Genomic DNA, 55,989 nt, shown 5'->3' with positions numbered 1-55,989 from the left:
TCTGCGGTCCGATGTCGCGCAGGTGGTTGTTTTCGATCGAGAGCGAGGCCGAATTGGCGTCGGCGGTCGAGAGTATCCCGTTGCCGCAGCTCTCGATGATGTTGAGCTTGACGATCAGATTGCGCACCGGCGACCCGATCAGGATACCCGCCTGCGCGAAGCCGCTGATCTGGTTGGCCAGGATCTGGCATTGGTTCGAGCCGTTGCGGTCAAGCCCTGTTGTCAGCGCGATGCCGACCTCGGTGCCGGCCCGCTCTGCTTGCGCATTCGCGGTGTTGACGAGCTTGTTGTCGCTGATCCACGCGCCGTCAACGCCGCAGCTGATGGCGCTTCCGGCGATCGAGAACGTGTTGCGGCTGATCGTCATGGAGGAGCCCGAGAACCCTTGACCAAGTGCGCTCACGCCCGTCTGCGCGCATGTGAGTACATCGTTGCCGGCGATGCGCGTATCGAGCAGGTGAAAGACGCTGCCGTTCAGCGTCACAGCCCGCTGCCGGCACCAAAGCACGTTGTCGTCGATCGCCAGGGCGGCCGTGATCAGGACGCTCGCCTGCTCTCCCTCTTCGGCGGGAGCCGTGGGATCGTTGGCCAATATGCCAGTCGACGAAAAAATCGCGTTCTCGCTGATGGACGCCGCAGCAACGACACCTGAAAGCGCAACCGCTGATGCCCGGCCGTCGTTGGTCTCCAGCACTGCGATCAGCAGATGCCGCAGCGACAGGCCGACGGCGGTTTTGACACTGATGGCCGGTTGGCGGCCGAGTGACAGGATTGCAAGTTTCTCGATGCCGATGGCAAGGCAGTTGCGGATAGCAAAGGCGCCCCCGATCGCGGCAATCAGGGTTGCGGGTCCCTGTCCGTGGATGGCGACGGATCGGACGCCGTTGATCTGTACCGGTTCGCGCAGCGTATATTGGCCGGGTCCGAGGCAAACGGTGCCGCCCGTCTGCGCTGCTTTGTTCACTCCGTCCTGGATCGTGAATGCGCCGCTGGCATGCGATTCCGCCGTGACGCACGCGGTGCAGCAGCAGTCTTCGGCGACGCTACCGCCGGGCGGCCAAGGGTGGCGGCAATCGGTGATCGTCCCGGTATCGACATCCCAGATTCCGAGGCGGGCGTAGTGATGGTGAATACCGCGCGGCGGCGAGCGGTCGAGAAGCTCGACCGAGGCGTCGGAGGTTCTAGCCGCAAAGACCCAGTAGTCGCCGGCGCGAAAGCCCCGGGCGCCGGTCGAGGCGAAACGAACGGTGACGCCGTTTTCGAGCAGGATCGTCGTGTCTGCGGCGGGAATGGCGATGACGCCGGTCGAGCCCGCGGCGTCGAGGTTCTGGATCTCGACGGGCGTGCCTCCGGGGTCGGTGCGGAAGACGCGGCCACTCTGATCCCAACGGCGGACGCGGAGATTCCCGAGTTCGGGGAAGGTGTTGTCGGGAAAGGCGGCGGGCAGCATCGTCGCGGGCAGGGCCGGCGTGAACTGGATGCGGCGGGTCGCGGCGACGACGGTGATCTTGCGAATTTCCCCGCAGGCTTGCGAAAACTCGCGCACGTCGTCGATGATTTCCACCCAATCGCCGGTCTTGAAGCTCAGCACGTTGTCGCGACCAAGCGTCGCCAGCTCGAGCTCGGTGCCGGAAATCATGCTCGCCACGCGACTGCCGACGCTGGCATTTTCGCGGGACCATTTGAAGGTCGCGGTACCCGGTTGTCCGGCGTCCTGGATTTCGACCCGATAAAGCTGATTTTCGAGCCCTCGGTAGCCGCCCGTCGGCGGCAGTTCGCAAGGGTCGACCACCGGCACCACGTCGAAGGTGCCGGTGGTCAGCACGCCGGTCGAGGGGGCGATCACGGCTTCCCAGCCGGACAGTTCGCCATCGGGCGACGCGCAAGTCACGTTGCCTCCGGCTTCGTCGCCGAGCGCCCGGACCTGCCAGACGGTTTGCACCCGCGACGTCGTCTCGACACCGACGGCGCTTTCAACAAGATCGGGCTCTTCGAGATGCGTCACCTCGCGGTCCCAGACATCGAGATAAAGGAGGTGACGCCCGGCGGTCGGTAGGGCCGGAGCACTCGGGAGATAGGGCTGCGCCCCATAGGGGATGGGATCTACGAATTGCGGTTCCGCGAGGAGGTCGTCAAACATCCGCTTTGCCGGATCGGTGGAGGCCGCGCCATGGTTTTCCGCAAGCAGGCCGTCGACATAGAGCCTTCCCTTGCCGATCAGGAGGGAGCCGGCCGAGACACTCATCTTGAAGGCATCGGGGGTCGTCGAGGAAACGGTGGCGCGGCCGAGCGTGTCGCTGGCAAGCGCGCGCAGGCGCCGGTCGAGCACATCCACCAACTCATTCGCATCCGCATCGAGCAGGACGCCGCCCTGCTTCAGCTCGACGCCTGCGTAGTTTAGCAGCGGGTTCAGGCGCACTCTCGAAAAGTCGGTACCCATGATGATTCCTCCAGAGTGGTTTCCGCTTAGAACCAGAAGATGACGCCGTTCGCGTCATCCTCTAGCTGGCGTAGAAAATGCCCGCATGCAGACCAAAGCGCAGATATTCGTCGAGGCGGATGCCTAGGTTCGTTTCCCGTTGCGGCTGGAACAGGTCATGGAGAACGCCCATCTCGCTCTCGTCGTCGGCGCCGGTGCGGATCGACGGGTCGGTCGCGCTCCGCAGTTGGCCGTAGCCCGGATCGCCATAGCGCAACGACGTGAATTGCGGGACGGCAAAGGGATGATCCTCGTCCGGGATGCACCGGTATCGTCGCGGCGCGATGGAGCCGGAGGGCACGAAACTGAAGCGCATGCACCCTTCCTGACGACGCTCGGCGATAACTGGCGCACGCCAGGTTTCGCCTGGTGCTGGGCCGAGCCTTGCAAAGAAAATGGTGTTGGATGCGAGCTCGATCAGTTTCGCGTGCACCTTTCCGACAAGCGTGCATTCGGAAACGGTGAGCGTCCCGCCTGGCCCACCGGTATTGTCGCCTGCATAGGCGACACCCTCGGGCGCGCCGGCGTCGACGATGCAGTCCGTCAGCGTGATGTCGGCGTCGCCGACGACGACAATCGGCCCCGAGATGCAGCGCTCCAGCGAGACCTTGGCGAATGGATGTTCGACGATCAGGCTCGGAACGCCCGGCGACACGGCGCTGCCATCGGGATTGAGGGTGAGGCCCGGAACCAGGGTGCAGTCCCGCAATACCAATTCGCGCGGTTCGTCGTCCGCAGCCGCGGCTAGCCGCAGCGTGCCGCCGCTGAAAACCATGCCCTCGAGTACAAGGCGTCCGCGCGCGCCGATCGACAGCGAAATGTCGCCGGTCGCCGCGATCAAGGGCCGCGTCGGGTTGCGCGCGGCCACCACGACCTCGATGCCGGGAGCGCCGACCGAAAGGACGTCATCGATCTTCAAGACCGGGGTTTGCGCATAGGTCAGGCTGTCGCCGATCAGCAGCCGGCCGCCGGCGGAAATGGCGTCGAGGGCGGGCTGCAGTGGGTCGCCGTTGGCTACAGTCTGCTGCATGGCGAGCGCGCTGCCGTCAGGCGTGCGCTCGTATTCGCCGCCGCCGATCGCGCTCGGCGTGCCGTAGTGGAACGTGGCGAGCAGCGGGCCGTCCGCGGGAGCGCCGAGCAGGACGCGGCCTCGCTCAGGATCGAAGCCGATCGTGCCGGCGGCCACGGCTGTCTCGTGGTTCCAGCCGATGACGGCGCCGCCGCCATCCACAATATCGCGCAGGTCGCAAACCCGGACTTCGGTGACCGAGACCGGCACCGGCGGCGTGCCCGGCCGCAGGAAGACGATGCTCTCGCCGTCTCCATAGTCGTCGTCAAGCACGGCATCCGGGGCGGGTACGGTGCTTGCCTGCGCCGCCTCGATGCTTAGCGCCATAAGGCGTACCGAGAGCGGTTCGGGCACGTTGATCGGCTCGGAAAGATGGCTGATGTCGTCTTCCGTGCGCGAACGCCGGAACAGGCGCAGGTCCGCGCCGAGTGGGTTGACGCGGAATTTGCGGCCGCTGGCGTCTCCGGGATCGGGCACGAGCGGCAACGCCGTTAGTCGCATTGCCAAAAGGCGCCAGAGGAAAATGCCGATATTGGGAATGTTGTAGCGGCCGGCGCGTGTCTCGGGCCTGCGCATTTCGGCGGTGCGGGCAAAGGTCTCGAAAGCGCCCCCGACGCGAAAGGTGGCGGCAATGTCGCGCAGATCGGCCGTGGCTTTGGCATGGGGGCGGATGTGCTTCATGTACTGCGTGGTGGCCAGCAGCTCGAAATATTCGACAGCGTGCGCCGGCCAGTCGGTGACGTCGCTCGCCAGTTGTTCGAGCATCAGCGCCGTGCCCTTGCGCCTGCGATAGCCGATCGTGTTGGCAACTTCGGCACGCGGCGAGGCGATCTTCGGAGCAACGCCGTGCAGCGGACGATAGCCGATGAGGTCGCCGATATAGGGCGCGACCCAGTCGGCGCAGGTCTCGATGAACTGGTCGTCGTAGAGCTGCTCGACATTCTCCTCGAGCGCCGCGAATTGCTGGGCGAAGGCGGCAAGCAGGGCGCGAAGCGGCTCGCCCTCTTCGGCGTCGCGCAGGCGATAGACGGCCGGCAGCAGGGAATAGAGGCGTTCGGCGGTCAAGGTGCTCATGCCATCACCTCCAGCTGATCGAGCGGCGCCGGATCGAGCGTCAGCAACTCGGCAGCGCGGGCAATGCCCGTCTCGACGCGCATGCGGGAGGCGAGCAGCCGCGCCTGAAGCGACACCAGTGTCTGCGCCACCGGCTGCGTGCCGCCGTAGAGACGCGAGAGATCGACCGCGATGACGCCTGGCACGGCCTGGACCACTGCAATGACATCGGATTGCTGCACGGGTTGACCGAGATCGCGGGCATCGAAAGAGAAATGCGCCCGCAGAGCCGCTTCGACGGCCGACAGCACCGTGGCGGTGGCGTAGGCAGGATCGACCTTGACCCGCAGGCCGAGCCGGAAAGTACTCGCCTGATGGCTGAGCAGCGTCACGTCGACATGGGGATCGCCGCTGGCTTTAAGGGCCGCCAGCAGGTTCTGCCAGACGGGACTTGCCGGGGTCAACACGACACCATCGGGCGCTGCCAGCGTGATCGCGACGGTCCGGCCAAAGCGCGGCTGCAGGACTTGCGCCGTAGCCTTTGCGATCCCGCTGAAGGCGCGCGCGAAATCCTCATAATCGAGCAACGACACGGCGCGGCCGAGCGTGCGCGTCACCAGTGGTATCGTTTGGCGCGCGTCATCCGCAGGCTCGGGGTCCGTGCCGCCCTCGGCGGGGAGGGGATTGCTGACGCTCTTCAGCCCCAGCGGCCGCGTCATCAGTTGCGTCAATTTCTCGGGTGCGACGTTGCCCTCGGAGCCGAGACCCTTGCGATAGGCGGCGCGGATGTTGTTGACGCCGCTCGGCAGACGCGCACCGCGCAGGCCGTCGCCGAAGGTCACGAAATTGCGGCCCTGTTCGTCGGTTTCGAGCGTAAATGAGCGGGCCGTCGGCTTGGCCCCGAACATCGTCGGGAGCTCCGTCCATGCGACTTCGCCGACGCGAACGGTGAGCTCCGCCGCGGCACCGATCTCGTTGCTGGCCGCCCGGTAGGTCAGTGGCAGCTGTTTTAGCTCGAAACGCTGGAAACTCTGGCTTGCATTGCCCGCGCCCAAGATCTGGAAGACGGACTCGCCGTGCGAGGCAAGCGCGACATTCGCGTAGACTATGACGCTGGCGCGTATGAGAGAGGCGTTAAGCGGCGGCGTGATTTCCAGTTCGCACTGGACGCTGCCAAGCGGATGGGCCGCAACCAGCGTCGCTTCGACCGTGACGGCCTTTGCGTCCTTGGCTCGGGTTCCCTTGATGATGAGGCGGCGACCGGGCAGCAGGCCTGCGGCGCTGATATTGACGGGGATCTTGTTGCCGCCGACGGCGGTGGCGACCGGTCGCTGTGCAAGCTGTAGCAGCTCGGATTTGCCATACACGGATGTTTCCCGAACCTGCGATAGGAAAACGGTATCCAGGTTGTTGCCGGCAAGTTCCAACCGTGTGACCTTGTTGGCTATGGCAAAGCCAGCGCGTGATACCTCGCTGGTGCCGGTGACGCGATAGAGATCCACGCTGGTGCCACTGGGAAACGCCTCGTCCGCCCGATTGAAGCCGCCCTTGGCCAGAATGGCGAGGCTCCGGCGCTCGACTGCACTTGGCACGTCGGCGGCGATGTCAGACTGGAGACTGTCGAGGTCAACAGCGCCGCCGGCGGCGGTCGCGCCGATCTCGCTGACGACAAAGCCCGGCCACTCCGGATCGTTCATACCGCCGCCGAATTTGGCGACGTAGTCCACGCGGAACCGCACATCCATGCTGCGCCATACCGGCGCGTTGTTGCCGAACACCGCCGCGCGCTTGCGTAGGGCGAAGATGAAGATCGGAGTGGCGGGGCTGGAGACGGGCAGAGTCGAGCCAAGTCCCCGAGCCCAGGTCACCCGCGTCCGGTCGTTGTCGCTGTCGGGTGCCACATCGGTAATCAGCCTGAAATCCCAATTGTCGTCGTTGATCCCGTTGAGGTAGGCAGCGCCGACGAAGAGCAGCGCGTCGCCCGGTTTCAGTTGCGTGGCGACGCCCGCGAACCACGCCTCCTTCTCGCCTTGCCCTGGAAAATGCGGCTCGGAGAGCCATGGCCGGATGGCGTTCCAGGCGGGCCGCGCATCGGCAAGCGTCTCGACCAACTCGAACGTCTGCGGTTTTTCATTGGGTCCGGGGACGCTTTGCACCTTGAGCCCGGTTTCGAGCGTCAGGCTTGTCGGCACGCCGGTGACGAAATTGCCTGGCTCGGGGGCGAGATTGGAGGGCGGGGCGGGCGGCGTATCGAGGGCGAAGGCGAGCCATGTCTCTGCGGTCACACCCGGCCGCAGGCGATAGCCGACAAGCTTACCCATCTCCTGGAGCGAAATGCGTTCGACCGCCGTGCGCAAATAGGATTCGTTCGCCAGGCGCTCCTGATAGAAGGTCAGGACGTCCGCCGAGCAGGCAAAGGCGTCGATGAGCGCGATCGAAAAGTCGTCATCGTCGCGAGAGCGTAACTGCGAAAGACCGGAAAAAGCCGAGGACGACAGCGCCGCATGCAGGCTCTCACGGAACTGCGCATAGTTGCCGATGCGATAATGGATCGCCGACAGCCCGCCACGATTAAAGAGCGCTTGCGGGGTTTCCGCCTCGATCCCCTCGCAACAGCCGCAACATTCGCTGCCGGCGGCAAGCGGAAGGATATGGGGTTTCAGGTCAGGTACGGGCGCGCTCATTTGCCGCCTCCAGCGCTGAGCGTGAGGCGGCCGCGCTCGCGGAAATTGGGATTGTTGGCAAGCTCGGCGATTTCCAGGCTGCCGATGTCGATCACGCCGTTGTCGAGCGATATGGGATCGGGATTGGTGAGACGCTGGAAACGGTCGGGACGCACGGATTCGACCCCCTCCACCGCCTGTGCCGCCGCGATCACCCGGCTGAGATAGGCCGACTGCCCGAAGGTGAAATTGTCGGGATGGAAGAGCCCGAGGGACCCGTCCGCCAGGACATCGCTCGACAGCACCTTTTCAACGGCATGGAGCACGTCAGCGCGGAAATAGTGGTCCTCGACGCAGATGTGCAGCGCGACATCGAGCGGTACATAGCGCGGTGGCTTCACATCGAGATCGTAGCCTGCCATGCGGAAGCGTTCGAGATGACGGCGCAGGCGTGTGGCGAACGTGCCGTCGATCTCGCCGCCGCCGAAGCGATCCGGCGTGACGAAAACGGTATGCCAGCTCCCCGTCCAGCGGAAGGTCGCCGCCGCCCGCTGAACATCGGGCCGGCGTTCGGCGGCAGCGGCGTAGTCGGCCGCGGTCACGGCGCGCTCCTGCGTCCGGAAGGCTTGCGGCGCGTCGCGACGCACGGTCTCGATGCTCTCAGGATCGGTGCCGCCGGCTGCCGGCATGGGATTGCTGAGCGCGCTGAACGTGCCGTTGACGGAGCTGACGATATGGGCGATCGCCTCGGCTCCGACATTTCCCGTCGCGCCGTTGCCAACGCGGTAGTTTGCCACAAAGCCAGTGCCGGGATCGGGGCGCTTGCCGCGCTCGTCGTCGCCGAAACGCAACCTCGCCTGACCGCTGTTTTCGACCTCCACAATGAAGTCCGTGGCCGCGGCACCGCTCGATAGCAGATCGCGGCGATGTGTCCAGGATTCGATCACCGTGCCGAGCGTCCCGGTCAGTCGGGGGACCAGCGGCGTTGCCGTGCGCGCGTCGATCAAGAGGAGGGAGCTTGCGGGCCACCAGGCCTCGTCGGCGTTGACCGGAACCGCGAGAAGGCTCGGCAGATCGAAGCCGTGCGACAGCGGCTCGTTCTTGAGGGCAGGGCGAAAACGTGGCGGCACGGGTTGGGCTTCCGGCGCCTCGCAACTGCATCCGGCAGTTGCCTGTGCCACGAATAGGGCGGGCTCGGGTACCTCGCCCAGGCTTTCCCCGGCAACCGTCATCCCATGGTCGGCGAGCACGATATTGCCGAGCGCGACACTGATCTCCAGGCCCGGCCGCTCCTCCACCGACAGGCACAAGGCAAATGGCAGGGCGTCGGCGGCGTCCCAGGTGATGCTGGTGACGTCGACCGGACCATCGACGGGCGGTTCATCGAAGAGCTGGCCGGATGGATCGGCGGCAAGCTTCACGTTCGTCAGGCGCACGGCGCAGCGATGCGTCAGGTCCGCGTCCCCTCCGACGAACGTCGTCGGGCTGACCACTTCCTCGAAGATCAGGATGTCGCCGACTTGCAGAGTGTCGAAACTGCCCCGGAGGGTGGCGCTGGTGCTGCCCTTCGGCAGGCAGCAGCCGTTGTCGCCCCAACTGTAGAAGGATAATCGATTGTGCCGTTCGTCCAGCAAGGCGTCATGCGCGGTCTCAAAGACGAGCGCGCCGGCCATGAGCGCCTTGGTCAGATCCAGACTGCCGGGCGCGACAACCGGCCCCAATTCCGGGGTCCGGGTCAGCAATTGCGTGGCCCGCGCCAGCGCCACGCCTTGGCCGATGACGTCGAAATGCACGAAGGCGCGCGCGTTGCAGCCCTCGTGCATGAAATAGTCCACGAGCCGCGCATGACGGCGCACCGAAACGCGCTGCCGGGCGGTTGCAAGATAGGCCTCGTTGGCGATCGCATCCTGCCGGTAGGACAGATTATCGGCGGCATAGGCGAGCAGTTCGACCAGCATCACGCCAAGATCGGCCGGCGAGCGCTCGGTCCAGCCGGGCGTGAGCAGGCTCAGGCGGTCGAGCATCAGTCGGCGGAAACCCTGATAGTCCTTGGCCAGGTAGTCGATGTCAGGCCGCGCGCCGATCTCCGGCGGGCAGATATGCGCATCCGCGCAATCGAAGTCCGCCGGGCATTCTACCTTGAACGAGAAATCGATCGACGAAAGGATCGGGTCGAAGCCGTTCGGAGGGCTGTCGCTGCCGGAATTGGTGACGATGCTGAGCGTGTAGGTGGAGAAATCGCCCGAACTGTCCGTGCGGATCACCAGCGTCCTCGACAGGTCGTCCACGGTGTCGACGAGATCGGGCTCGGCTTCGGGCGGCAGGGCATCGGCCGGCGCGCACCAGACTATCCCGACAGTGCGGATACGCTCTCCGCCCGCGATGCGCAGATTGTCGGGCGTAATCGTGAAGCCGGGACGCAGCAGCCGCACGAACAGGGTCTGCTGACGTGGCGCGCCGGGGGGCGTGTCCCGGTCCAGCACCTCTATGAAGTCGATGGCGTTGGCGGTGCCGTGGCGCCGGAGCACGTCGAGGCGGCGGAGGTCGCAGCAATGAAATTTCATGGCGTCCCTCCCGGCGCAGAGAAGATCGCGCTGTGCGTGGTGCGGTCCTGTAGCACGGTGTAGACGACGCCGACACGCAAGGCCGCGTCGTCGTTCACCACCTCGACTGCCTGTACGGCGATGAGGTGCGAGAGGTAGAGCTGCAGCGAGCCCTGAACAAGCATCTGCGTGGCGGCAGCGACCGTCTCGCTGTTCGGCTCGAACACGAGAGCAAGCAGGCCTGCGCCGAAGTCCGGGCGCATGACGCGCTCGCCGGGGGCAGTGAACAGCACCTGTTGGATCAGGTCGCGGATATGGTCGTCGCGATCGGTCGTGGCGGTGCGGCCGAGGCTGGAAAAGTGATAGGGAAAGTCGACGTCGCCTGCCATCTCGCATCCCTCCTCAAGTCGCGATAACGCGCGTCTGCGCCACGACCGGCACCATCGGCGTTCCTGTCGGCACGCACACGGAGCTTCCGCTCATCGTCACGACCGGCGCTCCGCCGGCGGTCACCCGCAACGCCCCGACCAGCCACTGCCCGGTTGCGCAGGGTGGTGCGGGCGTCCCGGTCAACGCGCAGCCGGCCACCGCGTAGGGGCTCGTCAGCGTCACCGCCGGCTGGCCCGAGAGCAGGACGCGGGGGAAAGGCGAAAGCGGCGTCGCCTGCCCCGCGTGGGTGCACAGGACGGTGGCGCCGAGATGCAGGATGGGAGCTGGCATCGGTCCCAATCTCCCTAGATCACCGTCAACGCGCCGAGATTCACGTCCACCGTCGGACCAGTCATGGTGATGATCGCTCCCTTGTTGTTGGAAATGGTGATGCCGACATCGCTCACGGAGATGAAGGCCCCGGTCGCGGTCTTGATCAGGATGCCGCCGGTCGGGCCTGGCAAGTCGCTGATGACGATGCCGTTCGTAAGCGTCGTCTGCATGGTGATGCCGTTGATGCCGGGCGGAACCATGTGCGACAACGCAGGTACTTCGGCAGCACTACCCCAATAGCCTCCGACCCAAATCGGGTAGTCTGGATCGCCGCGCTCGAACTCGATCCAGACGCCGGACCCGATCATCGGCACCGTGAAGACGCCGGTGTTGATCCCGGCGACCGGCAGGCAGGGCATCGCCCATGTACTGGGGATAAAGCCGGCCACATCAGGCACCATTGCCTGTATCCGTCCTGTCTGCAGCGGATCGATATTGTTGACCACGGTCCCGCGGTACTTTCCGAAGAGTGGGGCCGTGCTCATGTCGGCACCGATGGCAGGGTGGAGACCAGCCCGTTGCGGGCGAGCGTAAAGCCCTGCTTGTAGGAGCCGCGCTCGATCTCGTGGGTGACGGTTTTTACAAAATAGAGACCGTCGAACGGCAGGCCGGCGCCGCGCACCCCGACCAGCTGGCGCGACTTCAAGAGCCGGCCGTACCTCGCGACGTCCAGAGTACCCCTACCGAAGACAGAATCGCTGTTCTGACCCGCGAAGGCAAGGCCCGCCATCAGCGCCTGCGGTGCGGCGAGATGGGCCGTCGCGTCGAGCTTCTCGATCTTCGGCGGCAGCGGCGGCACCAGGCCGAGCGGCGGATTTAGCGGGGTCACGTCGGGGATCGGCAGGCCGATCGGTGCCTTGCTGTTCGGCTCCTGGAAGAACACGATCGGGATTTTCTTGCGTTCCTTGTCGAAGGTGAAGGAGAGCTGTTCGACATTGCTGTGTGAATCCATATTGGTCGTCAGCGCCGGCTGCGGTTCGCCGACGCGGATTTCCGGCCCCCAATAGGCTTTCGACGTGCCTGGCGAGGGACCTGGTTCGAGATAAAAGACGTAGCCGGCCTCGTTGGCGAGCTTCTTCAGATAGGCATAGTCGCTGCCACGCTGCTGTGGAATTTGCTGCACCGGCAGCGGCGGGATGTCGAGAATGCTAGGGATCACCATCGGGATGACGCCGAAGGCCGCATACTTTGCCAGTACCAGCAATATGCGCGCGGACGGCGGCATGGCCGGGAAGGGCAGGCCGGGAATTTCGATGATATCCATCAGCGCGGTAAGATCCTTGCCTTTGACGACGAGCCTTGAGACGCCGCCCTGGCCCGGCTGCATTTCCACATTGGTTGTCACCCCGTCGATGATCGAATGGGCGCCGCCGTTGATCGTGACCACGAACACAACCCGCATCAGCGGCAGGCTGCCGCCGCCGGTGAGCAGGAAGAGCGTGCGCAGTGGCGAGCGCGCCGGCAGCTCGAAGGTCATCTCGAAGCCGCTTTGCGTGCCGCCGGAACCGTCCTCGACCTTGGCATGCACCAGCGCGTCCAGCAGTTCGCGCGGCGCTGGCAGGGGCACCGGTCCGATCCTGAGCGAGAGCTGTACGCCGCCTTGCATGGTCGCATCCCCTTCCTAAGCACCCGGAGGCAGCGGGATCGCCACCCGGCGCGCCAGCGTATCGGTAAGTTCGAACGGGTCGGTCACGGCGTTCGCATCGGCGATCCGCCAATAGAGTTCGGCATCACCAAAGGCTTGTGCCGCAAGAATGTCGGGCCGTTCGCCACTCTGGACGATGTGCTCGAAGGCAACCGTGATGTCCTTCTGCTGCGGGATGAAACGGCGCAGCACGTAGGGGACACCGGGATCGTTTGCGTCGCGTTGGTAGAGCCCCAGAGCGACGTCGCGGTAGCGGCTGTTGGACGAAAACGGGTTCGAGGGAATGGCGCCCGCCTCGATCAGCAGTTGGACCGGATCCGTCGTGGTCATCGCTTGCCTCCCGTCATGGTATATTGTTGATGCCGAGCGAGGTGAGTGTCGCGCGTCCGGCCTTTGCCGCCAGCGCTTCGCGGGCGCGCAGATAGCTGAGGAAGATCGTTCCGCCCTTGTGGGTAAAGCCCAGATCCTCGGTGCTCATCACGCGCAATCCGAGGCTCACCTTCGCGCGAATAGGATTGAGCGATGGGTCGAACGCCTCCTCGGTGATGGAGAAATCGGTGACGCGCACGGGTACGACGCGGTTGCGGGTCCACACGAATAGGACGAGCGGCGCTTCGGGGGGCAGGATTTCCAGCGTGCCGCCGGCGGTCTGGGCTGCGACCGCGAGCAGCTCGTCGACGCTCGGATTGACGAGAGCCTCGAGCACGGCCAGCTGCGGCGCAATGCCGAACGCAACGGCATTGGCATGGCTCTCGGGGAATTCGAGCTGATCAGTCGCGTCGATTTCGGCATCCAGCTTGATTGTCTCGATGGCCGGACCCTTGAGGCGAAACGGCTGCGCACGCTCGCCGCCGCCGTCTCCACCGACGCCCTGCACCTGGTAGCTGCGCGTCAGCGTGTCCGGATTGTATTGAAGCGCGATCGAATTGCGCACCGCGCCGCCGCCCGGTGCCAGAACCACGAGACCGCCTTTGACGAGCTTGGGAGAGGACGTGAGTGTCATGGGCGCCTCAGAATTTCGAGGACGGTGCCTGTACGGCGGTCCACCGTGTCCCGCGCGTCGATCACCTGCCGCGCCTCAAGGTCATGGCGGGATGCCGCGGAAGCGACTGATTTTTCGAAGCTCACATCGACCTCCTTTTCGACCCGTTTGGCGGCAACAGTCCGCTATGCGCCAGGTGCGCGGCCACCTCATGTCCAATTCGGTCGGCGGGCGTGGGTTGCCGGTTCGCCATCGGCGGATCGGCTTGCCTCAGCGCCTGCGCGATGCCCTCGGCAATTTCCGTCCTTGCGCGCGTCAGCTCCGTGGCGCCCAGATCATCAAGCCTGACGGAGCGCACATGCACATGGATCGTCGGCGGGCGGCTGGGTTGCCTCATGGATTGCCTCCCGGCGCAAGGCTGAAATTGCGCTCCAACTTGGCGAATTCCTCGCGCGCTGCCGTCATCAGCAGGTCCTGATCGATCGGAGCGCCCTTGTCGGCCGCCTTGAAAGCGGCGCTGAGCGCGACGCTGCGGATGTTTCCGCCGGCAAGATTGAGGCGGGCAAGCATTGCAAAGTCGAGGTCGGACACCGGCGCGGCGGTGGGAAACTGCCTGCGCCAAATCTGCTCACGCGCCGCCACATCCGGCAGCGGGAAGGTGACGACGAAGCGGATGCGGCGCAAGAATGCGCGGTCGAGCGCGCTCTTCATGTTGGTGGTCAGCACCGCCAGTCCGCGATAGGCCTCGACCCTCTGCAACAGGTAGGCGACTTCGATGTTGGCGTAGCGATCGTGGCTGTCCTTGACCTCGCTGCGCTTGCCGAACAATGCGTCCGCTTCGTCGAACAGCAGCACCGCGCCGCTTGTCTCTGCGGCATCGAACAGCCGCTTCAAGTTCTTCTCGGTCTCGCCGATATACTTGCTGACGAGCGTCGCCAGATCGACCCGGTAGAGGTCGAGGTTCACTTCATTTGCGATAGCCTCGGCGGCAAGCGTCTTTCCGGTACCGGATTCGCCGGCGAAGAGCGCGACGAGACCTTGTCCGAGCTGGTGCTTCTTGCCGAATTCCCAGTCCCGATAGACACGTTCGCGATGGCGCAGCTGGCGCGCGATGTCGCTGAGCGCGGTGCGCTGGCCGGTTGGCAGAACCACGTCGTCGAAGGTAACTTGGGTGTCTATCCGCTGGGCAAGCGCATCGAGGCCGCCGCGCGCCGCCTCCCGCGCCGCGGCCCATATCGCACCAGCGCGGGCGGCAGCGGGAGGTGCGTCAAGGCGCGCGGCGATGTGTTCGAGCATCGCAGGCCCAAGATGGAATTGCGCGGAGGCTTGGCGCAGCGCGGCCCGGATCTTGGCGTCGTCGCGAATGTCTGGCGGGGCAAGACGTTGCCAGCGGGCAAGCAATGCCTCGCGGCTCTGCCTGATGTCCGGTTTTGGCAATTCGAAGCGCAGGACAGCAGGCCGTGACGGCAGCGCAGAAAGGCCATGCCCCGGCGTGCCGAGCCAGAGCAGGGGGCCTTTCAGCCGTCCGACGAATGCGAGCGCCGTTACCTCGGCGGCAGGGCTGTCGATTGACACGACCGGGATTGCGCCGGTCAGCGCATGCTCACGATCCACATGACGGGCAATCAGGGAGAGGTTGGCCGGGTCGGCGGGAAGATCGAGCGCGGAAATCCACAGCGCCGGCCGGGCCAGCGCGGTTAGGCTCGCCAACGCGAGTTCGCGGATGGAAGCTGGATTGCTCGCCTCCGTATGCAGCACGACCACCGGCCGGCGTTCCTCGTCGGCAAGAAGCGCGGCCACACGCTCAGCCGAGGGCACGTGGTCGCCGATATCGTCGGGCGTGCCCGGCGTGACGAGGCTAGCGATACCTTCTATCTGCGCGTCCGACGCCGAGACCCCTGAGATGAAGTGGAGAATGCGTTCGTCGACGCGAAGCGCGGCCTGTGTCAGCGGAAGACCGGGTTCGGGTTCGACCATATGCCAATAGCGCAACGGCGAGTCCGGCGACAGCGCGTCCCAATGTGGCTGAACCAGCGTCGCCAGCGCGAGACCGTAGCTCGCCCGTGCCGCACCGCCCGAGAAGCCGGATACCGCAATGCGCAGCCCATCATCCAGTTCGAGGCCGGCCACCAGCAACAGGAGTTCACGCTCGAAAGGGGAGAGGAAAAAAGTTTCGGCGCAATGGATCAGGGCCGGCGTGAAGCCCGTTGCCGGTTCAATGGCACTGTCGTGGGCGGTTGGAACCGGCTCCGAAACGGCATTGACCGATCGCGCCTCGATGCGTTGGCGTAGCTGGCTGATGGCGCCGACGAGCCATTCCCTATTCAGTTCGCTCCAGGTCGGAAGCCGGCTGATCGAGGCCGGGCGAGCGTTTTCAAAGGAGGCGTTCATGCCGGCACCGTTATGCGCTGCGTGACGTCAAAAGCTGGCGCCGGGCCGCTGCGGTCGATCAGTACGCTGTCAGTGCCGTCGACCCTCAACCGCACCCAATGCTGCCCGGCCGTGACGGTGTCGGGAAATTCGAACACCAGGGGATCGCTGTTGTTCGCGCGGGGCAGGGCATTGGCCGCGACGGAATCGAGAAGCAGGCTGGCGCGCTGCTCGCGCCGTACTTGCGGGCGTGACGCGATCTTGACGGTGACCTTCGGCGGCACTCCGCCGCGCGTCGCTGTCGCCGCAGGCAAGCCAAGCACGCCGTCGGCCGCTATCACCGGCGCTGCTGCAACCAGCAGCGGGATGGCGTTGGTTTCATGAGGATCGGGCTCTCCGGTCGGAACGAAGCGGATGCTTACCGCCAATTGCCCGGCCGCCAGCGCGCTTTGCGCGGCTGCGTCGTTCGGCAGCGCGAAGGTGACCTTGGCTCCGGCTGCGTCGATCGCGGTCGGCGGAATTTCGAATGGAGCGGCGAAGAGCCGGTGGGAGAGCCGCACGACATGGCCCGCGCCGATCAGCCTGACGCCGGTGATCGTAACCGGCTCTCCGAGCCGGGCAGCCGTCTGCTCGGTTTGCGGCACGGTCGTCAGAAGCGTGGGAAGCGGCGGCAGCAGATCAGGATTGACCACCACGCCACGATCACGATGCGTGACCGTATCGCGTTTACCACGCGACAACACCGGCAGAGGGGAAACCGCCGGCTTGGTGCCTTCGATCAGCACGACCGAGACCTGATAGGCCGACGATGGCCGGTAGTGTGTCTGGATCGCCGACCAGAGCTTGGACATGTCGTCGGTGCTCATCGCGGAAGGGGTGATCTTGATCTGCTCGACCTGTTCGGCAAGGTCCGAGGCGGTCAGCGCCTGGAACGCGGGCGGCAGCATGCTCACATCAAGCGGGCTTGGGTCGAGCGCCCGCCGGATGGCGGCCCGGTCGAGCATTGGCCGCTCGTGGAGCAGGTGCATAGCGTAGCCCAGCAGGATCTCCGCCTGAAAATCGGCCCTGCCGTAGGCGGTCAGAAGATAGTGCAGATCGAGCGCCAGGGGCGCATTGGTGAGCCGCTCGCCGCTGGCAGCTCCACGGGACGGCAGATCGGCATTGCGCCAGCCCTGATTGGGGGTAACCTGATGCAGGAAGAGGTTGAGCTTCAGCGGCGCGTCGTCGTTATCGAGGTCGATCATGTCGGGCGCCACCGCACTGACATCGACTGTCACGCCCATAGCCGCGCCCGCCTCGACAAGGCCGTTATCAAGCAGGTTGCGCAGGACGGCGCTGACAGCGCCGATGGCAAGCGGCGAACTCATCCCTGCCTCCCCGATCCATTGCCGCGAAGGTAGTCCGAGAGCGATACGGCCGGCTGGGGTCGCTCCCGGCGTTGTTCGACGGCAGGTTTCGGCGAGGGTGCCGAGCGCACTTCAAGCCGGTCGATGGTGACGTGAACGATCGGGCTTTCCTGGTTGCGGGCAGAAATACGGCCCGCCATCGCCGTGTCGCTGATCGGCGCGGACAGTGTGCGCGCCGCCGCGTCTGCGACCGCCGCAGCGCTCGGACGATCGGTCACCTGCGTGGCCCGAGGGGCCCGCAATGGAGCCGGCTGGGGGGGGTCTCTATTTGCTCGATACGCATCCGATGGAGCGGGGTGCACCGTCTGCCCTTGCCTCGCATTCGCGTGCAGCGGAGATGGCGAAGCCTCGGGTTGGTCGGCGTCTGCGACGCGGACCAGTAGAGGGCGATCGCTTCGTTGGCTTTGGTCGCTGTCAAGGGTCGGGCGTTGCGGCGGGTTGCTCGCATCCGAGGATAAAGGCGCATGCCGGATTGCGTCGATGCCGTCGGCCGTTTCCGCAGCTGCGCGGTTGAAATCGGGGGGGAAGGCCGCTGCTGCCGAAGGTTCGGCAAATCTTGACGGCAAGGAGATGTGCGCCGCGTTGGCGGGTGCGCGGTTGAGGGCGATGCGGACGAGATTGTCGAGAAAGTGCGTCATGACACCGCCGAAAGTTGCAGATAGGCGGCGCGCCGGGTCGGCGACAGGCCCATCACCTGATCCTCGGTCCATCCATAGGTGCGCGCCAAGGCATCCACTTCCATCAGTGACCGTTCCGCGGCATGCCGCAATTCGGTCCAGAGCGCATCGCCGACATCGATCACGGCCGACCATTCGCCCGCACAGGCGGGGCAGGACAAGCCGAAGGTGACGACGGCCGCCGGGTCGAGCGCTTCCAGACCGGTCGCGAGGTCATCGATCGCTTCCTCGTCCATCCCCGAGAGGTCGAGATCGCCGGAAAGGCAGCGGGAAAGCAGGGCACGGGTCGCTTTGCGGTCGTCTTCCAAGTGCGAAATTGCCCTGAGGTCGTCGATATCGGGCGCTCGGAGCACGACGGGCTGCCCTGCGCACGCAATCGCGACGCTCGTCTCTCGTGGCACCAGCCGATCGAGTTCTTCAGCAAGGGAGGGGCTGTCGATCTCAAACTCGCAGTCGCAACCGCATGCCGGGCATCTGCTTTTCAGCGGCCATGCCGTACCGAACAGCGCGCTTCGCACACCGAGGAGGGCTGCGTTCCTGGCGCCCAGTCCGCGAGGCAGCGCACCATGCTCGGAAAACAACGCATCGTCTCGCTGCCAGCGCGACAGGCCGACGGCGCGTTCCCACAAGAGCAGGATGCTCGTTTCGCGATCGTGGTTTGAGGGACGCGTCATCATCGGCCTCGTCAAGCCGGTTCGGTGAACCGGGGTTCGGCCGGCTCTGTCACGGCCGTGTCGCGTTCCCAGCCCTCGTTTTCAAGCTTCAGCGTCTGGATCGCCACGGCATTGGCGTTTGCATCGAGGTCCGGCAGGGCCTGAAATTCGGAGACCCAGCAGCGGAAGACTTTGTAGGCAAGCGCCAATTGCCCGGCTTCGTTGTAGAATTCGATGATGAGGTCCTTGCGGAAATCCTGAAGCGACACCTCCGAGCCTAGGCCAGCGCCAAAATTCCAGACCTTATTGGCCCATTTTTCGAACTCGGTGTCGTGCGTGACGCCGCGCTCCAGCGTGATCGCTTCGAATTTGGTGCGACCCGGCGACTTGCGGCTGGAGGAGGGGTCGCCGCCTTCGCGATGCTCGACGACCTCGGTGCTTCGCTTGAGGGCCGAAACCTTGCTGATCCCGGCCACATAGCGGCCGTCCCACTTCACCCTGAACTTGAAGTTCTTATAGGGATCGAAGCGCTGCGGGTTGACGGAAAACTGAGCCATAAATGTCTCCTTTCAACGCCTTCGAACATGAGGTCGGAAAATGGTCGGACGTCATGCGGCTTTATGTCGGGATGTCCCCTGCGATCTGCTGGATCTTGATGACGACGAATTCCGCGGGCTTGAGCGGTGCGAAGCCGACGAAGATGTTGACGATGCCGAGGTTGATGTCAGCCTGCGTGGTCGTCTCGCTGTCGCATTTCACGAAATAGGCCTGGCGTGGGGTGGTGCCCTGGAAGGCGCCCTGCCGGAACAGGCCTTGCATGAACGCGCCGATATTGAGCCGGATCTGCGCCCAGAGCGGTTCGTCGTTGGGCTCGAAGACGACCCATTGCGTTCCGCGATAGAGGCTTTCCTCCAGGAATAGCGCCATGCGACGCACCGGCAGGTATTTCCATTCGGAGCCTCGGTCATTGTCGCCGTCGAGCGTGCGCGCGCCCCAGATGACATTGCCGTAGACCGGCAGCGTGCGCAGGCAGTTGACCGCATGCGGATTGAGCTGGCCGTTCTCCGCGTCGCTCATGGTGATCGCAAGCCCGGTCGCACCCGTGAGGCTGGCCTCGGTTCCGGCCGGCGCTTTCCAGACACCGCGCGAAGCGTCGGTGCGGGCAAAGATGCCGGCCGCGAAACCGCATGGGGGAAATGCGCGCAATGCGCCCTGCTGCAGCGGGTCTGGCGCCTGCACCCAGGGGAAATAAAGAGCTGAATAGGAGGCATCGACGCCAGTCTTGCCGGCAAGCGAACCCACGACCGTCGCCACCGTTTCCGTATCGCCGCAATCGACGATCAGGAAAGCCCGCCGCTCATGCGCATGCTGCTGCATCTTGGCGACAGTGGCCGGCTCTGTGAGGCCGGGCACGCAGATGATGTTGAAAAGATCGATGCGATCGGCGATGCCGCCGACGTCGAAAAGGGTCGTCAGCGCCGTGCGGAATGTCGAATCCGTAGGCCCGATCACCGTCCCATCCACACCCGGGGTGGTGCTGTCGAGGACCACTGTCCCGTTTCCGGGCGTCGTCGTGGAGGTAGTTGTGAGCTTGTCGAGGAAACCGGAGCGGCCATTGATGACGGCCGGCGCAAAGCGGGGATCAGCCGGATCCATCGACAGGTTGGTGAAGGATTCCAACACGGCATTGTTGCTGGAGGGCAGGATGACGTCGAGCCGGAAGCGCGTTGCATCGTCGGGGCGTTGCGTCAGCTGGACGCTGTAGCTATGCGCCCAGGCGCCGGGAGAATTGGCTGGAATGTGAAGGTCGCCGATGTCGCAATCGCCGGTCTTGGCGTCCGCAGCGGCGATCCGCAGGATATAGGCGTCCGAGCCGCCATTGTCATAGAAATGGCGCACGGAATAGCCGAGGAGCGCGCGCGCGTCGAGACCGCCATAGGCGCGCTCGTAGTCCGGGAAACTCGTGAGCCGCGTCGCCTTGTCGATGGGACCGCGCGGGGCCCAGCCGACGAACAGCGTGATGGAGGTGGCAACGCCCGTGATGGTGCGCACGCCGCTCGAAAGTTCCTCGATATAAACACCGGGCTGGAGAAGAGCTACAGGCATTGCAAAGCCTCTTTCGATCAATGCGTCGCGTGGGCTTTCTGCGGCCGAATTAGCTCCGGTCGCAGCGCTCAGGCGCTGCGGTTTTCGAACCTGTCCTGTCTGACATCAAAGATCATCGATGCAAACGCGCGGACTGGGAGCTGACACTCAGAGCCATGGCTCATGCATCTCACCTCCCGCCCGTCCGAAATCCGGGGCGTTCTCTTCTCTTGATTTGGTTATGATGTTTCCTGCGCCCTAGGCAAAGCCGTTCCGGCGCAACGTTCCCATCGATGATCTTAGGTCGATGTCCCTTCGTTTTTTGCAACTACTGCGAATATTAGCAATCACTTGGCTCGCGTGGGTGATGGAATTGTCGCACTCACCGAAAGCATGCGAATGGGCCAAACGGTCTAGGCGCACCCAGCGCGAAGATGTAGACCTTTCGCCCGAGGTTGAGTGCAGGCGCTCGTGGTCTCCGGCTGAGGCCGGCAGATCCAAGATCTCCTGGTGCTGGCTATCGGCAGGCGGCTATTGGAAACTGTCGTTGCCGTTGCCGCCGGAGTGCAGCAGTTGCGCGGCCGCTTCGCCGCGTCGGCGTACCCGCATTTTGCTTAGAATGCTGTGAACGTGGGTTTTGACGGTTGCGTTCTGTATGCCGAGTTGCCGGGCGATGTGCTTGTTCGACAGGCCTTCGCTCATCAGCGAGGCGATCTCACGTTCGCGCGGGGTCAGCATCTCGCCCTCCGCTCTCGGCAAAGGCCGGGGAACGTGCGTTATGACGCGGTTAAGAAGCATGCCGGCGGTGCGGGGAGAGCAGACTAACTCGCCCCGGATTGCCGAGTGCACGGCTGCCACGACGTCATTGGCCGATCCGCTGGGAGAAACGAATCCAGAAACGCCGGCTTCGGCGCAAGCGATCACGACATGCTCGACCTCGGGAACCCCAAGCGCGACGATCTTCACATCAGGCATAACGGCGCGGATGGGTCCGGAACAATCAAGCCCGCTGGACACGGCGATATCGAGGATCAGGACGTCGGGATTGAAATCTGCGATACGGCGCGGTGGTATCGACAGGTCGGACTGGCCGACCACCTGAACGGACGTTTGCGTGGAAAGGGCGAACGCCACTCCCTCGCGCAGCAGGCGAGTGTCGCTGAGAACGAAGACCCTTGGACGCTCCCGTCCGATCCGCATCGCATCGTCGCAGAGTATGGGAAATGAATGAGCTTCCTGGGCCATATCGTCTCCATCTGCGAACGAGCGATCGAGCGCGTCCGCCGTCCCGGCGTGGATCATTCTTCTTCTGCTTGATAGTCACTTTGGCCACTGTTTTGCCAAACGGCAAGACTGCGCGGCAAAGACGGTGCCTAAAAGAGCACGGGTGGGCCTGGGCATATTGCCGCGCGCGGGTCTTTTAGATCACCAACTCCCAACAGGGAAATGACAGGGAAGTTGGTTCATGCAGGACTGGAGCCGCTGCCACCTATCTATCTTATATTCCTTAAATAAATAGTGATCCTGTTAATTTGCGCGCCTCGAGCAGGCCGACGAGATTGGCCGGCCAAAGGCGGTCGGGGAGCTGTGTTTAGCGAAACGATCCCAAAATAATTTTGAGCATATGCCTCAGCGGGAGGCGCCCCATAGGAACGCCAGCGCGGCAACAACCCCGAGAGCCGCAAGCGGGCGCTCCCTGACGATGTTCTTAATGCCGTCCGTTACGGAACGCGCGTCCTCGCTTGCGACCGGCGTCAGCGCCGTCGGATCGGGATTGATCTTCACGCGTTGGGCTTCCTCCGCATCGGTGCGACCGGACGGAATGCTCGTCCTCGTCATCGACACGGGGTCGGAGGCCGGAAAGCTGTCTTCAAGTCCCCTGTCGAGTTCTCCCTTCGCTGCCTTGTCGCGCTGCTTTGCCTGTTCCTGCTCCATGGATTCCACTGCTGGCGATTTGCTTGTGTTGTCAGGCATCCGTTTCTCCTTCGATCATGCCCACTAATCCCCGCCGCTGGTGGAAGTTCCAGGGGAAGGCGTTTCATTTTATTGCTGCCGGACTATCGCCGACGCCTGCTGTTGCCCAACGACCTGGCATCAAGCTCCGCCTGGAGGCTCGCCCGGTGGCCAAATCCCGCAAAAATGACGGAAGCTCCGCGTCGCCGCCGATTGAAAGGTCGCTCGCCGACGCTAGTTCATCCTGAAATCAATCAGAGGTAACTCATATGGAAAATGCAGGCACAGGCTGGATCGCCGCAATCATCATCGGTGGCATCGCAGGATGGCTCGCTGAAATGTTCATGAAGAGCAATATGGGCGTGCTGATGAACATCATACTCGGCATCGTCGGAGCAATCGTGGCGAACGCCATCCTGTCGCTCTTCGGGGTCGTCTTGGGCGGATGGGTGGGATATTTGATCGCCGGTTTCGTGGGAGCCTGCATCCTCATCGCGATCGCGCGCATGTTCAGGCGAACTGTCTGACGCTTCGCCAGAATGTCCATCGACTGACGGCGTCTCGCCCCGACAAGATTTGTAACGCCGGGACGAGACCGGGCATTTTCGTCCGGCGTGGAACAGCGGCGTGATCTCGGCGTTATCGCACGCTAGTGCGGCCCGGAGAAAACGCGATGTCGAAAATCTTTTCCAAATTTGCAACCGTCATTGCCGACCTGTCCGGCAAGCCCGCGACCTTCGTCGCCGCGGTTGCGCTCGTCCTGGTTTGGGCGGTATCAGGCCCCTTCTTCGGTTACTCCGAGACGTGGCAGCTCGTCATCAACACGTCGACCACGATCATAACGTTTCTGATGGTCTTCGTGCTTCAGAACTCTCAAAACCGCGACGGCAAGGCGCTGCAGGCAAAGCTCGACGAACTGATCCTGACGTCGCAGGCCCAGAACAAGTTCGTGGGGATCGAGAAGCTCGATGAGCAGGAGCTTCGAGACATGAGCAAGACGCTGGCCGAGAAGGCTGAGTGCGTCGAAGAAGTGGCGGACGAGAAGGCCGAGGCGGGGCGTTGATCGCGTCAGCCATCCGCCCGGCGATCCCCAATCATCGCTTCAAGCACGTGGACCTCATGTTGCTCGACGCCGATCCAGTGGTTCCCGGCGGCATCGCTCGAGCGGATCAATTCGTCCACCTTTGCCTGTAGTGCTTGGGTGTCCCGATTTTGGGAGTGCTGCATCAGGAGCAGCAGAAACAGCGTGGTTATGGTTCCAACAGCGTTGGAGAGCAGGAACCACTCCTGAGGTAAGCCCATAGCAATCCCGAAAGCACACCACACTGCAATGGCAATAACGACGCCGGCCAGCATGAGGTGATGCCCTGCCAACATTACGGCGGTTTCCGACATGCGGAGAAAATGAGATCGCGTGGCCATTGGCGAAAGAATGCGCCAGGAGCCAGCGGGTTCCCGCCGGATCGGATTGGTCGCCCGATGCGCTCTCAAAGAGCAGGCCGCCCGGGGGAGGCGGCCCTAGAAGGGGGTCAACGTTCGAAGGGTTCTCCGAGCGAGGCGATGCCGTTCAGTTTCAGCAAGCGGCGGTCGGCGGAGATTATCCCGAGCACGATGATCGTGACCAGATAGGGCAGGCTGGACAGAAGTTGCGAGGGAAGGCCCACGCCAGTTGCCTGAGCCGCCAGTCCCATCAGGGATACGGCGCCGAAGAGGCAGGCTCCCAGGAAGATCCGGCCGGTGAGCCACGTGCCGAAGACGACAAGGGCGATTGCGATCCAGCCGCGCCCTGCGATCATCCCGTCGGCCCAGAGCGGCGTATAGACCACCGCTGCATAAGCGCCGGCGAAGCCCGCCATCGTTCCGCCGAACGCGATCGCGGCGACGCGGACGGCGATAACAGGATAGCCGATGGCGTGGGCCGCTTTCGGGTTCTCGCCGATGGCCCGGATGACAAGGCCGGTCTTCGTGTACGCAAACATCGCCCATATGCCGAGGGTGGCGGCAAGCGAAAGCCACACGACGATGTCCTGAACGAAAAGACCGCCGATGACCGGGATCTTGGCAAGCAATGGAAGGGCGATTTTCGAGATGCCGGTGACCGTGAGCGCCTCGTAGCTCTTGCCAAAAAGCGCCGAAAGGCCCTGTCCGAGGATGCCGATCGCCAGGCCCGTCGCCACCTGGTTCGCTCTAAAGCCGAGCGCGATGAAGGCGAAGACGAGCGAAAGAGCAGCGCCGCCGGCTCCCGCGGCGACGAAGGCGAGAACATGGCCGCCGCCGTGATAGACGATGATGAAGGCGAGCACCGCGCCGAAGGCCATTAGGCCTTCCACGCCGAGATTCATAACGCCCGCTCGCTCGACGACCAGCTCGCCGAGTGCCGCGAGCAGAAACGGCGTCGCGGCCGCGAGCATGCCGGCAATGATGAACTCTATGGCGTTCATGATTGACTCCGGTGGGTGGCGCGTGGCCATTCGAGACGGTAGCGCACGAAGGCGATGGCGATGAGGTAGCCGAGGAGCAGGCTGCCCTGGAAGACGCGAACGGCAGCGATCGGCAGGTTCGCCGACACCATCGCATTGTCTCCGCCGATATAGAGGGCCGCCATGATCAGCGCCGAGAAAACGATGCCGATCGGGTGCAGTCCGCCGAGATAGGCGACGATGATGGCGGCATAGCCATAGCCGGTCGAGATCGAGCGCTGCAGCTGCCCGAGGGGGCCCGCGACCTCAGCGGCACCCGCAAGGCCGGCGGCAAAGCCGCCGATGAGCAGTGACAGCCAGATCGCCCAGCCCTCATTGAAGCCTGCGTAGCCGGCCGCCCGTGGTGCGAGGCCGCCGACTTGGAGTTTATAGCCGGTGAAGCTTTTCTGCATGAAGACCCAGGCCACGGCCGAGAGGACAAGCGTGATCAGCAGCGAAACGTTGACGCGGGTGCCCGAAATCAAAAGCGGCACCGTCGCATCGTACTGGAACATCACGGACTGCGGGAAATTGAAGCCGTGAGGGTCCTTCCAAGGGCCGAGGAGCAGGTAGTAGAGCAACTGCGCCGCGACGAGGCTCAGCATCAGCGACACGAGGATTTCGTTGGCATTGAGCCTGACGCGCCAGAATGCGGTGAGCGAAGCCCAGAGCGCCCCGCCGATCGCGCCAAGCAGCAGCATCGCCGGCCAGATCCACTGACCCGTCGCCTGCGGAAAGTAGATAGGGATCGCGGAGGCGAAGAGCGCGCCAAGAATGAACTGGCCCTCCGCGCCGATGTTAAAGACCTTGGCGCGAAAGCCGATCGCAAGTCCTTGCGCGATGAGAAGCAGCGGGCCGAACTTCAAGAGCACTTCCGAGAACGAGGCCCAGGACAGGAACGGCTCAAGCAGCATCGCGTAGACGACGGCGGCCGGATCGCGGCCCATCAGCACGTAGAGGCCCAGATTGAGGATCGTGGCCACGATGAGCGCAATCGCAGGCGCGAGCACTGTCGCAACGAGCGACGCGCGCTCCCGGCGGACGAAGGTCGGAAGGAAGGCGGTGGACGAAATGCTCATGCCAGGGCTTTCTCCGATGATACCTGTGCCCCGATCATGTATCGGCCGATGTCCTCGGGCTTCGTGTCCCGGGGGACCAGCGGCCGACTGAGGGTGCCGTGGTAGAGCACCTGGATGGAATCGCAGAGTTCGAAGAGCTCCTCGAGCTCCTCGGAAATGACGAGGATGGCCATGCCCTCGTTGCGCAGCGTGATCAGCCGCCGGCGAATGGCGGAGGCCGCGCCGACGTCGACGCCCCAGGTCGGCTGCGCCACGAACAGCAGTTTCGGTGCCAGCATGATCTCTCGGCCGACGATGAACTTCTGAAGGTTGCCCCCGGAGAGCGAGCCGGCTTCGGCTTCGGGGCCGGGCGTGCGGACATCATATTGACGGATGCAATCTTTGGTGAAGGCCGTTGCCTTCGCCTTGTCGACCAGACCGCGACGCACAAGCTCCAGCGGATGAGCCGTCAGCAGGCTGTTGAGGACGAGCGACATTTCGGGCACGGCGCCGCGTCCGAGCCGGTCTTCGGGAACGAAGGCAAATCCGAGCCGCCGGCGGGCTGCCGCGTCGAGCGTGCCCACGTCCGTTCCCATCATGAGTATCCGGTCGCGCGAGGCGCGTGGCAGTACCTGTTCACCGGATATCAAGGTGGCGAGCTCGCTTTGGCCGTTGCCGGAAACGCCTGCGATCCCCAAAATTTCGCCGGCCCGCACTGTCAGGTTGATATTCGAAAGCGACACCGCGAAGGGATCGTCCGGTTGGTGGTCGAGGCCCACGATTTCGAGCCGTTTTTCGCCGCCGGAGTGCGGCAGCGCCGGCATCGGCTCCGGCATGTCGCGGCCGATCATCATGCGGGCAAGATCGTGGGCATCGTGTTCGCGCGGATCCACATTCCCGGTCACTCGTCCGGCTCGCAGGATGGTGGCCCGGTCGCAGATCGCCCGGATTTCCTCCAGCTTGTGGGAGATGAAGAGGATCGAAACTCCGCCATCGCGCAGACGTCGCAAGGTTTCGAACAGCTTGCCCACCAGTTGCGGCGGCAGCACGGAAGTCGGCTCGTCAAGGATCAGCAGCTTGGGATTGGTCATCAGGCATCGGATGATCTCCACCCGCTGCCGCTCTCCGACGGAAAGCGTGTGCACATGCGCGAGCGGATCGACCTCCAGGCCGAAGTCGCGCCCAAGCGCGCGGATGCGTCCAATGAGATCGGCCTTGCGGCCCGGCACGACGAGGTGAATGTTTTCCACCACCGTCAGGGTCTCGAACAGCGAAAAGTGCTGGAAGACCATACCGATGCCCTTGCGCCTTGCCTCCGCGGGAGAGGCAAGGGCGAGCGTTTCCCCTTCCCAGACGACGGTTCCGTCGTCTGGTTGCTCGACGCCGTAGATCATCTTCATCAGCGTCGATTTGCCCGCTCCGTTCTCTCCGAGGATCGCGTGGATCGAACGCGGAGCGACGTCCAGATCGATACCTTGGTTGGCATGGATCTGGCCGTAGGCCTTCGAGATGCCGCGGAGCGACAGGAGCGGGGCGGTCATGGGCTTACTTCGGCAGCGGCGTGGTCACGCCCTTGACGTGCCAGTCCATGGCGATGATGTCGGCATCGGACAGTGTCGCGCCGGAGGCGACCGCTTCACTGCCGTCGGCCTTGCTGATCGGTCCGGCGAACGGCGAGGCGCTCTTGTCGGCAATCTTGGCCTCGACTTCCTTGATCTTCGTCATGACATCGGCCGGGATGCTCGGGCTCCAGTCGGTCACATGGACGACTTTCTCCGCCATGCCGAGGAAGGCATTGGCGCCCTTGAAGGTGCCGGCGAGATGGGCGTCAACCGAAGCCTTGAAGAAGGGCGACCAATCCGTCGCGGCGCAACCGAGGTAGAACTTCGGCGCGTATTTCTTCATCGAAGAGTTGAGGTTCAGCGAATAGACGCCAGCTTCCTCGCAGGCCGCCACGACCGACGGTGTGTCCTGCGCGTTGGAGAAGATGACGTCGCAATTCTGCGCGACCAGGGCCTTGGCTGCTTCCTGTTCCTTGGCCGGATCGAACCAAGAGTTTACCCAGACGACCGACACTTCGGCTTTCGGGTTGACCGCCTGGGCGCCGAGCGTGAAGGCGTTGATGGAGGCGATCAGTTCCGGAATGGCAAAGGCGGAAACCGAGCCGAGCTTGCCGGTCTTGGAGACGGCCGCGGCCGCCATGCCGAGCAGGTATGTGCCTTCGAAATTCTTGGCGGCGAACGGCGAGAAGTTCGGGGCCACCTCGAAACCGGAGGCATGCAACACGGTGACCTTCGGGTTGCGGCGGGCGATCTGGAGGGCGCCGTTCTGATAACCGAAGGAGCCGGCGATCAGGAAGTTGTTCCCGTCAGCGACCGTCTTGTTCATGATGCGGTCGGCATCCGGGCCTTCCGCGATGTTCTCGAGCACGGTGATCTTCACCTTGTCACCATAGGCTGCCTTGACCGGTTCGAGGCCGGCTTGAAGCGCGTGGCCCCAGCCGACATCGCCGATCGGCGAGGGCACGACGAGGGTGATGCCGAGCGGCGCGTCGGCGGCGAATGCAGCGCGGCTCCCGAAGGCGCCGGCAAGTCCGGCGGCGGCAACGCCCTGCATGAGGGTTCTACGGGTGATGTTCGTCATGTTGGTTCCCCTTTCGTGTTCTAGAAATCTATAGTGGCCAGAGCGGCTTCCGCCTCGGCAAACAACCGGGCTTCGTCGATACCGGCGAATTCGCCGTTCTGCCAGACGATACGCCCGTTGATCATCGTCATGTCGGTCGGCATGCCGATACCCACCTTGGCGATCAGGCTCAGCGGGTCGTGCCGGGTGCCGACATAGTCCATGCGCCGCGTGTCGATCGCAAACAGGTCGGCGGCCATGCCAGGCGCAAGCCGGCCGATGTCGCGGCGGCCGAGAAGGCTGGCGCCGCCCGTGGTAGCGTACCCCAGGAAATCGACCGGCGGCGGCACGGGATGCGCGCGCGTCGACGCCGTCAAGCACTGCAGCATGTAGGCGGAGTGCACGCAGTGCATCAGGTTCGAATTGTCGTTCGAGGCCGCCCCATCGCAGCCGAGGCCCACCCTGAGGCCGAAGGCGGACATCGCCGGAATATCCGTGATCTCGGCGCCGACCAGATAGACCGGTTCGGGGCAGTGCGAGATGCCGGTGCCGCTCGCGGCTATCTTTCTCAGTTCGGCGTGGGAGAGTTCCCAGCAGTGGGCGTAGAAGGCATCAGGCCCTGAAAATCCGAGCTCTTCGCAGTAATCGACCGTCCGCATGCCGTGACGGGCCTCGATGACCGGGCTTTCGCCTTCGCCCACATGTGTGTGCATCTGCACGCCGCGATCCCGCGCCAGGGCGACAGATTCCACGAAGGTCTCGCGATAGCAGTTGACCGGCTGGCAGGGCGCGACCACGACCTGGCGCATGCTGAACGGGTTGGCGTCGTGGTAGGTGTCGATCAGGCGGGCGCAATCGGCGATGAACTCGTCCGTCGTCTCCAGCATGGCGTCCGGAATGGTCGAGCCCTCCGACTTCGGCAGCGTATTGCCGCCGCGCCCCGCGTGAAAACGCATTCCAAGCAACTCCGCGGCCTCGAACTGACGGTCGATCAACCGTTTGCCGGCATGCCGGGGGAAATTGTATTGATGGTCGAAAGCTGTCGTGCACCCATGCTTGATCAACTCGGCCATCGCCGTGACTGACGAGTGGTAGAAGCAATCTTCGGTGAGCCGCGAAAAGATCGGATAGATGCGGTCGAGCCATTCGATGACGGACAGCTTCGTCCAGTCGAGATCGGCGCGGTTGCGCACGAAGCATTGGAAGAAATGATGGTGGGTGTTGACGAGCCCGGGATAGACGAACCAGCCGCTGGCGTCCTCAGTGATCGTGTCGGCCGGCAGCGCGCCCTGATGAAGGTTTGCGCCAATGGCCGTTACGGCGGGGCCGTTCGTCAGCAGATCCACGTCACGGTGGACGCGTGGGCCCTTGCCGTCGTCCACGATCACCGCCGCGCAGTTTCTCAGCAGGTAGCCGGCCATGTCACACCTTTGCCGCTTCGATCGCGGGCTCGGGCTTCAACTCATGCAGCCGGTGAATGCCGGGCATTTCGATGAAGTTGGAAAGGCTCCGGATCGCACGGGACCAAAGCCGGATGGCGGGGTACGGGTCGAGCGCTACGCCGCCGTCGGGCGCGAGCGCCATGTAGGGGAAGCAGGCGATATCGGCGATCGTCGGCCGGGCCGATGCGAGGAACCGCATGCCGCGAACGCCCTGTTCGACCAAGCCTGATTCCAGCTCGCGAAGCGCGGCGATGCCCTGGGCTTGCAAGGCGTCGATATCGCCGGGACGCAGTAGCATCTCGTGCAGGCGCGCCCCGCCGAGGCTGGCGGTCAACCGGCCCGAGAACGAAAGCCACTGCTCGATCCGCGCCGTTTCCTCCGGAGAGCCGGCTCCGAGCCATTCCGGCGCGGCCTTGGCCGCGAGGTAGGCGAGCATGGCGGAGGATTCGGTGAGGATCAGGTCGCCGTCTTCCAGAATTGGAATGGAGCCAGCCGGATTGAGCACCAGGAGTTCAGGACCGCGATGTTCGAGCCCGGGGTGAAAATCCACCGGTCGAATATCCAGCTTCACGCCTGTCAGTGCCGCCATCAGGCGCACTTTGTAGCAACTGGGCGAGAGGATGTAGTCATAGAGTTTCATTGGGCCACCAGCTGTGCGCCGTAGGTATAGTTGTGGCGTTTCAGCCAACGTCGATAGGCGACCGAGGTCAGGTCGGCGCGCGTTGGAATTTCCATGCCCGGATCGAGAGGCAGCAGCCGGGGAATCTGGTTCTCCAGGATCGACCGGTCCTGCAGGAAGATCGTTTGCTGGAAGTGGATGAGGTCGGTCATCGGCGTATCATCGTCGAAGAGCGCCATCCACGGCCAGACGTCGCACAGATCCTCAGCGAGCGGCTGAACGAAGAGCGTGATGACGTCCCATTCGCTCGGGCGGGGCGGGCAGGTTTTGTAAAGGACGGAGCAGGTTGGTGCGGGGACGCGGTACATATATTCGGTGGTGATGCCGCCGCTTGCCGATTTGGCGGCCTGCGGCTGGTAGAATTTCACCTGCGTTGCCCAGACCTCGTCCACGTCTTCGCGGATTTCGACCTTGTAGTTCTGGACCTCGGTGTGAGGCTCCGCCCCCAGGATATCGGTGTGCACGAAGGGGAAATGCGCGATGTCGAGGAAGTTCTCGACGGCGCGCAAGGGCGAGCAGCGCACGCGCACCACGCCCACATCGACAAAGCGACGGCCAGGCTGGTCGGCCTCGGGGATCGGAAAAACGTCCTTCGTGGGCTCGCCAAGGGAAGACCAGACGTGGCCGTAGCGCACGCGCACGGGGAGCGCGCGGCCGTTGAGACCCGTCACCTTGGCCGTGCCGTCGGCCTCGAGCGCCACATCGATCGGCTCGCCCATCAGCGCCGTCTTGCGTCCGTTCCTGTCGAGTTGGCTGAAGAGGCCGACAGGATACCACTCGTCGATCATCGCGTCCTTGGCCATCACGCGATCCCTTTCCTCTGAAGGTCTTCGGCCAGCCGCCGCAAAGCGTCAGCAGCTCGTGACGCCGAGATGCGATCGCTGGGGTCGCTGCTCTCCTGCAGCAGCACATGGACCAGCGTCTGGTCGTCGTCCTGTGGAGCGAGCAGCAAACGCAATTTCTGGAGGTTCAAAAGACCCTCGGCGGTCGCCTTCGCACCTGCCGAGGCCTCGATCGCCGCGACGCTCGCGCGAAATGTCAGGGAGCGAAGGGGGGTAAGTCCCTCGAACCGCGGGGTCTCAGCGGAGGGCTGGCCAACGGCAACCCAGATGACGCCATCGGCCTCTTCTACCGCGTACGTCGCGACACGGATCGATTCCGGCGGCGTAAGCCCCGGATGTGCCGGGATTCTCACGCAGCTTCCGGTCTGACCATAGCTCCAGCCATGATAGATGCAATTAAGGGCCTCGCCGCGGACGAAGCCGTGCGAAAGGCGCATGCCGCGATGCGGACAACGGTCCGCCGAGGCCGAGGTGCGACCGGTGTCACTGCGCCAGAGGGCAATCGATCCGGCTGGTGTCCGCGCCGGCATTACGGTTCCCGCTGGCAAATCCGCGGAAAGGGCGACTGGCGTCCAACAGCCCGTCGTATCGGATAACATGACTCAACTTTCTGAACAGCATCAAAGCCTAGCTGAGTGCGACACGGCCGTTGACGGCCTGCTGCTCAGCGTCGCCACGTTTGCATAAACAATCTGCATTAGCAATCTTGATTAAATAAAGTGCACAGCCTGTAAATGCTGTTAAATGTGTCTCCTCGGCCTAGCCTTTGCTACCGGCGAGGGGAGTGCGCTCGATCGTCTCAACCCAGACGTCAATGGGGCCGAGCGAGCATCCCATCTCCATCATGTCTATCAGCTCCACGGGGCCGGCGACTTCGATATCGATCCGTTTGGAACTGCTATGAGAAATGGCCTGCGAGAGCCCGAGCTTGTCGGCGTGGCGCCGGATCCAGGGGAGGAAAGATGAGGCTTCTAGATCGCCGAGGATAGTCATCCGTTCCTGGAAGTGGTGCCGATGGGGCTGCGTCATAAAGTTTCTCGTATCTGGTTAGCGTGCGTACACAGCATAGCGCTTGCGTGAGCGCACGGAAGGGCTTTTCGAGAAAACCGGTCTGCCCGCCGCGACCGACCCTATTCGTTCGACGCAAACGCGTTTCTTTGACCCTTTGCCATATTGTCGGCCACCTGGCGCAGCACCTGCGTGAACTCGTCGGCGAGGACCGATCCGGGGCCCTTTGTCGGCCTCCAGAGGTTGAGCCGATAGGGCAATCGAACGCTGAGCCTTCGCAAGACGATGCCTTTGCCCGCATAGTGCGCTGCGGTCAAAGGATTGACGATCGAGATACCCACACCGGCGGCGACCATCGAGCAGACGCTGGCTGCCGTCGTCGTCTCGACGGTGAAGCGCCGGGATACACCTGCCGCATCGAAGATTTCGTCGAGCTTGCGGCGGTAGGGATCGCCTTGCGAGAAATAGACGAATTCGACGTCTTCGAAATCCTGCGGCTGCAGAACGGCGGTGGCCGCCAGCGGATGCCCGACCGGAAGCACACACACCACCTCTCCGACATCGATGCTCTCCGTTATGACGCCGTCATGGTGATAGGTGTTCTCCGTCAGCCCGAGGTCGAACATGAAGGCCGTCAAGTCGTTCCAGAGAGACACTTCCTCCAGCGAATGCATGGAGAGGTTGACGTGCGGATGATGCTTGAGAAAACGTTGTGCCACGAGGGGAAGGATTGCTTCCGCGAAGGCTGGTATGCAGGCGATCCGCAGCCGCGCGGCATTGTGCCCCCTGATGGCAGTCGCGGCACGGCTGATTTCCTCCATTCCGACGAACGATTGCCGGACCACCGCATGCAGCATTTGCGCCTGTTCTGTTGGAGTGAGCCGCTTGCCGAACCGGTGAAACAGATCGAAGCCGAGATATTTTTCCAGATCGCGCAATTCGCGACTGATCGTCGGCTGCGAGGTTCTCAACGCGGTCGAGGCGGCAGTCACGCTCTTGTTCATCATGATGGCATTGAAAACTTCGATTTGACGCTGGTTGAGCCGCATTCGGTCGCCTTCGGTCCATATATCTCAAATGAATTAGAGCGCACATATTATGTATTTTGAAGGTGCACGGTTGTCTGAGATCATGTTTATGAAGGAAATTATATAAGGCTAAATTTCATCGTGACCTACGACGCGACGCCGATTTCTTATCGTAACGACAATGGAGGCCCTGAGAAGCTCGTTTATCGCGAGCGCGCCCTCCATCTGGAGGATGTGAGCATCGCGGCGATCGCGAAGAGAATCCCCACACCGTTCTATTGCTATTCCTCGAGCGCCATACGCGAAGCCTATGGGACGCTTTCGGGCGCTTTGTCCTCGGTTGGGGCTGCGATCTGCTTTGCCGTCAAGGCAAATGGCAACGTGGCGGTTCTGGGGTTGCTCGCCGAACTCGGCGCCGGCATGGACATCGTGTCGGGAGGAGAACTCGAGCGGGCGTTGGCAGCAGGCGTTCAGGCCTCGAAGATCATTTTCTCCGGCGTGGGCAAGCAGCGCGCCGAGATTGCGCGCGCCCTTGAAGTCGGCATTCATCAATTCAACGTCGAATCCGCAGCCGAGCTTGATGCCATCATAGCGGTGGCGAAGGCTCAGGGCCGGCGTGCGCCGGTCGCGCTACGCGTCAATCCGGACGTCGATGCGCGAACCCACGCAAAGATCACGACGGGCAAAAAGGGCGACAAGTTCGGCATCGCCCTTCATGAGATACCGGCGCTCTACGCCAGGGCGGTCGCCACCCCTGAGCTTGAGGTGGTGGGTCTTGCGGTACACATCGGATCCCAGATTCTCGATCTATCGCCTTATCGCAGTGCCTATGCCCGCATGGCGGAGCTCATCGGATCGCTGCGCGCCCAGGGTCTCGAAGTGTCGAGGCTCGATCTCGGAGGTGGAATCGGCATCGGCTATGGTCAAGGCGCCGGCGCGGACGTCGTTGAGTATGCCAAAATCGTTGCGGAGACGGTCGGCGAGGTCGGCTGCGCTTTGACGGTTGAGCCAGGTCGATGGTTGGTGGGGCAGGCGGGCCTGCTCGTCACCGAACTCCTCTATATCAAGGAGACCGGCGATCGCTCCACGGCGATTGTCGATGCAGGTATGAACGACCTGATGCGCCCCGCGCTCTACGGCGCCGTCCATCCGGTGCTTCCGGTGCGTCGGAAACCGGATGCGGAAGTGTGCACCTATCAGATTGCAGGTCCCGTCTGTGAAAGCTCCGACATCTTCGGCACATATGCAGGCTTGCCGTCCCTCAAGGCGGGCGACCTTCTGGCTTTCGGAAGCGCGGGTGCTTACTGCGCCTCCATGGCGTCCACATACAATTCGCGGGATCTCATCGCGGAAGTGCTTGTGGACGGTGACCGTTTCAAGACAATTCGGCGCAGACAACTAATCAAGGATGTGCTGAAGCTCGAGGAAGCGCAGGCATGGCAACGTGCGACGGTACAGGCGGTATCCGGGTCTATTCAACCGACCACCGACACTGCCCTCGAAACGAGGCCTGGTCGTAGGCGGATGGATCGGCTCTGGAGATGGAATGGCCTTGGAGGCCGTTTTCACGGTTTCCTGTAGGTCCGGGCTTCGGGGTGAAGTCCGCAACGTCTGGCGACATGTCGGGCCGGCGACGGCCTGCGGCACAGAAACGAAACAGGAAGAATGCAACGGCCGGTACGCGGGCAGCGACTTTTAAGGTCGCCGTACACGTCAATCCGGATCGGGGAACAAAAAAGAAGGGAAGACAAATGCTTAACAAAGTGAAATTTCTGATGGCGACGGGGCTGGTCACGCTTGCTCTCGCATCGCCGATACTCGCGGCCGACCATGTCCTGCGAATTGCCTATCCTGAAGATCCCAAGACGGTCGACGTCCAGAAGACGCAGGATTTCTATACGCTGCCGCTCAATGTTTACGATCGGCTGGTCGAGGCCGAAACGACCGCCCCGGGTCAATCGTCGCTTGTGCCCGGTCTTGCCGAGAGCTGGGACGTTTCGGAGGACGGTAAGACCTACACGTTCCATCTGCGCAAGGGCGTGCTCTTTCACAACGGCGAGGAACTGACTTCGGACGACGTGGTCTACACCTTCGACCGCATGCTCGATCCGAAGACCAAGGCGCTGAGCACCGATCTCCTTGATTTCGTCGATGGCGCCAAAGAGCGTCTGGATGGGACCGCGACCACGGTACGCGGATTGCAGGCGGTGGACAAATACACCGTCAAGGTCGTCCTGCGAGATCCCTACGCAGCCTTCATCGCCCTGATGGCGAGCCCTGGCGCCTCGATCTACAATCGCAAGTTCACCGAGCCGCTCGGCGATCAGTACGGTCTCTCGCCGGAGACGACCAACGGTACGGGCCCGTTCGTTCTGAAGGAATACAATCTCAACGACAACCAGGTGCTCGCCGCCAACGACAAGTACTATCGCGGTCGTCCGAAGCTCGACCAGATCATCGTCCGCGTCGTTGCGGATTCAGAGACGCTGCGGCTGCTGCTCGAATCCGACGAACTGGATGTCTTCGACGTCGACTATGCGCCGACGCAGCTGCCCTATTTCGAAAGCAGCGACAAGTGGAAGGACCAGATCCGCTCCGGCCCGCGCGTCGGCATCTACTACTACCACATCAACCAGGCGCTGAAGCCCTTCGACGACGTGCGCGTCCGCAAGGCGTTCCAGATGGCCATCAACCGCGACGAGATTCTTCAGAAGAATTTCTACGGCAAGGGCAAGATCGAAGATGGCGTCATGCCGCGCGGTCTCGTCTGCTACGAGCCGGCGAAGTCGATCGAATACAATCCGCAGAAGGCCAGGCAGCTCCTCACCGAAGCGGGCTATCCGAACGGCGTGGACATCAACCTGGCCCAGGTCAGCAGCTGGTCTTCGAAATGGTCTGACATGAACCAAATCATTCAGGCCCAGATCAAGGATGCCGGCTTCAACGCCCAGATCAAGACGATGGACGAGTCGGCCTATTTCGCCAACCGCAAGGCCGGAACCGTCGACAACTACACGCAGAACTGGTCCGCCGACTTCAACGATCCGGATAATTTCTTCTATACGTTCTTCAGCAAGAGCGGGACGGCCGTTCGCGGCTACAACAACAACGACGCCGAAGTCTTCGCCGCGCTCGACAAGGCACGTACGATGACCAATGCCGAAGAACGCTGCGCGCTCTATCGCAAGATGACCGATCGGATCGTGCAGGACGACGCGGCATGGGTGCCCCTGTTCAGCCTCGATCACACCTATGTCGTTCAGCCGCGGGTGAAGAACTTCGTGGTGCCGTGGAACGGCTGGAGCGACATGAGCTACTACAAGATGGAAGTCGAATAAGGCGCTTCGGGGTGGCGGTCGTCGTTTCCAGGCGACCGCTACATTCGATAGCACGATCACTGTTTCCAAGCATTAGCGCTGGCAGATCTGCCCGCATCACTCGCTCAGGCGAGGTACAATGAAAGACATTTTTCGATGCTGATCTTCGTGATAAAGCGCATCGCGGTTTCGATCCCCGTTCTGATCGGTATCACGGCGCTGCTTTTCATCATGCTCAACGTGATCCCCGGCGATCCCGTCGCGCTGATGATGAAGGAGCACGCAAGCTCCGATGTGATCGACCGCGTCCGCGCCCAGATGCACCTCGATGATCCGCTCCTCACGCGCTACTTCCGCTTCGTCGTCGCCGCGCTGCAAGGGGATCTCGGCGTATCGATCAAACTGAACCGCAGCGTCACGACGCTCATCCTCAACGCCTTCCCGAACACGCTGATGCTCGCCGTTGCCGCCGCGCTCGTGTCCTGGGTGATCGGCATTCCCGCGGGGATCCTGTCGGCGGTGCGGCGCGACTCTCTGCTCGACCATTTCTTCATGGGCTTCTCGCTCATCGGCGTGTCCATGCCGATCTTCTGGTCGGCGCTGCTGATGCAATACATCTTTGCCTTGAAGCTGAAATGGCTGCCGGTTTCAGGTTTCTACGGCTTCAAATACGTGATCCTGCCGGCCATCGTGCTGGGTTGGAGCTCTGCCGGCGTTATTGCCCGATTGACCCGCTCCAGCCTGCTGGAAGTCATGCGCCACGACTATATCCGTACGGCGCGAGCCAAAGGCCTTCGCGAGATCCTCGTCATCCGGCGGCATGCGCTGAAGAACTCGCTCATTCCCGTCGTCACCATCATGGCGATCCAGGTTGCGAGCCTTCTGTCGGGAGCGGTCATCACTGAAGCGATCTTCGGCATTCCCGGCGTCGGCCGCATCTCCGTCAATGCGATCCAGGCGCGCGACATGCCGCTGCTGCAGGGATCGGTTCTCTTTGCGACCGTCCTCGTCATTTTCGGGAACCTGATCGCCGATGTTCTCTACTCGGTCCTCGACCCCCGCATCCGCCACCAGATGAAGGGAGGATCGAAATGACGCAGTTCGCCGAAACGACGGAAGACTTCTCCGACAGCGCCGAAAACGACAGCTTCCTTCGCGATGCCATCAGGATATTCTGTCAAAACCGCATGGCGATGACGGGCCTGATCCTGGTCGGAGCGCTCATCTTCGTTGCGCTCTTCGCGCCGCTCATCAGTCACCACGATCCTTACCGCGTCGCGCTTAACGAGCAGCTGTTGCCGCCGTCCATGACCTATTGGCTCGGCACGGACAATTTCGGCCGCGATCTGCTGACACGGATTCTCTACGGCGCGCGGATTTCGCTCGTCGTCGGCATTGTTCCCAGCTTCATTTCGCTGGCGATCGGCGCCGTCATGGGCATCATCAGCGGCTATTGCGGGGGCAGGACCGACTTCGTGATCATGCGCCTCGCCGATACGATGATCGCTTTTCCGTCGCTGCTTTTGGCGATGGTGGTGATGTATACGCTCGGGGCGAACCTCTTCAACATCTTCATTGCCTTGAGCCTCGTGGGCTGGGCGGGCGTTGCGCGCGTGGTGCGTTCCCAGACGCTTGCGGTCAAGGAGAAGGAGTTCATCGAGGCTGCTCGCGCCAACGGTACGACGAATACCACGATCATGATCCGCCATATCTTCCCCAACGTCGTCCCGACGCTGATCGTTTTGTTTTCGCTCAGCATTCCCGAAGCCATCATGTGGGAGTCGAGCCTCAGCTTCCTCGGCGTCGGCGTTCAGCCGCCTGAAGCCAGCTGGGGGCTCTTGGTGGCAAAGGGCAAGGAATACCTCTTCTCGGCGCCGCTCGTCGCGATCATGCCCGGCGTGGCGATCCTGATTACGGTGCTGGCCTTCAACTTTATCGGCGACGGGCTGCGTGATTCGCTCGATCCCTACATGAAGGATTGAGGGGCGCGGCGATGACAGAGCAAGGCACACTGCTGAGCGTGCGCAACCTGCGCACCGAATTCAAGAGCCAGCGCGGCCCCGTGCGGGTCGTCGACGGCGTGTCGTTCGACGTGGGCCATGGCAAGATCGTCGGCCTGGTCGGCGAATCCGGCTCGGGCAAGAGCATGACGGCGCTATCCCTGATGGGGCTGGTGCCATCGCCGCCGGGCACGATCAGCGCCGACAGCGTCCTCCTCGACGGCACCGACCTGACGCGGCTCACCGCCGACCAGATGCGACGCAAGCGCGGTCGCGACATCTCGATGGTCTTTCAGGAGCCGATGACGGCGCTGAACCCGGTGAAGACCATGATCCAGCAGGTGGGGGAGCCGCTGTCGATCCATACCGATCTGAGCAGGCGCGCCATCCGCGAGAAGGTGCTGCACATGTTCGAGACGGTCGGCATACCTGAGCCGGCTGCACGCCTCAAAGCCTATCCACATGAGTTGTCGGGCGGGCTCAGGCAAAGGGCGATGATCGCCATGGGCCTGATCTGCGAGCCGAAGCTCTTGATCGCCGACGAGCCGACGACGGCGCTCGACGTGACGACGCAAGCGCAGATCCTGCGGCTGATGGTTGCGCTGCGCGACCGGGTCGGCACGGCAATCGTCATGATCACCCACGACCTCGGCATCATCGCCGAGATGTGCGACGAGGTGAACGTGATGTATGCAGGGCAGATCGTCGAGCAGGCGAGCGTTTTCGATCTCTTCGACCGGCCGTCGCATCCCTATACGCGGGGACTTCTTGCCTCTATTCCGAAGGCGACCGAAAAGCGCGGCGGGAACCGGCTGAACAGCATTCCGGGCGTGGTGCCGAACCTGGCCAAGCTTCCCGGGGGCTGTCGTTTCCATCCAAGATGCGGAGATGCGATGCCGATCTGCAAGATCAAGCCGCCGGAGCTCACCGAGCTCGGCAACGGTCACAAGGTTCGCTGTTGGCTGCACGACAAACAGGGAGGAACGCCATGAACGACGTCCTCATCTCCACCGAGGGGCTCAGCAAGCACTACCAGCTCAGCTCGGGTTTCTTCGGCTCGAAGGAGCGTGTCGTTCGTGCGGTGGATGGCATAACCCTCGATATTCATGAAAGAGAGACATTCGCGCTCGTCGGCGAGTCCGGCTGCGGCAAGACCACGCTCGGCCGTGTGATGCTGCGGCTCATCGAGCGGACGGAAGGCTCCGTCCGCTATCGTGGACAGGACCTGCACGCGCTCAGCGACACCGCGATGCGGGCGATGCGCAAGAAGCTGCAGATCATTTTTCAGGATCCGTTCGCCTCCCTCAATCCGCGCATGCGAGTGAAGGACATCCTGGCCGAGCCGCTCCGTGCCCACAGCTTCGGCACCGCGGCCGAGATCGAGGAGCGCTGCAAGGAACTGCTCGACATGGTTGGGCTGCGCCAGCATCTGCTGAACCGCTACCCTCACCAGTTCAGCGGCGGGCAGCGGCAACGCATCGGCATTGCACGGGCGCTCGCCAACAGCCCCGAGTTCGTCGTCTGCGACGAGGCTGTCTCGGCGCTCGACGTTTCGATTCAGGCCCAGGTCCTGAACCTCTTGCGCGACCTTCAGGAGCGGCTGAAGCTGACCTATCTGTTCATCACCCACGATTTGAGCGTTGTCAGGCAGTTCGCCGATCGCGTCGGGGTGATGTTCCTCGGAAGGATGGTCGAGGTCGGGACCACGGAAGAGATCTTCGCCAATCCACGGCATCCCTACACGATGTTCCTGATCTCGGCGGTTCCGCGCGCCGATCCACACCAGAGGAACCGCGAAAGGCCGATACTGGTCGGGGATATTCCGAGCCCGATGAACCTGCCTTCAGGGTGCCGGTTCCACACGCGCTGCCCCTTTGCGCAGGCGATCTGTCGGACGGAGGAGCCGGTCCTGTCCGATCGGGGCGGCCGGGCTGTCGCATGTCATTTTCCCCTGGATCAATGACCGGGGCGTTTTCAGGAAAGGAGAGGGGCTTGGATCTGATCGTTGCTCGAGACGGAGACGGCTGGACGGCCGAGTATGGCAACAAGCGCTGGCGGTGTGCCGTCGGCCGCGGCGGCCTGCGCACGGATAAGGTCGAGGGCGACGGTGCAAGCCCGATCGGGCGTTGGCCGATCCGCCAGGTGTTTTACCGTGCCGACCTGATGGCCGCGCCGGCGCCGCATTTTCCCTGTCATCCGATCGACAGGCTGGATGGCTGGTGCGACGAGCCTTCGCATCCAAGCTACAATCGGCAGGTGCGGCTGCCTTTCGAAGCCAGCCATGAGGAACTCTGGCGGGATGACGACCTCTATGACTGCGTCGTCGTCCTGGGGCATAACGACGATCCGCCGGTTGCCGGCAAGGGCAGTGCTGTCTTCCTGCATATCGCCCGGCCGGACTATTCCCCGACCGCCGGTTGCGCGGCACTTTCGAAGGAAGACCTGCTGGCGTTCCTGGCGCTCGCCCAGCCCGACACGCATTTGGTCTTCAGCGGCGGGCGTTAGGCAACCGGCAACCGGTTCCGTCATCCCGGCCTTGAGCCGGGAACGGATGGTCTGTCAACAATCCGACGCCCGTTCCAGCGGGCGTCATCATTTCTCACGACGCTTGCGCTAGCCGCAGGCGCCACATGACCCCATCAGGACTATCGGACCATGACCACCATCGACAAAGCCGCGCTGGAGCGGGCTCTGGACCTCTTGCCACAGCGATTTAAAGGGCCGGGCGGCGTTGCAGGGGTGGTGAAGGACGGAAGGGTCATCGCCCGCCGCGCCTGGGGCTTTGCCGACATGTATCGGCGGCTGCCAATGACGGCAGCCACCCGGTTGCCGATCTGTTCGATATCCAAACAGTTCACCTGCGCCCTACTTCTCGACCAGTTCGACGATCCGTCGTCCCTGGATTCGAAGGTGAGGGACTTTCTTCCCCATTATCGCGATACCTTGCCGACGGTGGAGCAGCTTTGTCACAACCAATCGGGCCTGCGCGACTACTGGGCGCTGACGGTGCTGCAAGGTGCCGTGCCCGAAGCCGAGTTTCGCCGCGAGGACGCGCTGCCGCTGATCGCCAGGTCCAAGACCGGCCATTTCCAGGCAGGCAGCATCTTTTCGTACAACAACGCCAACTATCGGATTCTCGGCGAGCTGATCGAGCGTGGAACGGGCCGCGCCTTGGCCGATCTTCTGGCCGAGCGAATTTTCGTGCCCGCGGGCATGAAGAACGCGATCCTTGCGCCGGACACCCGCTTTCCGGTCGACGGCGTCGTCGGATACGAAGGCAACGACGAGGTCGGGTTCCTTCCAGCGGAGAACGGTGTCTACTGGTTTGGCGACGCCGGCATCTCGGCTTCGCTCGACGACATGCTGGCGTGGGAAACTTATATCGACGCGACTCGCGACGATCGCCTGGGCCTTTACCACCGCATATCGGCTCCGGTCGCCTATAGCGACGGATCGCCTGCCGGCTACGGCTACGGCTTGCGGCGGGATGATATCGGCGGTGTCAAGGCCACCGGCCATGGCGGGGGCTTGCGCGGCTTCGGTTGCTATCGGCTCCACGCAACGGAGGAGCGCCTTTCGGTTGTGGTCATGTTCAACCACGATAACGGCGCGTTTTCGGCCGCCACGTGCCTTCTCAACGCCGCTCTTGGTCGCGATGCCCGGAGCGAGGCCGTCCGCCCTGACGGCTGGGACGGCGTTTGGTTGGACGACGAACGGGGGCTCGTCGTCCGAACCGTTCAGGACACGTCAGGCGTCAAGCTCTACTACGCCCCTTCGGCGGCGCGGCTCATGGTTTCGGCCGACGGCGTCGCCCGTGGCCAGGCGCTCAGCCTGCGAAAGGAGGGCGGAGCGCTCGTCATGCACCGCGAAAGCGAAAACCTTCGCGTCGTCGCCCGGCCGCTAAGCCCCATAGACTGGGCCGACGGCAACGCCATTGCCGGGCGCTACTGGTCCGAAGAACTCGACGCCTATCTCGAGATCGAGGCCCGCGACGGTGGGGCCTACGCGGTCTTCGAAGGTATGTTCGGCACCGGTCCCATGGAGCGAATGTATCCGCTCGCCGAAGGCATCTGGGTCATCACGACCCGTCGCTCGATGGACGCGGCTCCGCCCGGCGACTGGACCGTTCAGGTGCATCGGGATGGAGCCGCAACAGCAACCGGCTTGACCGTCGGCTGCTGGCTGGCACGGAAAATAACCTATCGACGCGTTGAGTAGCCAGCAACACGATCAGCCACTGGGGTTTGGCGGGCAGTTTCCTGCGGTTCTACATCCGCCATGGTCCTGGTTTTTCAGGAGCATTTCGGCAAGTCGGCAAGAGACGAAAATGTCTTCGGTGCCGCTGCCGCTATTACTTGTCCTTTTTCCCAAGGCTTACAGCGCTTCCGGCCGCCTTCACCTGGGAGCCCACGGGTGCGACGCTGGGCGCGGACTTGTCTTTCTTGGGCTTTCTAACTTCGCGGTTTCCCCGCACCTGACCCTTAGCCATGACGTTTCTCCCTTGTCCGATCGCTTGTGAATTAGAATCGCGACCGGTCCCTATCCCATGGCCCAAACGTCCGGAAAGCAAGTCAAATATTCTTGCACCAACCCTGAGAAGTGCCAGAAGCAGCGTCGCCACCCGCGTGCCGGCGTTTTCGACAATATCGCAGCTACTTGCGGTATTTCTCACAGACGTTCAGCCTGTGAGGATCTCCATATTCCTCGCAGTTATAGCCGCATTCATAGTCGCCACCGCCGTTGAGTTGAATCTCGTTCATCTTTTCCTTTGCAGATTCAATGCAGTACGACACCATCGTAAAGTGCGGTGTTACAATGAATTTTGTGCGGTCGGTTCGGTCCGGGTAGACGATGGCGGACCACCCGCCAGGGCGATCGTCGCAACCGGCCAGTAGGAGAAAAGCCAATAATAGCGGAGTTCTCGCCATTGCTTCTCCGATTCCCCCTTGGAGTGCTAAGCAACTACGCATTCATCGCACTGAACCACATGGAGCAATTAAAAGTCACCGTCAGAACGGGTAGTGCTGGGCCGAATCTTCCACGGTGATCCAGCGCAGGTCGGTGAATTCGGCGATGGCGGCCTTGCCGCCGAAGCGGCCGTAGCCGCTGTTCTTGACGCCGCCGAAGGGGATCTGAGCTTCGTCGTTCACGGTCGGGCCATTGATGTGGCAGATGCCGGTCTCGATGCGCGCGGCAACCGCCATCGCGCGCTGGATGTCGCGGCTGAAGACGGCGGATGACAGGCCGTATTCCGTGTCGTTGGCGACGCGCACGGCCTCGTCTTCGTCGGCCACGCGCACGATCGGCTTGACGGGGCCGAAGGACTCTTCTGAATAAACGCGCATGGCGGGCGTGACATGGTCGAGAACCGTCGCCTCGACGACCGTACCGGTGCGTTTGCCGCCGGCGACGAGTTTTGCGCCCTTGGCCTCGGCGTCCGCGATCAGCGCTTCCATCCTCTTGGCAGCGTCGAGGCTGATCAGCGAACCGAGGACCACGTGTCCGCGTGGATCGCCGGCGGGAAGCTGGCTTGCGCGCGCGGCGAGCTTGCCGACGAATTCGTCGGCAATCGCCTGGTGCACGATGATGCGCTCCGTCGACATGCAGATCTGGCCCTGATGCATGAAGGCGCCGAAGATGGCTGCATTTACCGCACCGTCGATATCGGCATCGTCGAGGATGACGAGCGGTGCCTTGCCGCCGAGTTCGAGCAGGGCGGGCTTCAGGTGCTTGCCGGCGAGTTCCGCGATGATCTTGCCGACCTTGGTCGAGCCGGTGAAATTGACACGGCGCACGGTCGGGTGTGCGATCAGGGTCTCGACGATCTTCGCCGCGTCCTCCGGCGCGTTGGTGATGACGTTGATGACGCCGGCGGGTAGCCCGGCTTCGACCAGCACGGTTGCGATCAGCCGGTGGACGGCGGGGCACATTTCCGAGGCCTTGAGGATGACGGTATTGCCACAGGCGATCGGCATGGCAACCGCCCGCGTGCCGAGGATGACCGGCGCATTCCACGGCGCCATGGAAAGGCAGACGCCCGCCGCCTGGCGGATGCCCATGGAGAGCGTGCCCGGCTTGTCGGAGGGGATGATCTCGCCGGCGATTTGCGTGGTCATCGCGGCGGCCTCGCGCAGGATGTTGGCCGCGAGCATGACGTTGAAGCCCGACCAGGGAGCGGTGGCGCCGGTCTCTTCGATCATCAGCCGGATGAATTCCGGTGCCTTGGAATCCATGATGTCGGCGGCTTTGGAGAGGATTGCGCGGCGCAGGCCGGGGCCTGTCTTCGACCAGGACGGAAAGGCCGCCGACGCGGCCTCGATGGCCGCTGCCACATCGTCGAGGCCGGCGGCCGCAGCGCGGCTTGCGAGCTTTTCGGTGAAGGGGTCGAGCCGGTCAAAGGTGCGGCCGCTGGCAGCGGGTCGATCCGCGCCGTTGATGAGAAGGGAAATGTTCATGTCTGTCTCCTTCGGAAAGATAAGCAAATCAGAAACCGAGAACGTCGGCGTTGATGGAGCGTGCAGGCCGCCGTTGCTCCGGCGCGCGCCGTCCGACCGCAGGAACGGGATGGGTTATTCAGACTGGCCCTGACCACCTGAGGGCGGGCGTTGTCACGGATGAATCCCAAAGCTGCACTTCGCGATCGGTCAACAACGCCAGCGTCACCGACAGGCCTTGCATGTCGAGCGAAGTAACGAAGGTTCCAACCAGCGAGCGCTCGATCGGGACGCCCCGTTCCTCGAAGAGGCGGCGCGCGGCGGCGTAGGCAAGGTACAGTTCGGCTGGGGGCGTGCCGCCGAGGCCGTTGACGAAGAGCAGCGCATTTGTGCCGGGCTGTTTGATGATGTCGCCAAGGATCGTCTCGCTTAGCTGCTTTACGATCGTGTCCGAAGCGGCAAACGGTTCCCGGCGATGGCCAGGCTCGCCATGGATGCCGACACCCATCTCGATCTCGCCGTCGTTGAGCGTGAAAGTCGCGCGGGCGGTGTGAGGCACGGTCACGCCGGTGAGTGCGACGCCCATAGTGCGGATACGGCCGTTCAAGCCATCGGCGAGCCGTTTCAGCTCCGCGATCGACAATCCCTGCTCGGCTGCCGCTCCGATGATCTTCTCGACGACGAGGGTGCCCGCCACTCCACGGCGCCCACGCCCGTCGCCTGACCTTTCGCTTTCGATGTCATCGCTGACGACCACCTTGTCGATCCTGTGCCGGCCGGCCGCCATTTCGATCGCCATGTCGAAGTTCATGAGGTCGCCGTCATAGTTCTTGACGATCAGCAGGCAGCCGGCACCGGTGTCGGCTTCCTCGATAGCTGCGATGATCTCGCCGGGCGTGGGCGAGGTGAAGATATGGCCGATACAGGCCGCATCGAGCATGCCGGGGCCTACGAAGCCGATATGCATGGGCTCATGGCCAGCGCCTCCGCCCGATACCAGCCCAACCTTGCCCGGTGCAAGATGACGCCGGCGAACACATTTCCCGTCGGCGCCGAACGCGACGATATCCTCATGCGCGCGAACGAGGCCTGAAACGCTCTCGGCGACCATCGTCTCCGCCGTATTCATGAACTTCTTCATCGAGCCAGCCCCTCCCAGGCGGCGATACAACCCACAAGACCGAGACCGTTCCTCAATCCGCGCCTTTCGAGATTGCTGCAATCTTCTGAACGAATTCGGTCACCGCCTCTTCCAGAAGACGGTTCTTCCGGTCGTCGCCGAAGTCTGGAACCATCAGTGAGAGCGCGCGTAGCCTTTCGGCAGGGCCGGAATCCGGCAGTTTGCCCGGGTGGGCATTCTGGTAGGCCGCAAGAAAGCGCTCCTGCTCTGACGCGTTGAAGTGGCAGACCCGAAAGATCGTCGCGAGATGCCGGGCGGGCAAGGGGGTCGCATAGGTCGGGCTGGTTATCTGCGTAACGAAGCTGCGGTGTTTCCCGAGCTCCGTTGCAAGCCGCTGGCGCATCCCCGATGGCCGGTTATCTATGATCTGCGCCAAGATGGACTTGTAGGCAATGATGGCGTCCTCGGTTTCTTCGCGCGCCATTCTACTCTCCGGCTGCCTTCGTACCATCGGCGTTGAGGCCGATCAGCGCCGATCTTATCGCGGGAAGTCGCGTTGGCGCCACGGAAAAATGCCGAAGGCCGGCAGCGAGCAATGCCGGCAGGCAGCGCGGGTCGCCCGCCATGTCTCCGCAGATGCTCGTCGGCTTATGTCCGGCAAGTTTCGACGCCTGGCCGATCAGCCGTAGCACTGCTGGGGTGGCGTTGTCGCCATCGGCCTCGAGACCCGATCCATCTCGCGCTGTCGCGGAGAGATAGTGGATGAGATCGTTGGTTCCGAAAGAGAAAAAATCAGAGGTCTCGAAGGTATCCAGCATCAGTGCGGCGGCGGGAACCTCCACCATCATGCCGATCGGCGGCATCAGATGCGGCTGCCTGCGGTGTGCAAGCTGGGCTGCTTCCTCCTCGAATATCCGCCTCATGGCGTCGACCTCGGAAGGAAAGCTTACCATCGGCAGCATGACGTTCAGGCGGCCGCAGGGTGCCGCGCGAAGCAATGCCCGCGCCTGGACCCGTGCAATTTCCGGCCGCGCGAGCAAAAGGCGAATGCCGCGCAGATCGCCCGGGAGCGACGGGGGCATATCGTCAAGGCCGGGGAGGGGCTTGTCGCCGCCGATGTCGAGCATTCGGATCGTGACCGGACGATCGCCCGCCCACTCCAAAACGCGGCGATAGATGCCGAGTTGTTTTTCCTCGTTTGCCGCGTCCGCCGCCGACCTCACCGCAAATTCCGAGCGCATCAAGCCGACGCCCGCGATCGTCGCCGGGTCCAAGGTTTCAAGTTCGGCCGGATCATTGACGTTGATCGACAATCGAATGGGCACCCCATCGGCGGTTCGCTCGACTTCGGGTGCCGGACCGTTCCGACCGCGCGTGAGGACGGGGGCGCTCAGCGGGGCAGGGTGGCTCGATTGCCGGCCATTCCCGACGACGACCGTCCCTGCGTCGCCGTCGACCCGAACATGGTCTCCCTCGGCGACCATGAAGCGACCGGCGCGCACCACCATCGGCACCGACCTTGCCCTCGCCAGCATTGCCACGTGGCCGGCGACGCTGCCGCCAAATAGAGCAATCGCGCCACCCGCAGACCAGTCATGGGCCAAAAAGCGGCTGGGCTCCATGTTGTCACCGACGTAAACCGAACCCCTCGGGAAGTCAGCGGCCGCTTTCCCCGTCAAGGCGGCGAGTACGCGATGCTTGACGTCGAGAATATCGACCGCGCGGGCGCGCATCTCTTCTTCTTCTGCCTGTTCAAGCTCGTTGACGTATCCGTCCAGGGTGCCGACCCAGGCAAAGACGACGTTCTCGCCGGCATCGATGCGCTCCCTGGTCGCTTCCGCCATGGTGGGATCGCGAAGCACTTCGATCTGAAAGTCGATGATGTCCTGGCTATCGGCATCGACGCCCTGTGCCAGGCGATGAAGCTCTTCGACTGCCGTTTCAATTGCCGCTGAGAGCAATGGGTAGCCGGAATCGGCATGCACGGCGGTGGCGGGTGAGGCGGCCGGCTCCTCGGCAACGTAAGCCGTCCCCGCTGCGATACCGGCCGACGCGCTCGTCGCCCTGAGCCTAAGCGGTTCTGCCATGTTTCTTTTCCTCGTCGAAATTGCGTTCGACGAGTTCCTTCAACGCCTGAATGGCTTCGTTGGCGAAGATCCCGTCGGCCCTTATTTTCAGAACCGAGCCCTTGCGGATCCGGGCGCCGATGATCTTGATGATGCTCTTTCCGTTCAGCCACGTGTCACTACCATTGACCGCGACCTCGATCGAACAGGGAAACGACTTCGCAAGCCTCGTAAAGGTGACGGAGGGCCGCGCGTGCAATCCCACACCATGCTTGACCTCGACCTCTGTCTGGCAACTGGCCCGCAATTGTTCGGCCTCCTTTTTTACCCCGCGCAGTCCGCAATCCATCAGGGCGACAATTCCTCGGCCGTGGCGACGACCTTCGCGAGCGATGCGCCTCCCGACGCCTCGGCGGCAGCAATGACCGCGCCTTCCACCAGAGGCGCATTGCAAATCGCGACGAGCTTCGAGCGCGGCGCGCCCAACATCTCGATTGCCATCTCGCTGTTGGTCTCGGCACCGCCGAGGTCGACGAAAACCGCGACACCCGCATCCGACCATGCCGCCTCGATTGCCTTGAGAATACCGCGCGCGTCCGTTCCGAGTTCGCCGTGGACATTGCCCCCCGACCACGAAAGCGGCACGCAGTCGCCGACCATCTGCCGCACCATATCGACGATGCCCCTCGCCACCAGCGGCGAGTGTGAGACAACGACTATTCCCACGTTGGCGGTCTTCGCATTCATGCCGGACGATACTCCTCGAAATAGCTGCAGATTGCCTTCGTCAGCAGGGCGCAACTGGACGCGCCGGGATCGACGTGGCCGATCGAACGGTCGCCGAGATAAGACGCTCGGCCGCGCCTCGCCCGCATGGGGGCCGTCAGGCTGGCGGAAACTTCTGCTCGCCGGGCGATGTCGCCAAGCGTCTGCTGCTCCGACAGAGCGGCCTGAACGGGATAGAGGACGTCCAGCAACGTCTTGTCTCCGGCGTTGGCGCGCCCGCGCCGCGCCACGGCGTCGATCGCTTCCTTCAACACGATGGGAAAGTCTCCCGATCGCCCTGGAATGTTACGCAATCCCGTTCGAAAATCCGCGTCACCCTCGTCTTGCAATCGCTCCAGCCGGCGCAATTCCCGACCGATCTCCATCAGCAGTGTCCCGTAAAGCGGGCCGGCGGCGCCGCCGACGTTCATGACGAGCGTCAGGCCGATCTTTTCCACCGCTTCTGGAAAGGGCAGAGCCGTGAGCGCCTCTCCCTCGGCACTCACCGCATCGCATCCCCGTTTCATGTTCGTCCCGTGATCGCCGTCGCCGATCGCGCGATCCAGCTCGCAAAGATGCTCGCTGTTTGCCGCAATCGTTGCCCGGCAAACCTCAATCAATCCCGCAACAACCACCGGTTCCGCCTGCAAGTCTCGTCCTCCCCGGCTCGCCCTGCATCCTAAGCGATATCCGCCGCGACCCTGAATACGCCGGCGACCGCGACGGCGCCAGGATCCGGGACGCCCAACAGATCTCTCTCGCCGACGTAGGAAGCGCGTCCCGCCCTGGCTTTTTTCATCATCTTCGTCGCTTCCGCGCCATCCTCGGCGGCTTTTGCCGCCTGCGATATACCCGACGATGCCAGCGCATGGAGCGCGGGCGCCAGGGCGTCGACCATCGTCCGGTCGCCGACCGCGGCTCCGCCATAGAACGTCATCCGGTCGAGTCCAGCAAGGAGGGCCGCCGCTACATCAGGCTTTTCCTTGAGCGCTTTGGCTGCAGCCGTGAAGAAAATCGACAGCAGAACGCCGCTCGAGCCTCCCATGCTCGTGCTGAGAATATCTCCCACGGCGGCCATGGTGGCAGCCGGTTCGCTCAAGGGCAACCTGTCCAGCCGAGCAAGAACGCTGCGGGCTCCTGTCGCCATCGTCGATCCGGTGTCGCCGTCGCCAACGCGGGCGTCCAGACGGTTGAGGTCGCCTTCAAGGGAGATCAGACGCTCGCAAACCGCCCTGATCAGCCGGCGGCTGGGGGCATAATCGCTCGCTGCCGCGGTGTTGCCGGTGGCTCTTGCAGCATCGGGCGCGGCGACCACCGAGATTTCGTGGCGCTCGATCGCGGGGACCCAGGCATGCGGATCGACCGTCGCCGTAAGGGCTGCCTCGCGCGAAGGGTCGAGCCTCAGCAGTGACAGCGAAAAGCCGTTCATGTTGAGCGCGGTCATCATCGGCGCGGGCCCGATGATCCACTTGACGGCCCTCGAGATGGAGGAGGAAAGGGCGGCGCTCGCAATCACTCCCATCTCCAGGGGCGGGACTGCCCCGAGATTGTTGATCAGCAGCGCATAGCTCTCGCCGGGCATCAGCTTCTGCTCAAGCCGCTCCGCCATCGTCGCCACCATGTTCGCAACCGGCTGCAACGCGATGCGCTCGGCGCCCGGTTCGCCGTGAATGCCGAGACCGAGTTCCCCTTCCTCCGCGCCGAGGCGATCCTCGTGCGCCTGACCGGGCACGCTGCAGGTCGAAAGGGACATGCCTAGCGACACGATATCGCTTGCGGCTGCCGCGGCGCGGGACGCGACGGTCTTCAGGTCGTCACCGGCTTCGGCGTGATAGCCCGCGATCTTGTGGACGAATAGCGTGCCGGCAACGCCGCGCGGCTGATTGATGGCGGGGATGGCTATGTCGTCGGCGACGATGACCATTTCGACATCGAAGCCCTCGGTTCTGGCCTTCTCGGCGGCGAGGCCGAAATTCAGGCGGTCGCCCGTATAGTTCTTGACGACCAGAAGTGCCCCTTTCGGGCCCGCAACCGCCCTGATCGCGGAAAGCACCGCTTCGACGCTCGGCGAGGCGAAGATCTCGCCCGATACCGCCGCAGTCAGCATGCCACGACCGACGAAGCCGGCATGCGAAGGTTCGTGGCCGGCTCCACCTCCGGAGATGACGGCCACTTTGGACTTGTCCCAATCGGCGCGCATGACGACCTTGATGTCGGGATATGTGTCGAGGCGGGCGAGGCGGCCCTTGCCGCTGGTGAGGAGCAGGCCGTCCAAGGCTTCCGTGACGATGTTTTCCCGGCGGTTGAAGAAGTGCTTCATCGATTTGGTCCTGTCTGTTCCTTCGGGTATGCGATCATCCAAGTCGTTGTCCGCTCGCATCGAAATAGAGGGGATCGCGCAGGGTAAGGCTTATCTTGTCGCCCGGGCTGATCGCCCTGTGCGGATCGGCAAGGGTGACGAGCTTGTGATCGCGAACGCGTATATGCAGGTGGTTCTGGTCGCCGAGATGTTCGATCCAGTCGACTTCGGCGTTGGCGTCCGCGCTGGCGACGATGTCCAGGTGCTCCGTTCGGGCGCCAATGACCGTCGTGCCGGGAGGCGGATTGGCGCCCGGCAGCAAGTCGGCCGGCAGGAAATTGATATGGGGTTGGCCGAGACGCGCCGCGACATGGAGATTGGCCGGGTTGCCGTAGATTTCCCTCGGGGTGCCTACCTGCATAAGCCGACCGCCGGCGACGATGCCGATGCGGTCCGCCATGGTCATGGCTTCCACCTGATCGTGGGTCACATAGAGCCAGCTCGACCCGAGTTCCTTCTGAATGCGCTTGAGCTCGAGCCGCAGCTCGGAGCGCAGTTTGGCGTCGAGGGAGGAAAGCGGCTCGTCCATGAGATAGATCGAAGGCCTCCGCACCAACGCACGGCCGATCGCGACGCGCTGCATCTCGCCGCCGGACAGATGGGTCGAGCGGTTTTCCAGCTTGTGGTCGATCCTGACCATGCGAGCGACCTCGCGCACGCGACGGTCTACCTCGGCGCCCGTTAATTGCCGGACCGGCGCTCTTAGCGGAAAGGCCAGGTTTTCGTAGACGGTCATATGCGGATAGAGCGAATATTGCTGGAAGACGAAGGCCACGTCGCGCGCCGCGGGCGCCTCGCTTGCAACGTCGCGTCCGCCGATCTCGATACTTCCGGCGTCTGGCTTTTCCAGCCCGGCGATCAGCCGAAGCGTCGTCGTCTTGCCGGCACCCGTCGGTCCGAGCAGCACGACGAACTCGCCGTCGCGAATCCTAAGATCCAGGTCGGCGACCGCCTGCGTTTCGCCGAAGCGCTTGCTCAGCCCCTTGAGAACGACGTCAGACATGTCGGGCCTCGGCATTGATCGATGAAGGAACGGCACGCCCGGAGCGGCAATCAAACAGCGTGAGCTTCGAATGATTGAACTCCAGACCGACCGTTTCACCGAGATTGAAGCTGCGGTTCGCAGGAACGCGCGCCTTGACCTTGCCGCTGCTGGTCTCGACCGTTACGACCTGGTCGGTGCCGAGATACTCGCTGCCGTAAACCCTGCCGCGCAGAGGCGACGCATCGCTGAAGCGGATGTGTTCGGGCCGCACGCCGAGCGCGAGCTCCCCAACCGGCATATCCTCGTGAACTTCGGGGACGGCGATGTCCACGCCATCCAGCTGTACGGTCCGCGCGCCGCGCTGAAGACCCGACGTAAAGCGCACGATATTCATCGGCGGCGAACCGATGAAATCGGCGACATAGATGGTGGCGGGCTTGGCGTAGATCTCCTGGGGCGTTCCGAACTGCTCGATGACCCCGTGGTTCATGACGGCGATCTTGTCTGCCATCGCCATGGCTTCGTGCTGATCATGGGTGACATAGACAGTCGTCGCGTGGATGCGGTTGTGCAGCTCGCGCAGTTCGTGAACCATCACTTCCCGGAATTCAGCGTCGAGCGTGCCGAGCGGTTCGTCCATCAGGAAGCATTTCGGGCGCCGGACGATGGAGCGGCCGAGCGCCACGCGCTGACGGTCGCCGCCCGCAAGCCCCGACACGGACCGATCGAGAATATGATCGATCTGCAGAAGCCGCGCCGTTTCCTCCACCCGCTTGCGCGTCTCGGCTCTTGGCACACCCTGCGATACGAGGGGAAAGGCAATGTTCTTGCGCACGCTCATGTGCGGATAGAGCGCAAAGAGCTGGAAGACGAAGGCGATGTCGCGGGCGCTGGCGCGGTTGAACGTGACGTCCTCGCCGTCGAGATAAATCTTGCCGCTCGTTGGCAGTTCCAATCCCGCGATCATGCGCAGGGTCGTCGTCTTGCCGCAGCCGGATGGTCCCAGGAGGGCAAGGAACTCGCCGTCGTGCACGACGAAACTCGAATCCTCGACCGCCACGAAACTACCGAACTGTTTGCGAACGTGCTCGATTCTGATTTCCGCCATGGTTCACTCCGGAAACTTCGAAACGATGATGAACATCGCGGTGCCAACGAGCAGGGTGATCAGCGAGTAGGTATAGAGGACGAGCAGGAACGGCTGGAACAGCATCAGGAAGCCCACGGCGATCACGACAGTCGCAATGTTCTCCATCGGCCCGCGCCGGAGAAAGAATGGCCGCTTCGGCCGGACAGTGGGGGAGATGCCGAAGGGTTCTGTCATTTGCGCACCGCTCCGAAGGTTATGCCGCGCAACAGCTGCTTGCGCAGAAGGATGGTGAAGACGAGGATGGGGATCAGGAAGATCGTGGTGCCAGCGGCAACCGCCGGCCAATCCTGTCCTCCTTCGCCGATGATCGTCGGGATGAAGGGAGGTGCCGTCTGTGCTTCGCCTGATGTCAGGAGCGCTGCGAACGCATATTCGTTCCAGGCGAAGATCAGGCAGAAAATTGCCGTGGCAGCGATGCCCGTCGTCGCCTGCGGCAGCACGACCTTGCGGAACGCCTGCAGCCTTGTGTAGCCGTCAATCATCGCGGCTTCTTCGTATTCGCGCGGGATCTCGTCGATGAAGCCCTTGAGCAGCCAGGCGGCAAGCGACACGTTCACCGCGGTATAAAGCAGGATCATGCCCAAGGCCGTGTCCGACAAGCCCAGCTGGCGGTACATCAGATAGATGGGAATGGCGACCGCGATCGGCGGCATCATGCGTGTCGAGAGAATGAAGAAAAGCAAGTCGTCGGCAAGCGGCACCTTGAAGCGCGAGAAACCGTAGGCGGCAAGCGTACCTAGGAAGACCGCAAGGAACGTCGACCCGAACGCGATCACCAGCGAATTCAGGAAACGCGGCAGGAAGTTGGACGGGCCCGCGATCACCATGTTGCGCCTGCGCGTGACGTCGTCGCAGACGCTCGCGGGCGCGGGCAGGGAGGCGATATATTCCGGCGTTTGCCGCGTCCTCGTCGTGAACAGGTTGCAATAACCCTCGAGCGAGGGAGAGAAGACGAGCTTCGGCGGATAGCTGATCGAATCCGGCGGCGACTTGAAGCCGGTGAGGAAGATCCACAGCAGAGGAACCATCGCGACGAGCGCGTATATGATCACGATCGTGCCCGCGATCCGCTTGCTGGCAAGACTGGGCTCTACGACTGAATGGGCGGTATTGGCGGCGCTCATCTCTGTTTCACCCTGTTGAGAGCCTTGACGTAAATGTTGGCGAGACCGAACACGGCGACGAACAGGATCATCGCGAAGGCGGAAGCCCGGCCGGTCGCCCAGCTCTCGAAGGCCTCGCGCTTGAGCGTGATCGAGGCGACTTCGGTGGTCGAGCCGGGACCGCCTCCGGTCAACAGCATCACCATGTCAAACATCTTGAAGTTCTCGATACCCCGGAAGAGGACGGCAAGCATGATGAAGGGAAGCGCCATTGGCACCGTGATCGACCAGAATTGACGCCATGCCGATGCGCGGTCGACCTCGGCGGCCTCGTAGATGTAGTCCGGGATCGAGCGGAGCCCGGCGAGGCAGATCAGCATCACATAGGGCGTCCACATCCACGTATCGACGATGACGATTGCCCAGGGTGCCAGCGAAACGTCGCCCAGCATCTGGACCTGCGATGTCGGAATGCCGGTCAGGAACGACACCGCATAGGCGAAGAGGCCGATCTGGGGCTCGTAGAGAAAGCGCCAGAAATTGCCCACCACCGCTGGCGAGAGCATCATCGGGATGAGGATTATGGTGGTCCAGATTCCATGACCGCGAAACTTGCGGTCGATCAGGTATGCAAGCCCGAAGCCGATCACCGTCTGCAACAGGATCGTCCAGAAGACGAAGTGCGCCGTCGTCTGCATGGCCTGCCAGATATCGGGATCGTTGAGCACCCGCTGATAGTTTCTCAATCCCACGCCTTCGACGACCGCATTCGGCCGGTTGGCACGGAAGTTCGTGAAAGAGAGATAAATCGCCCACAGAAGCGGGAAGATGTTGATCGCGAGCAGCAGAATGATCGTGGGGGCTATGAACAGCCAGGCAATCGCCCTGTCGGACAGACCCCTGAGGCCTTTGGCGACCGACATGGGCGTCGCCATCGTTACCGCATCGGCTGCCTTGTCGACGATGGAAGAATTGGAAATGGTCAAGGCGTCACCCGGTCTTTGCGCATGTGAAAGCTCGGGCGGCCCGGCGTTTTTGCCTTTCCGGGCCGCTATCCTGGCAATTATGCCACGTGTCCAACCGAACACTAGATCTTGCCATCGTCCTCGAAGACGGTGTTCCAATCCTTCACCAATCCGTCAAGCGCTTCCTTGGCGGTGCCGTTGCCGGCAACCACATAGTTGTGCACGCGCTTCTGCATGGCCTGGAGGA

At 63.2% G+C, this 55,989-nt stretch carries 56 protein-coding genes (2 of these 56 only partly in view); 10 read left to right on the top strand and 46 right to left on the bottom strand.

Annotated elements, in window-relative coordinates:
• The 20 genes from AB4048_RS11050 to AB4048_RS10955 all read right to left on the bottom strand — a co-directional run.
• A protein-coding gene (locus AB4048_RS11050) for a DUF6519 domain-containing protein (protein WP_442201997.1) crosses the window boundary here: on the bottom strand, positions 1 to 2,440 show its 5' portion. It extends 785 nt beyond the left edge of the window; the window shows 2,440 of its 3,225 coding nt (coding positions 1–2,440); its start codon is at positions 2,438 to 2,440; the stop codon falls past the left edge of the window.
• A 61-nt stretch (positions 2,441 to 2,501) separates the two neighbouring features.
• Positions 2,502 to 4,622, bottom strand: a complete 2,121-nt coding sequence (locus tag AB4048_RS11045) for a hypothetical protein (protein WP_442201996.1) — start codon at positions 4,620 to 4,622, stop codon at positions 2,502 to 2,504.
• Positions 4,619 to 7,285, bottom strand: coding sequence for a putative baseplate assembly protein (locus AB4048_RS11040; protein ID WP_442201995.1), 2,667 nt, complete (start codon positions 7,283 to 7,285; stop codon positions 4,619 to 4,621). Before AB4048_RS11040 ends, AB4048_RS11045 begins: the two co-directional genes overlap by 4 nt.
• The gene (locus AB4048_RS11035; RefSeq protein ID WP_442201994.1) at positions 7,282 to 9,828 is read right to left on the bottom strand and encodes a putative baseplate assembly protein; all 2,547 of its coding nucleotides are present in this window, start codon (positions 9,826 to 9,828) and stop codon (positions 7,282 to 7,284) included. Before AB4048_RS11035 ends, AB4048_RS11040 begins: the two co-directional genes overlap by 4 nt.
• On the bottom strand, positions 9,825 to 10,196 hold the full coding sequence (locus AB4048_RS11030) for a GPW/gp25 family protein (RefSeq protein ID WP_442201993.1): 372 nt from the start codon (positions 10,194 to 10,196) through the stop codon (positions 9,825 to 9,827). Before AB4048_RS11030 ends, AB4048_RS11035 begins: the two co-directional genes overlap by 4 nt.
• A gap of 13 nt (positions 10,197 to 10,209) precedes the next feature.
• Complete coding sequence (locus AB4048_RS11025) at positions 10,210 to 10,527, bottom strand: hypothetical protein (RefSeq protein WP_442201992.1); 318 nt, start codon at positions 10,525 to 10,527, stop codon at positions 10,210 to 10,212.
• Between the two features lie 14 nt (positions 10,528 to 10,541).
• Complete coding sequence (locus tag AB4048_RS11020; protein ID WP_442201991.1) at positions 10,542 to 11,054, bottom strand: phage baseplate assembly protein V; 513 nt, start codon at positions 11,052 to 11,054, stop codon at positions 10,542 to 10,544.
• Positions 11,051 to 12,175, bottom strand: a complete 1,125-nt coding sequence (locus AB4048_RS11015) for a hypothetical protein (protein ID WP_442201990.1) — start codon at positions 12,173 to 12,175, stop codon at positions 11,051 to 11,053. Before AB4048_RS11015 ends, AB4048_RS11020 begins: the two co-directional genes overlap by 4 nt.
• Positions 12,176 to 12,190: 15 nt before the next feature.
• Positions 12,191 to 12,544 (bottom strand): Base plate wedge protein 53, encoded by a 354-nt coding sequence (locus AB4048_RS11010; protein ID WP_442201989.1) that lies wholly within the window; start codon positions 12,542 to 12,544, stop codon positions 12,191 to 12,193.
• Positions 12,545 to 12,557: 13 nt separating this feature from the next.
• Positions 12,558 to 13,217 carry a CIS tube protein gene (locus tag AB4048_RS11005; protein WP_442201988.1) on the bottom strand — a complete coding sequence of 220 codons (660 nt, stop codon included), beginning with the start codon at positions 13,215 to 13,217 and terminating at the stop codon, positions 12,558 to 12,560.
• A complete protein-coding gene (locus tag AB4048_RS11000) occupies positions 13,214 to 13,342 on the bottom strand; it encodes a hypothetical protein (protein WP_442201987.1) in 129 nt (42 codons plus the stop codon). Before AB4048_RS11000 ends, AB4048_RS11005 begins: the two co-directional genes overlap by 4 nt.
• Complete coding sequence (locus AB4048_RS10995) at positions 13,339 to 13,593, bottom strand: hypothetical protein (RefSeq protein WP_442201986.1); 255 nt, start codon at positions 13,591 to 13,593, stop codon at positions 13,339 to 13,341. The genes AB4048_RS11000 and AB4048_RS10995 overlap by 4 nt, the downstream gene beginning before the upstream one ends.
• Positions 13,590 to 15,587: an ATP-binding protein gene (locus tag AB4048_RS10990; RefSeq protein WP_442201985.1), complete on the bottom strand. Its 1,998-nt coding sequence runs from the start codon at positions 15,585 to 15,587 to the stop codon at positions 13,590 to 13,592. Before AB4048_RS10990 ends, AB4048_RS10995 begins: the two co-directional genes overlap by 4 nt.
• On the bottom strand, positions 15,584 to 16,933 hold the full coding sequence (locus tag AB4048_RS10985; RefSeq protein WP_442201984.1) for a DUF4255 domain-containing protein: 1,350 nt from the start codon (positions 16,931 to 16,933) through the stop codon (positions 15,584 to 15,586). Before AB4048_RS10985 ends, AB4048_RS10990 begins: the two co-directional genes overlap by 4 nt.
• Positions 16,930 to 17,190 carry a hypothetical protein gene (locus tag AB4048_RS10980; protein ID WP_442201983.1) on the bottom strand — a complete coding sequence of 87 codons (261 nt, stop codon included), beginning with the start codon at positions 17,188 to 17,190 and terminating at the stop codon, positions 16,930 to 16,932. The genes AB4048_RS10985 and AB4048_RS10980 overlap by 4 nt, the downstream gene beginning before the upstream one ends.
• Positions 17,191 to 17,606: 416 nt before the next feature.
• Positions 17,607 to 18,323 carry a hypothetical protein gene (locus tag AB4048_RS10975; RefSeq protein WP_442201982.1) on the bottom strand — a complete coding sequence of 239 codons (717 nt, stop codon included), beginning with the start codon at positions 18,321 to 18,323 and terminating at the stop codon, positions 17,607 to 17,609.
• An 11-nt stretch (positions 18,324 to 18,334) separates the two neighbouring features.
• Positions 18,335 to 18,859, bottom strand: a complete 525-nt coding sequence (locus AB4048_RS10970) for a phage tail protein (RefSeq protein WP_442201981.1) — start codon at positions 18,857 to 18,859, stop codon at positions 18,335 to 18,337.
• 61 nt (positions 18,860 to 18,920) lie between these two features.
• Positions 18,921 to 20,408: a phage tail sheath family protein gene (locus tag AB4048_RS10965; protein WP_442201980.1), complete on the bottom strand. Its 1,488-nt coding sequence runs from the start codon at positions 20,406 to 20,408 to the stop codon at positions 18,921 to 18,923.
• A gap of 510 nt (positions 20,409 to 20,918) precedes the next feature.
• Positions 20,919 to 21,632: a LuxR C-terminal-related transcriptional regulator gene (locus AB4048_RS10960; protein ID WP_442201979.1), complete on the bottom strand. Its 714-nt coding sequence runs from the start codon at positions 21,630 to 21,632 to the stop codon at positions 20,919 to 20,921.
• A gap of 384 nt (positions 21,633 to 22,016) precedes the next feature.
• Positions 22,017 to 22,361, bottom strand: a complete 345-nt coding sequence (locus AB4048_RS10955) for a hypothetical protein (RefSeq protein ID WP_442201978.1) — start codon at positions 22,359 to 22,361, stop codon at positions 22,017 to 22,019.
• A gap of 248 nt (positions 22,362 to 22,609) precedes the next feature.
• Between AB4048_RS10955 and AB4048_RS10950 the strand changes: the two genes are divergently transcribed.
• Both AB4048_RS10950 and AB4048_RS10945 read left to right on the top strand, forming a co-directional pair.
• Positions 22,610 to 22,867 (top strand): GlsB/YeaQ/YmgE family stress response membrane protein, encoded by a 258-nt coding sequence (locus tag AB4048_RS10950; RefSeq protein WP_442201977.1) that lies wholly within the window; start codon positions 22,610 to 22,612, stop codon positions 22,865 to 22,867.
• 146 nt (positions 22,868 to 23,013) lie between these two features.
• The gene (locus tag AB4048_RS10945) at positions 23,014 to 23,403 is read left to right on the top strand and encodes a low affinity iron permease family protein (RefSeq protein ID WP_442201976.1); all 390 of its coding nucleotides are present in this window, start codon (positions 23,014 to 23,016) and stop codon (positions 23,401 to 23,403) included.
• Positions 23,404 to 23,408: 5 nt separating this feature from the next.
• On the opposite strand, the gene AB4048_RS10940 is transcribed toward AB4048_RS10945, so the two are convergent.
• The 11 genes from AB4048_RS10940 to AB4048_RS10890 all read right to left on the bottom strand — a co-directional run bounded on the left by AB4048_RS10940 (position 23,409) and on the right by AB4048_RS10890 (position 33,499).
• Positions 23,409 to 23,735 carry a low affinity iron permease family protein gene (locus tag AB4048_RS10940; protein ID WP_442202009.1) on the bottom strand — a complete coding sequence of 109 codons (327 nt, stop codon included), beginning with the start codon at positions 23,733 to 23,735 and terminating at the stop codon, positions 23,409 to 23,411.
• A 134-nt stretch (positions 23,736 to 23,869) separates the two neighbouring features.
• Positions 23,870 to 24,781, bottom strand: a complete 912-nt coding sequence (locus AB4048_RS10935; protein ID WP_442201975.1) for an ABC transporter permease — start codon at positions 24,779 to 24,781, stop codon at positions 23,870 to 23,872.
• Complete coding sequence (locus tag AB4048_RS10930) at positions 24,778 to 25,878, bottom strand: ABC transporter permease (protein ID WP_442201974.1); 1,101 nt, start codon at positions 25,876 to 25,878, stop codon at positions 24,778 to 24,780. Before AB4048_RS10930 ends, AB4048_RS10935 begins: the two co-directional genes overlap by 4 nt.
• Entirely contained in the window at positions 25,875 to 27,398 is a 1,524-nt protein-coding gene (locus AB4048_RS10925; protein ID WP_442201973.1) for an ABC transporter ATP-binding protein, read from the bottom strand. The genes AB4048_RS10930 and AB4048_RS10925 overlap by 4 nt, the downstream gene beginning before the upstream one ends.
• A 4-nt stretch (positions 27,399 to 27,402) precedes the next feature.
• Positions 27,403 to 28,500, bottom strand: coding sequence for a BMP family ABC transporter substrate-binding protein (locus AB4048_RS10920; protein WP_442201972.1), 1,098 nt, complete (start codon positions 28,498 to 28,500; stop codon positions 27,403 to 27,405).
• A 20-nt stretch (positions 28,501 to 28,520) separates the two neighbouring features.
• Entirely contained in the window at positions 28,521 to 29,900 is a 1,380-nt protein-coding gene (locus tag AB4048_RS10915; RefSeq protein ID WP_442201971.1) for an amidohydrolase, read from the bottom strand.
• Position 29,901: 1 nt separating this feature from the next.
• Positions 29,902 to 30,561, bottom strand: a complete 660-nt coding sequence (locus AB4048_RS10910) for a glutathione S-transferase family protein (protein ID WP_442201970.1) — start codon at positions 30,559 to 30,561, stop codon at positions 29,902 to 29,904.
• On the bottom strand, positions 30,558 to 31,403 hold the full coding sequence (locus AB4048_RS10905; protein WP_442201969.1) for an aromatic ring-hydroxylating dioxygenase subunit alpha: 846 nt from the start codon (positions 31,401 to 31,403) through the stop codon (positions 30,558 to 30,560). Before AB4048_RS10905 ends, AB4048_RS10910 begins: the two co-directional genes overlap by 4 nt.
• On the bottom strand, positions 31,403 to 32,041 hold the full coding sequence (locus AB4048_RS10900; protein WP_442201968.1) for a Rieske 2Fe-2S domain-containing protein: 639 nt from the start codon (positions 32,039 to 32,041) through the stop codon (positions 31,403 to 31,405). Before AB4048_RS10900 ends, AB4048_RS10905 begins: the two co-directional genes overlap by 1 nt.
• 160 nt (positions 32,042 to 32,201) lie before the next feature.
• A complete protein-coding gene (locus AB4048_RS10895) occupies positions 32,202 to 32,471 on the bottom strand; it encodes an acylphosphatase (protein ID WP_442201967.1) in 270 nt (89 codons plus the stop codon).
• 101 nt (positions 32,472 to 32,572) lie between these two features.
• A complete protein-coding gene (locus tag AB4048_RS10890) occupies positions 32,573 to 33,499 on the bottom strand; it encodes a LysR family transcriptional regulator (protein WP_442201966.1) in 927 nt (308 codons plus the stop codon).
• 120 nt (positions 33,500 to 33,619) lie between these two features.
• Between AB4048_RS10890 and lysA the strand changes: the two genes are divergently transcribed.
• From lysA to AB4048_RS10850, 8 genes are all read left to right on the top strand, one after another.
• Positions 33,620 to 35,059, top strand: coding sequence for a diaminopimelate decarboxylase (lysA, locus tag AB4048_RS10885; RefSeq protein WP_442201965.1), 1,440 nt, complete (start codon positions 33,620 to 33,622; stop codon positions 35,057 to 35,059).
• A gap of 170 nt (positions 35,060 to 35,229) precedes the next feature.
• Complete coding sequence (locus tag AB4048_RS10880) at positions 35,230 to 36,816, top strand: ABC transporter substrate-binding protein (RefSeq protein ID WP_442201964.1); 1,587 nt, start codon at positions 35,230 to 35,232, stop codon at positions 36,814 to 36,816.
• A gap of 135 nt (positions 36,817 to 36,951) precedes the next feature.
• Positions 36,952 to 37,890, top strand: a complete 939-nt coding sequence (locus AB4048_RS10875; RefSeq protein ID WP_442201963.1) for an ABC transporter permease — start codon at positions 36,952 to 36,954, stop codon at positions 37,888 to 37,890.
• Positions 37,887 to 38,777, top strand: coding sequence for an ABC transporter permease (locus tag AB4048_RS10870; RefSeq protein ID WP_442201962.1), 891 nt, complete (start codon positions 37,887 to 37,889; stop codon positions 38,775 to 38,777). Before AB4048_RS10875 ends, AB4048_RS10870 begins: the two co-directional genes overlap by 4 nt.
• A gap of 11 nt (positions 38,778 to 38,788) precedes the next feature.
• Complete coding sequence (locus tag AB4048_RS10865; protein ID WP_442201961.1) at positions 38,789 to 39,787, top strand: ABC transporter ATP-binding protein; 999 nt, start codon at positions 38,789 to 38,791, stop codon at positions 39,785 to 39,787.
• Positions 39,784 to 40,758 carry an ABC transporter ATP-binding protein gene (locus AB4048_RS10860; RefSeq protein ID WP_442201960.1) on the top strand — a complete coding sequence of 325 codons (975 nt, stop codon included), beginning with the start codon at positions 39,784 to 39,786 and terminating at the stop codon, positions 40,756 to 40,758. The genes AB4048_RS10865 and AB4048_RS10860 overlap by 4 nt, the downstream gene beginning before the upstream one ends.
• A 29-nt stretch (positions 40,759 to 40,787) precedes the next feature.
• Positions 40,788 to 41,300: a L,D-transpeptidase family protein gene (locus AB4048_RS10855; RefSeq protein WP_442201959.1), complete on the top strand. Its 513-nt coding sequence runs from the start codon at positions 40,788 to 40,790 to the stop codon at positions 41,298 to 41,300.
• A 150-nt stretch (positions 41,301 to 41,450) separates the two neighbouring features.
• Positions 41,451 to 43,013 (top strand): D-aminopeptidase, encoded by a 1,563-nt coding sequence (locus AB4048_RS10850; RefSeq protein WP_442201958.1) that lies wholly within the window; start codon positions 41,451 to 41,453, stop codon positions 43,011 to 43,013.
• A 434-nt stretch (positions 43,014 to 43,447) separates the two neighbouring features.
• Here AB4048_RS10850 and AB4048_RS10845 read toward each other — a convergent pair whose 3' ends face one another.
• The 15 genes from AB4048_RS10845 to AB4048_RS10775 form a co-directional block, all read right to left on the bottom strand.
• Positions 43,448 to 43,723, bottom strand: coding sequence for a hypothetical protein (locus AB4048_RS10845; RefSeq protein ID WP_442201957.1), 276 nt, complete (start codon positions 43,721 to 43,723; stop codon positions 43,448 to 43,450).
• An 81-nt stretch (positions 43,724 to 43,804) separates the two neighbouring features.
• A complete protein-coding gene (locus AB4048_RS10840) occupies positions 43,805 to 45,250 on the bottom strand; it encodes an aldehyde dehydrogenase (RefSeq protein ID WP_442201956.1) in 1,446 nt (481 codons plus the stop codon).
• 118 nt (positions 45,251 to 45,368) lie between these two features.
• A complete protein-coding gene (locus AB4048_RS10835; RefSeq protein ID WP_442201955.1) occupies positions 45,369 to 46,370 on the bottom strand; it encodes a dihydroxyacetone kinase subunit DhaK in 1,002 nt (333 codons plus the stop codon).
• 52 nt (positions 46,371 to 46,422) lie between these two features.
• Entirely contained in the window at positions 46,423 to 46,833 is a 411-nt protein-coding gene (locus AB4048_RS10830; RefSeq protein WP_442201954.1) for a hypothetical protein, read from the bottom strand.
• Between the two features lies 1 nt (position 46,834).
• The gene (locus AB4048_RS10825; protein ID WP_442201953.1) at positions 46,835 to 48,436 is read right to left on the bottom strand and encodes a putative PEP-binding protein; all 1,602 of its coding nucleotides are present in this window, start codon (positions 48,434 to 48,436) and stop codon (positions 46,835 to 46,837) included.
• Positions 48,420 to 48,764 carry an HPr family phosphocarrier protein gene (locus AB4048_RS10820; RefSeq protein ID WP_442201952.1) on the bottom strand — a complete coding sequence of 115 codons (345 nt, stop codon included), beginning with the start codon at positions 48,762 to 48,764 and terminating at the stop codon, positions 48,420 to 48,422. The genes AB4048_RS10825 and AB4048_RS10820 overlap by 17 nt, the downstream gene beginning before the upstream one ends.
• The gene (gene dhaM / locus AB4048_RS10815) at positions 48,764 to 49,162 is read right to left on the bottom strand and encodes a dihydroxyacetone kinase phosphoryl donor subunit DhaM (RefSeq protein WP_442201951.1); all 399 of its coding nucleotides are present in this window, start codon (positions 49,160 to 49,162) and stop codon (positions 48,764 to 48,766) included. Before dhaM ends, AB4048_RS10820 begins: the two co-directional genes overlap by 1 nt.
• On the bottom strand, positions 49,159 to 49,830 hold the full coding sequence (gene dhaL / locus AB4048_RS10810; RefSeq protein WP_442201950.1) for a dihydroxyacetone kinase subunit DhaL: 672 nt from the start codon (positions 49,828 to 49,830) through the stop codon (positions 49,159 to 49,161). The genes dhaM and dhaL overlap by 4 nt, the downstream gene beginning before the upstream one ends.
• Positions 49,831 to 49,859: 29 nt before the next feature.
• Positions 49,860 to 51,500: a dihydroxyacetone kinase subunit DhaK gene (locus AB4048_RS10805; protein ID WP_442201949.1), complete on the bottom strand. Its 1,641-nt coding sequence runs from the start codon at positions 51,498 to 51,500 to the stop codon at positions 49,860 to 49,862.
• 34 nt (positions 51,501 to 51,534) lie between these two features.
• A complete protein-coding gene (locus AB4048_RS10800) occupies positions 51,535 to 52,542 on the bottom strand; it encodes an ABC transporter ATP-binding protein (RefSeq protein WP_442201948.1) in 1,008 nt (335 codons plus the stop codon).
• Positions 52,535 to 53,632: an ABC transporter ATP-binding protein gene (locus AB4048_RS10795; protein WP_442201947.1), complete on the bottom strand. Its 1,098-nt coding sequence runs from the start codon at positions 53,630 to 53,632 to the stop codon at positions 52,535 to 52,537. Before AB4048_RS10795 ends, AB4048_RS10800 begins: the two co-directional genes overlap by 8 nt.
• 3 nt (positions 53,633 to 53,635) lie before the next feature.
• On the bottom strand, positions 53,636 to 53,848 hold the full coding sequence (locus AB4048_RS10790; protein WP_442201946.1) for a hypothetical protein: 213 nt from the start codon (positions 53,846 to 53,848) through the stop codon (positions 53,636 to 53,638).
• Positions 53,845 to 54,798, bottom strand: coding sequence for a carbohydrate ABC transporter permease (locus AB4048_RS10785; protein WP_442201945.1), 954 nt, complete (start codon positions 54,796 to 54,798; stop codon positions 53,845 to 53,847). Before AB4048_RS10785 ends, AB4048_RS10790 begins: the two co-directional genes overlap by 4 nt.
• On the bottom strand, positions 54,795 to 55,763 hold the full coding sequence (locus tag AB4048_RS10780) for a carbohydrate ABC transporter permease (protein WP_442201944.1): 969 nt from the start codon (positions 55,761 to 55,763) through the stop codon (positions 54,795 to 54,797). The genes AB4048_RS10785 and AB4048_RS10780 overlap by 4 nt, the downstream gene beginning before the upstream one ends.
• Positions 55,764 to 55,864: 101 nt before the next feature.
• Positions 55,865 to 55,989, bottom strand: partial view of an ABC transporter substrate-binding protein gene (locus AB4048_RS10775; protein ID WP_442201943.1) — the 3' portion only. The gene runs 1,201 nt beyond the window's last position; only the last 125 of its 1,326 coding nucleotides appear in the window; its start codon lies beyond the right edge, outside the window — the gene reads right to left on this strand; its stop codon occupies positions 55,865 to 55,867.

The sequence above is a fragment of the Rhizobium sp. RAF56 genome, assembly GCF_052113965.1.
Taxonomy (GTDB): domain Bacteria; phylum Pseudomonadota; class Alphaproteobacteria; order Rhizobiales; family Rhizobiaceae; genus Rhizobium.
This window is presented reverse-complemented; position numbering and strand designations above follow the sequence as displayed.

Bases quoted from the DNA above. Each gene is read 5' to 3' on its own strand.
- AB4048_RS11045 (WP_442201996.1), bottom strand. From the start codon at position 4,622: ATGAGCACCTTGACCGCCGAACGCCTCTATTCCCTGCTGCCGGCCGTC.
- AB4048_RS11040 (WP_442201995.1), bottom strand. From the start codon at position 7,285: ATGAGCGCGCCCGTACCTGACCTGAAACCCCATATCCTTCCGCTTGCC.
- AB4048_RS11035 (WP_442201994.1), bottom strand. From the start codon at position 9,828: ATGAAATTTCATTGCTGCGACCTCCGCCGCCTCGACGTGCTCCGGCGC.
- AB4048_RS11030 (WP_442201993.1), bottom strand. From the start codon at position 10,196: ATGGCAGGCGACGTCGACTTTCCCTATCACTTTTCCAGCCTCGGCCGC.
- AB4048_RS11025 (WP_442201992.1), bottom strand. From the start codon at position 10,527: ATGCCAGCTCCCATCCTGCATCTCGGCGCCACCGTCCTGTGCACCCAC.
- AB4048_RS11020 (WP_442201991.1), bottom strand. From the start codon at position 11,054: ATGAGCACGGCCCCACTCTTCGGAAAGTACCGCGGGACCGTGGTCAAC.
- AB4048_RS11015 (WP_442201990.1), bottom strand. From the start codon at position 12,175: ATGCAAGGCGGCGTACAGCTCTCGCTCAGGATCGGACCGGTGCCCCTG.
- AB4048_RS11010 (WP_442201989.1), bottom strand. From the start codon at position 12,544: ATGACCACGACGGATCCGGTCCAACTGCTGATCGAGGCGGGCGCCATT.
- AB4048_RS11005 (WP_442201988.1), bottom strand. From the start codon at position 13,217: ATGACACTCACGTCCTCTCCCAAGCTCGTCAAAGGCGGTCTCGTGGTT.
- AB4048_RS10995 (WP_442201986.1), bottom strand. From the start codon at position 13,593: ATGAGGCAACCCAGCCGCCCGCCGACGATCCATGTGCATGTGCGCTCC.
- AB4048_RS10990 (WP_442201985.1), bottom strand. From the start codon at position 15,587: ATGAACGCCTCCTTTGAAAACGCTCGCCCGGCCTCGATCAGCCGGCTT.
- AB4048_RS10985 (WP_442201984.1), bottom strand. From the start codon at position 16,933: ATGAGTTCGCCGCTTGCCATCGGCGCTGTCAGCGCCGTCCTGCGCAAC.
- AB4048_RS10975 (WP_442201982.1), bottom strand. From the start codon at position 18,323: ATGACGCGTCCCTCAAACCACGATCGCGAAACGAGCATCCTGCTCTTG.
- AB4048_RS10970 (WP_442201981.1), bottom strand. From the start codon at position 18,859: ATGGCTCAGTTTTCCGTCAACCCGCAGCGCTTCGATCCCTATAAGAAC.
- AB4048_RS10965 (WP_442201980.1), bottom strand. From the start codon at position 20,408: ATGCCTGTAGCTCTTCTCCAGCCCGGTGTTTATATCGAGGAACTTTCG.
- AB4048_RS10960 (WP_442201979.1), bottom strand. From the start codon at position 21,632: ATGGCCCAGGAAGCTCATTCATTTCCCATACTCTGCGACGATGCGATG.
- AB4048_RS10955 (WP_442201978.1), bottom strand. From the start codon at position 22,361: ATGCCTGACAACACAAGCAAATCGCCAGCAGTGGAATCCATGGAGCAG.
- AB4048_RS10950 (WP_442201977.1), top strand. From the start codon at position 22,610: ATGGAAAATGCAGGCACAGGCTGGATCGCCGCAATCATCATCGGTGGC.
- AB4048_RS10945 (WP_442201976.1), top strand. From the start codon at position 23,014: ATGTCGAAAATCTTTTCCAAATTTGCAACCGTCATTGCCGACCTGTCC.
- AB4048_RS10940 (WP_442202009.1), bottom strand. From the start codon at position 23,735: ATGTCGGAAACCGCCGTAATGTTGGCAGGGCATCACCTCATGCTGGCC.
- AB4048_RS10935 (WP_442201975.1), bottom strand. From the start codon at position 24,781: ATGAACGCCATAGAGTTCATCATTGCCGGCATGCTCGCGGCCGCGACG.
- AB4048_RS10930 (WP_442201974.1), bottom strand. From the start codon at position 25,878: ATGAGCATTTCGTCCACCGCCTTCCTTCCGACCTTCGTCCGCCGGGAG.
- AB4048_RS10925 (WP_442201973.1), bottom strand. From the start codon at position 27,398: ATGACCGCCCCGCTCCTGTCGCTCCGCGGCATCTCGAAGGCCTACGGC.
- AB4048_RS10920 (WP_442201972.1), bottom strand. From the start codon at position 28,500: ATGACGAACATCACCCGTAGAACCCTCATGCAGGGCGTTGCCGCCGCC.
- AB4048_RS10915 (WP_442201971.1), bottom strand. From the start codon at position 29,900: ATGGCCGGCTACCTGCTGAGAAACTGCGCGGCGGTGATCGTGGACGAC.
- AB4048_RS10910 (WP_442201970.1), bottom strand. From the start codon at position 30,561: ATGAAACTCTATGACTACATCCTCTCGCCCAGTTGCTACAAAGTGCGC.
- AB4048_RS10905 (WP_442201969.1), bottom strand. From the start codon at position 31,403: ATGGCCAAGGACGCGATGATCGACGAGTGGTATCCTGTCGGCCTCTTC.
- AB4048_RS10900 (WP_442201968.1), bottom strand. From the start codon at position 32,041: ATGTTATCCGATACGACGGGCTGTTGGACGCCAGTCGCCCTTTCCGCG.
- AB4048_RS10895 (WP_442201967.1), bottom strand. From the start codon at position 32,471: ATGACGCAGCCCCATCGGCACCACTTCCAGGAACGGATGACTATCCTC.
- AB4048_RS10890 (WP_442201966.1), bottom strand. From the start codon at position 33,499: ATGCGGCTCAACCAGCGTCAAATCGAAGTTTTCAATGCCATCATGATG.
- AB4048_RS10880 (WP_442201964.1), top strand. From the start codon at position 35,230: ATGCTTAACAAAGTGAAATTTCTGATGGCGACGGGGCTGGTCACGCTT.
- AB4048_RS10875 (WP_442201963.1), top strand. From the start codon at position 36,952: ATGCTGATCTTCGTGATAAAGCGCATCGCGGTTTCGATCCCCGTTCTG.
- AB4048_RS10870 (WP_442201962.1), top strand. From the start codon at position 37,887: ATGACGCAGTTCGCCGAAACGACGGAAGACTTCTCCGACAGCGCCGAA.
- AB4048_RS10865 (WP_442201961.1), top strand. From the start codon at position 38,789: ATGACAGAGCAAGGCACACTGCTGAGCGTGCGCAACCTGCGCACCGAA.
- AB4048_RS10860 (WP_442201960.1), top strand. From the start codon at position 39,784: ATGAACGACGTCCTCATCTCCACCGAGGGGCTCAGCAAGCACTACCAG.
- AB4048_RS10850 (WP_442201958.1), top strand. From the start codon at position 41,451: ATGACCACCATCGACAAAGCCGCGCTGGAGCGGGCTCTGGACCTCTTG.
- AB4048_RS10845 (WP_442201957.1), bottom strand. From the start codon at position 43,723: ATGGCGAGAACTCCGCTATTATTGGCTTTTCTCCTACTGGCCGGTTGC.
- AB4048_RS10840 (WP_442201956.1), bottom strand. From the start codon at position 45,250: ATGAACATTTCCCTTCTCATCAACGGCGCGGATCGACCCGCTGCCAGC.
- AB4048_RS10835 (WP_442201955.1), bottom strand. From the start codon at position 46,370: ATGAAGAAGTTCATGAATACGGCGGAGACGATGGTCGCCGAGAGCGTT.
- AB4048_RS10830 (WP_442201954.1), bottom strand. From the start codon at position 46,833: ATGGCGCGCGAAGAAACCGAGGACGCCATCATTGCCTACAAGTCCATC.
- AB4048_RS10825 (WP_442201953.1), bottom strand. From the start codon at position 48,436: ATGGCAGAACCGCTTAGGCTCAGGGCGACGAGCGCGTCGGCCGGTATC.
- AB4048_RS10820 (WP_442201952.1), bottom strand. From the start codon at position 48,764: ATGGATTGCGGACTGCGCGGGGTAAAAAAGGAGGCCGAACAATTGCGG.
- dhaM (WP_442201951.1), bottom strand. From the start codon at position 49,162: ATGAATGCGAAGACCGCCAACGTGGGAATAGTCGTTGTCTCACACTCG.
- AB4048_RS10805 (WP_442201949.1), bottom strand. From the start codon at position 51,500: ATGAAGCACTTCTTCAACCGCCGGGAAAACATCGTCACGGAAGCCTTG.
- AB4048_RS10800 (WP_442201948.1), bottom strand. From the start codon at position 52,542: ATGTCTGACGTCGTTCTCAAGGGGCTGAGCAAGCGCTTCGGCGAAACG.
- AB4048_RS10795 (WP_442201947.1), bottom strand. From the start codon at position 53,632: ATGGCGGAAATCAGAATCGAGCACGTTCGCAAACAGTTCGGTAGTTTC.
- AB4048_RS10790 (WP_442201946.1), bottom strand. From the start codon at position 53,848: ATGACAGAACCCTTCGGCATCTCCCCCACTGTCCGGCCGAAGCGGCCA.
- AB4048_RS10785 (WP_442201945.1), bottom strand. From the start codon at position 54,798: ATGAGCGCCGCCAATACCGCCCATTCAGTCGTAGAGCCCAGTCTTGCC.